This is a genomic window from Aminobacter sp. LjRoot7, from assembly GCF_964252895.1.
GTDB lineage: Bacteria > Pseudomonadota > Alphaproteobacteria > Rhizobiales > Rhizobiaceae > Aminobacter > Aminobacter aminovorans_B.
Genome location: NZ_CAXUPX020000003.1, coordinates 610,327 through 666,504, shown reverse-complemented (window position 1 = coordinate 666,504; position 56,178 = coordinate 610,327). Strand labels below are relative to the sequence as shown.

Here is a 56,178-nt window from a genome sequence, read left to right as displayed (position 1 = left end):
GGCTGCCGATCGAATTATCTTGCCACAACATTGTCGCCGAATCGGCATCCCAATGCCTCTGGCCCCACAACCTGCCATTGCGTGTGACATGGCTTGACGCTAAGGCGGGCATGGTTTCGACCAGCGTGGGGTTGAACTGCCGCCGGCGTTTTTTGCCGGCTACGAGGAGAGGACTGACATGAGAAATATTCTGTTTGCCGTGCTCGGCGTTGCTGCACTTGGCCTTTCGGCCTGTTCGAAGGCGCCGGAGTGCACCGCCGAGGTTCTGACCAAGAAGAGCCAGGAAGTTGCCACCGCGCTTCAGGAAGCCATCACCAAGGACCCGGCCAAGGCTGCCGAGCTGTCCACGAAGGTGCAGGAAGTTGCGTCCAAGTACACCGGGGCAACGACTTCGGAAGAGGCCTGCAAGGCCTATGACGACCTGCTGACCGCCATCAAGGGCTGATTCTTCAGCACTGAAACGGAAAGGGCGGCACCACGGGTGCCGCCCTTTTTCTTTGTGGGGTTGGAAGAATCAGTTCTTGGCGATGGCGCCGACGGCCGTGCCATCGACACGCGACAGCTTCATGCCGATGACCGGCACCAGCTGCTTGTCGACACGCACCGAGACGGTGACGTGCATCAAATTGTCGTCGGGCATGCGCGCCTGCATGACGCCGTTGAGCTGGTTGCGGTTGAGCGACAGGATGACCTTGCGGCCGTCGACGACGCTGCCGGAGATGATGTCGAGGCCCTTGCCCTCCGAGCCGTCCAGGAATTTGCCGCGATAGCCGCTGCGGCCCTTCTGCTCGATCGTTGCCGACATCTTCTGGGTGAACACGCCGACGCGGCATCCGCCGTCGAGCGACATGCCAACCTTGCCGTCAGGGGTCGAGCCGGTGAAATTGCAGGTGAACTTGGTGCCCTTGTACTTTCCAGCGACGATCTCGCCCGGGCCGACCCATTCGCCTTCGACCGTCTTGAAGAACTTCTTGTCGCGCTCGGCGCCCTTAACCGTGTCGGCATGCGCGACGGACGGCAGCGCCATGGCCACGGCAGGCAGGACAGCGGACAACAACAAGCGCTTCATGGGCACACCCGACAGCAAGAAACTGGAACGATTAGCTGGGAGGACCATGACCAAGAATGGTTAATGCTTCGTCTATTTGGCCTTTTCGGCGCCTTTGTCTTTGCTCGCGAAGGTGGTGAGCGCGGCCAGGAAATCGCCCATGCCGGGGCGCTTGACCGCGGCAAAGGGCAGGGGCCGCGCCGTCTCCATCGCGGCAATGCCGATGCGAGCCGTCATCATGCCGTTGACAACGCCTTCGCCGAGCTTGGCCGACACCTTGGCGGCAAGGCCGTGGCCGACGAGCTGCTGGACAAAACTGTCGCCGACGGCGATCGAGCCGGTGACGGCGAGATGGGCAAGGGCCGAGCGGGCGAGCCGGAAGAAGCCCAGCGTGCCGGGCCTGCCGCCATAGAGTTCGGACAGGCGCCGGATCAGGCGGCCGGCCTCGAACACGACATAGGCGATGTCGACCAGCGCGCGCGGGCTGACCGCGGTTACCAGCGAGACGCGCTTGGCGGCGTCGAGGATGAGGATCTTCGCCTGTGCGTCGAGCGGTGTCAGGATCTCGGCTTCGGCGAGCCGCACGAGGTCGGCGCCGTCGATCACCTCGCCGCGCAGATCGGCGAGCGCGCGCCGGCCAGCGGCCGTTTCTGGCTTCGACGCCAAGAGGTTCGACAATTCGTCGACGACGGTGCGTGCAGAGCCGGGGTCGTTGCGTTCGATGGCGTCAGTGGCCCTGTTGCGCAGGCGCTCGACTGAAGCCAGCCGGAACACTGCAAGAAGCTCGCGTGTGAGAATTACGACAAGCGCTGCTGCCGCAATGCCGGCGGCACCCACCGCCAGCCAGCCGAGCCAGTCGGCGCGCGAAAACAGGTCGCGGATCAGCTTGTCGGTCCAGAGGCCAACACCGAGCGAGATCAGGATGCCGAACGCGGTGAGGAAAATGGCGCCGATGCGGGACCTGCGTTTGGGCGCGGTTGCCGGCGGCGGTTCGGCGGCAGCGAGGTCGGCTTCGTCGAAGACATCGAACGCGGCTGGCGTCACGATAGCGGCCTCGGCTGCCAGCGCGCGCGGCTTGCGCGGCGCTGCAACCACTGGCGTGTGGACTGCCGCGGTCTCTTCCGTTGCCGGTTCCGGTTCGAGGCGGAAGGCGGCGGGCTTTCTGGGAGCGCTCATGCGAGATGGTCTCCGATGAGGAATTGAAGCGCACGGTCGAGCCGGATGTGCGGCAGCGACAGCGTCACGCCTTCTGCGGTGCGCTCCAGCCTAGGCGGACGGAAGCGCACGAAACGGATCGTCGGATCATTGGCATCCTGGCGGTGATTGGTGCCGAAATCCTGAAAAACGACATCCGCCTTCTCAGGTAAGTCACCGGGAAATATGGCAGTTTCGCTGTTGCCGTCGAAACGTTCCTTGCCGATCGTCTCGCCTTCGATCGGCGTTCCGATGATCACCGGCAACGTCTCGCGACCTTGCTTGACGGTGCCTTCGCGGGTAGCGCGGACGGCGGCAAGCGCCAGCACGTCGACCTCGGCACCGGAAAGGTTGGCCCGCGCAACGGCACGGTCGGTGAGGCGCCGCACGATAGACTGCAGCCTGTCATGGCTCTCGTGATGCAGGTGGTCGGCCTTGGTTGCCGCGACCAGGATGCGATCGATGCGCCGCGAGAACAGGTCGGTCAGGAGATTGCCGCGACCTGGCCGGAAGCAGGCGAGGATTTCGGTCACCGCGCGCTCGAGGTCGGCGATGGCGCCAGGGCCCGCGTTGAGCGCCTGCATGGCATCGATCAGCACGATCTGGCGATCTAGCCGCGCGATATGCTCACGGAAGAACGGCTTCACCACATGCGTCTTGTAGGCTTCGTAGCGTCGCTCCATCATCGCATGCAGCGAACCGGGCCGCGCGCGCTGGCTGAGGCCGGCAAGCGGCGCGAATGTCAGCGCCGGCGATCCTTCGAGATCTCCCGGCATCAGGAACCGGCCAGGCGGCAGCGTCGACAGCGCGCGCTCGTCGTCCTTGCAGGCCTTGAGATAGGCAGCAAAACTCTCGAACAGCCGCCGCGCGGTCATCTCGTCGGCATCAGCTTCAGGCTTCACGGTCGCGGCAAGTTCACGCCAGGCCTCCGAAAGGTCGGCGCGAACCGGCAGGCGCGCGAGCTCGAATGCCTCGCGGGAAAAATCGTCATAGCTCTTGCCGAGCAGCGGCAGGTCGAGCAGCCATTCACCGGGATAGTCGACGAGGTCGACCGACAGTTTTCCCGCTGAAAACATACGGTTCCAACCCGAAGCGGATTCGAATGCTATTGTCAGCCTGAGTTCCGAAATGGCCCGGGTCGAATCCGGCCAGATGCGCTGGTCGACGAGGGCGGCGACGTGATCCTCGTACTGGAAGCGCGGTACGGCATCGTCTGGCTGTTCTTCCAGGAAAGCGCGCGAAATGCGCCCGGATTTCTGCGCTTCAAAAAGCGGCAGCCGGCCGCCATGGATCAGATTGTGCACGAAGGACGTGATGAAAACGGTCTTGCCGGCCCGCGACAGCCCGGTCACGCCAAGCCGCAGCGAAGGCGAGAAAAGACCCGCGGCACGGCCGGAAAACGTGTCGAGCGCAATACGCGCCTCGTCGGTGAAGGTGGTCAGAGACGCCAATCGTCGATCCCCATGCGGTCGCGCCGGATATAGGTGCCGCTTTTGGGATTTGAAATGGCGGCCGGTTTCAAAGATCGGCTGGCGTCAGAAACGCCTCGAGATAGCCGTGGCCGAGTTCGGCGCCGGAAAGTTCGCCGTCGAAGCGGATCACGGCGAGGCCCGAGGTCGGGAAGCCGGTCTGCAGCGTATGCAGTGCCGCCTCGTCGCCGTCGCCCGAAACAGCCATGGCAAGGTCTTCCATCATCGGATTGTGGCCGATGACCAGGATCGAGCCATGCCGGCCATTTTCGCGGATCTTGTCGAAATAGCCGGCGGCGTCGGCGCTGTAGAGATCGTCGGTGAAGACGACCCGACCGGTGTCCGCGTGGCCTGCAAGGCCTTCCAGGGTTTCGCGGGCGCGGCGGGCATTGGAACAGAGCGTGAGTTCCGGCACGTAGCCATTGGCGCGCATTGCCGTGCCGGTTGCTTCCGCGTCCGCAATGCCGGTGGCGTCGAGCGGCCGGTCGAAATCCCTGACACCGGGCAGCGCCCAGCCGGCCTTGGCGTGTCGGAGAAGGTAGAGCTTGCCCAAATGTTGCTCCTGGAAGCCCGATCTCGCGACGAGCCTGCGCCAACTGTCTCCTCAGGATGTAGCCAAGCGTCAGGCGCCTTGCAACCGGACGATGCCGTTGCGCGTTTCTTGAGGAGAGAGTTGCGCTCTTGCCACGTCCGAATCACGACGTTGTGGGCAGCGCAAACTTTTCGATGAATACGCTTGTGTGGGGCTTGGCCCGCGAATATATAGGCGCCAAAACGGGGTTGTCGGGTGAGTCGAATGAACGATACCGTTACTCTTGGCTACGTGCCCTCCGATGAGGAGCCGTTCATGAACGAGCGGCAAAAGTCTTACTTCAGAGCTAAGTTGGTTGCCTGGAAGAACGACATCCTCCGCGAAGCTCGCGAAACCCTCGAAATACTTCAGCAGGAAAATGCCAACCATCCGGATCTTGCCGACCGCGCATCGTCCGAGACTGACCGTGCCATTGAACTCAGGGCACGCGACCGGCAACGCAAGTTGATCTCCAAGATCGACTCTGCCCTGCAGAGAATTGACGAGGGTACCTACGGCTATTGCGAGGAGACAGGTGAACCGATTTCGCTGAAGCGACTGGACGCACGTCCGATCGCTACACTGTCGATTGAGGCTCAGGAGCGTCACGAGCGCCGCGAAAAAGTCTACAGAGACGATTGATCGCGGAATGGCAGCAAACGAAAAAGGCGGCTTAGGCCGCCTTTTTCTTGTCCGCACGTTGGATTGTCGGGCGTGCTTACCGCTTGTGGCTGGTCAGTTCGCCAAGCAGCTTCGCCATTTCATCATCGAGCGAAGGATCGACCGCCTTGACCGATTTGGCCTGCGGCTTGTCGTCGAGCGAGACCTCGAGTTCCTTCATCAGCGTGTCGTCGATGAGGTCGCGCGGTGATGGCGCTGCCACGGGTGCCGGTCTAGACGGGGCCACGTAAGTCGGCGCGACATAGGTTTTGGGATCCGGGCTGTTCGTGACCAGCGGCGCTGAAGCCACGGGCATCTTGGGCGGCGCCGGGCGTGGCTGGATCGGTGCAGGTGCTGGCTGCTGCTGTTGCGGCCTGGCAGGTGCCGGCGCGGACGGGCGAGGTGCTGCCTGTTGCCCTGCGGCCTGATGCGGGCGGGACGCCTGGGGCGCTTGCTGCGGGCCTTCCGTGCCGGTCAGTGCCGGGCGTTTCGGTGCGGTCATGCGGATGTCGGTTTCGACCACCACGTCGGTCGGCCCGCCGATCAGCAGCAGATGTTCGATGTCGTCACGGCGCACCAGCACGAGCCGCCGCTGGCTGTCGATCGCGGTCGCATCCATGACGGCGAGACGCGTCTTCCTGTTCCTGCCGCCGGCAACGAAGGTGCCGAAGGTCAGGCTGCGGACCAGCTTGACGATGACAAGCACGATGACCAGCAGCACGAGGGCGGCAAAGGTCCACAGCACCGCTGCCGTATATCCAGGTCCTGCTACGCTATCGAGCCATTCAAACATGTCATACCCCCGTCGCCGCCCGGGCGACACTAACTCTTAGCTGTCGCGCACGGCAAGTTGCCATTCGTGCATTACAGGCAGGATTGACGCTAAGCGCATGATCTTGCCCCAGGCTTGCACCGCCTTTTTGTGGCTAGGCCTTTTCCCGGTAAGGAGAATGTGATTCAACCGCTCCGATACGAGGGATCCGGAGAGACTCGCAGGGGCATGGCCAAGGAAACGCGCAACGACTTCTATCCGGTTCCGATCGTGGATCAGGCAGCGCGCCCCGATGCCATCACCCGGCTGATCATCTTCATCGTCGTCCTGACCGGATCGGCGATCGTCTTCGGCATCTTTCGCGAACGCCTCGGCGATCCGTTCCTGGTCGGCATGCTTGGCGTGCTGGCGATGATCGGCGTCGGCTATCTCTTCGCGACCGCCATCGGCTTCGTCCAGATTGCGCCGCGCTCGCCGGCCGACGGGCTTTCCAAGGCCTTTGTCGACTCAATGTCGCAAGGTTTGCTCCTTACCGACGTCAAAGGCCGTGTCGTCTACGCCAACCGGGCCTACGCCGACATGACCGGTGCTACGACGGCTTCGGACCTGAAAACGGTCGAGGGCCTGTTGTCGGATGTGCCCGAAGCTTCATCTACGATCACGCAGCTGGCATCCGGCCTGCGTGACGGCGAGGCCAACGACGGCGAATTCCGCCTCGCGCAGTCCATTCGCCCGGGTGCTGCGCCTGGCGCGCGCTGGTACCGCGTGCGGGCCCGTGCCTTCAATGTGCCCAGCCAGCGCCAACCGCTGAATGCCTGGCAGCTGGCCGACATTTCGCCTGAAAGGGCCGAGCAGGAGCGCTTCTTCCTCGACCTGCAGCAGGCCATCGATCACCTCGACCACGCCCCGGCAGGGTTCTTCTCGGCCGATCAGGACGGCCGCATCACCTATGTTAATGCGACGTTGGCCGAATGGCTCGGCATCGATCTAGCAAGCTTCACGCCCGGTGCCATCACGCTCGACGAGGTCGTCGCCGGCGACGGCATGGCGCTCGTCCGCTCGGTCAAGGCCGATCCGGGAACCACGCGTAACGCCGTCATCGATCTCGACCTCGCGACCATCGCGGGCGAGGCCTTGCCGGTGCGCTTCATGCATCGCGTCTCGGCGAGCCGCGAAGGCATCAACGGGCCGACGCGGACAATCGTGCTCAACCGCACCCAGGGCGAGGATTCGTCGGCGCAGTTGCGTGCCTCGGAGGTGCGCTTCACGCGCTTCTTCAATTCGACGCCGATGGCGATTGCCGGTGTCGACCACAATGGCCGCATCCTGCGCACCAACGCGCCGTTCCTGTCGCTGTTTTCGTCTGTCGTCGACCGCGACGCCGTCGACCGCAAGGTCCGTCTCGACACCGTCATCCACGACCGCGACCGCGCGGCGTTCGCAGCCGCTCTCGAGAGGGCGCATCAGCGCCAGGCCGACATCGCGCCCATCGACACCGTGATGCCCGACAATGAGGAGCGGCACATGCGCTTCTACGTCAATGCGGTGGCCGACGGATCGGATGCCGAGGGCGCCGAAGAGGCGGCGATCGTCTATGCGGTTGAGACGACCGAGCAGAAGGCGCTCGAAAACCAGATGGCGCAGAGCCAGAAGATGCAGGCGGTGGGGCAACTCGCCGGCGGCATCGCGCACGACTTCAACAATGTGCTGACCGCCATCATCATGGCATCGGACCTGCTGCTGACCAATCATCGTCCGTCGGATCCGTCCTTCCCCGACATCATGAACATCAAGCAGAACGCCAACCGCGCCGCCTCGCTGGTCAGGCAGTTGCTGGCGTTCTCGCGCAAGCAGACGCTGCGTCCGGAGGTACTGAGCCTCACCGACGTGCTCGCCGACCTGCGCACGCTGGTCGCGCGCCTCGTCGGCAACAGCATCAAGCTCAAGATCGACCATGGCCGCGATCTGTGGCCGGTGCGCGCCGATATCGGCCAGTTCGAGCAGGTGGTGGTCAACCTCGCCGTCAATGCGCGCGATGCGATGCCCGATGGCGGCGACCTGATGATCCGCACCAAGAACGTGCCCGCCGAGGAGTACAAGGCCTATGGCTATCGCGAGATGGCGCCCGCCGACTATGTCGTGGTCGAGGTCGAAGACACCGGCAGCGGTATCGCGCCCGAGGTTCTGAAGAAGATCTTCGAGCCGTTCTTCACCACGAAGGAGGTCGGCAAGGGCACAGGCCTCGGCCTGTCGATGGTCTACGGCATCATCAAGCAGACCGGCGGCTTCATCTATTGCGACTCCGAAGTCGGCAAGGGAACCGTGTTCCGCATCTTCCTGCCGCGTCATATCGCCAAGCCGGTACCTGTGGAAGAGGCCAAGGCGGACGGCGAGGTTGCAGCAGTTTCGGCCCCCAAGCAGCCGGAAGCGACGCAGAATAACGCCGCCAAGGACCTCTCCGGTTCGGCTACCGTGCTCCTGGTCGAGGACGAGGACGCCGTGCGCATGGGTGGGGTGAGGGCGCTGACCTCGCGCGGTTACACCGTGCATGAGGCGTCGTCGGGCGTCGAGGCGCTCGAGATATTCGATGAGCTCAAGGGCCAGATCGACATCGTCGTTTCTGACGTGGTGATGCCCGAGATGGATGGACCGACGCTGCTTGGTGAATTGCGCAAGCGCCAGCCTGACATCAAGTTCGTGTTTGTATCAGGCTATGCGGAAGACGCGTTTGCCAAGAACTTGCCGGCGGACGCCCAGTTCGGTTTCCTGCCCAAGCCGTTCTCGCTCAAGCAGTTGGCGACGGTCGTCAAAGAGGTGCTGGAGAGCTAAGCTCTGTAAATCAGCCGGTTTTGGTCCTGCCCGACCTTCTATTAGCTTCCCCGTATGTGCTGATCATGCCATCATGCGGGCAAGCGTCGTCGGGGGTGACACATGCAGACAACGCCGCATAACGAGGCAAACCGAGGCGACTACGCCGAAACCGTTCTATTGCCGGGCGATCCCCAGCGCACCGAATGGATCGCCGCCACCTTCCTGCAGGATGCTCGCTGCATAAACCGGGTGCGTGGCGCACTCGCATTTACCGGCCGCTATCGCGGCAGTCCGATCAGCCTGCATACGACAGGAATAGGTGCGCCTTCACTCGCCATCTACGCCCATGAGCTGCTCGAGACATATGGCGCCAAGACGCTGATCCGGGTCGGCACCTGTGGCGGCCTGGCCGAGCACGTCAAGCTGCGTAGCCTGGTCATCTCGCAATCGTCGAGCAGCGACAGCGCCATCAATCGCCAGCTTTTCGGTGTCTACGACTACGCGCCGAGTGCCGACTTCGACCTGTTGTGCCGGGCGGCCCGTCGGGCGGCCGAAATGGGCCTCGTTCACCACATAGGCCAAACGGCCTCAAGCGACGTGTTCTATCATCCCGATGTGCTTGGGCGTTTTGCCGGAGTGCGTGCCCATGGCGCGCTGGCGGTCGATATGGAGACCAACGCTCTGTATACGGTCGCCGCCCGCTTTGGCGCGAAGGCGCTGTCGATCTGCACGGTGGTCGACAGCCTGGTCAACGGCGAGGACACGGATTCGGCGGAGCGCCAGGAGCTGTTCACCGACATGGTCCGGTTAGCTCTCGATGTGGCGATCAGTCCTGTTTCGGTCGGAGCCGAACCTGGTTCACCCCTGAGGTAGCGTTGTTATGCGGCTATGCTAACCTGATAACGGCCTTGTGAGTCGGCCGTTTTCCCGCGTTTCTGCTCGATGAGTGGTGGTCCGGCGGTGCCGGCAAGTTCCGCGCAAGCCGCGATCCATACTTCTTATCGCGCGTTCTGGTCTGTGTTTGTTGCGTCTGGGCAATCGACAAGGGAACAGCCAGTTGGAACAGTTCGTCGAGGAAAGCATGAAGAGGCGTCTGACCGAGCCGGTCGACATACTCACCGCGGTCAGCATCCTGAAGTCATATGGATATCTGGGGGACGAGCTGATCATCGCTATTACCCGGATTTTCTACGTCGATCTGGACACGCTCAACGAAGTTGTCGCCAACGCCTGAGGCTGCTTCCGGCACTATGCCAACGATCTGCCATGTTGCGATGCAGCATGGGTGGCTTGCATTTTCCTCCCAAATCATCCATATGCGGCGTCATAGGCGCTTGGGCCGGGCTTACGGCTTTCTCCTCAGAGAGACTGGTTGCGTCTGTTTTCACCCTTTCCGGCAACGGAAGGCGGCGAAATAGACCCGCGGCATGAGGCCAGCGGGCACGACAGCGCAGCCGAGCGGACGGTCGTCCGCCGCCTTGTCGTTTCACGAGAGATTCAGGCCGGCAGGTTGCGCCCTGCCGCCATTGTTGTTTGTGGCGAAAAACGTCGCACGAAAGAAGAAGATATTGACGAATGAAATCAATGCGGAGCTGAACGGCTTCGCCAAACTCGGCATTACCGGCGCGCTGCTCAAGGCCACCCAGATGGCCGGATTCAACGAACCCAAGCCGATCCAGGTCGAGTCGATCCCGGCGCAGCTTGCCGGTCGCGACATCCTGGGCATCGCCCAGACCGGTTCCGGCAAGACCGCAGCCTTCTCGCTGCCGATCCTGTCCAAGATCATGGCGCTCGGCACCAAGCGCCGGCCCAAGACCGCACGCGCGCTGATCCTGGCGCCGACGCGCGAGCTCGCCGTGCAGATCGAAGACACCATCAAGGTGCTCGCCAAGGGTGCGCATGTTTCGACCGCGCTGGTCCTCGGTGGCGTGTCGCGTTTCTCGCAGGTCAAGAAGATCGCTCCGGGCGTCGACGTGCTGATTGCCACGCCGGGCCGCTTGACCGATCTCGTCCGCGAAGGCGACCTCGTGTTGGCCGATACCGAGTGGCTGGTCCTCGACGAGGCCGACCGCATGCTCGACATGGGCTTCATCAATGACGTCAAGCGCATCGCCAAGGCGACTTCGCGCAACCGTCAGACCGCGCTGTTTTCGGCAACCATGCCGCAGGAGATCGCCGAACTGGCGCAGGGCCTGCTCAAGGATCCGATCCGCGTCGAGGTTGCACCGCAGAGCACCACCGCAGCCGAAATCCGCCAGAGCATCATCCTCGCCCGCACCAAGCAGAAGCGCCAGATCCTGGCAAAGATGCTGGCCGACGATGCCATGACCTCGGTCCTGGTCTTCGCCCGCACCAAGCATGGCGCTGACCGTGTCGTGAAGGACCTGGATCGCGACGGCTTTCCGGCCGCCGTCATCCACGGCAACAAGTCGCAGAATGCACGTCAGGCAGCACTCAACGGCTTCCGCGCCGGCAAGGTCCGCATCCTGGTCGCCACCGATATCGCGGCACGCGGCATCGACGTCCCGGGCATCAGCCACGTCGTGAACTTCGACCTGCCGGATGAAGCCGAAAGCTACGTCCACCGCATCGGCCGTACCGGCCGCAACGGCGCCAACGGCGTCGCGGTCACGCTGGTCGACCCCTCGGAAAACTCCAAGCTGCGTCAGGTCGAACGCATCATCCGCATGAAGCTGACGATCGACGCCGACCACCTTGGCGAGCCTGATCCGGTGCGTCCGGCTGGCGAGCCGCGCGGCTTCGTGGCGGCCAACGACCGTGGCGAGCGCGAGGAGCGCCGGCCCAACGGTCAGCGCCCGCGTGGCAACAATGGCGGCAAGCCGAAGGGCGATCGTCCACATGGAAACGCGCCCAAGGGCGGCAAGCGTCGCTTTGGCGCGCGCAAGCCGAACACGCGCGCAGCGTAATCTGTGCAGCAGATCGGGCCAGCTTGGTCCATTTGCTACATGGCATGAATAGGTTAGGGCGGTCGGGGCGGTGCCTCGGCCGCCCTTTCGTTTGAGGGGACGGAATGGCCGGAATAGCGACGCTCGCACTCGCTTATGTGCTGTCCCAGTTCTATCGCTCGTTCCTGGCGGTGCTGACGCCGGCACTGACAGCTGAGCTCGGCGCCACCAAGGCGCAGCTGTCTTTCGCCTCCGGCGCCTTCTTCATCACCTTTGCCCTGGCGCAATTTGCCATCGGCGTTTCGCTCGACCGGTTTGGCCCACGACGCACCGCCTCGACGCTGCTTCTGCTTGGCGGCGGAGGCGGGGCCTTCGTCTTCGCTTCGGCGACGGCTCCTTGGATGGTCACCGCGGCCATGGCGATGATCGGCGTGGGCTGCGCGCCGGTGCTGATGTCATCTCTGTTCATCTTCGCCCGCACATTTTCCATCGCCCGATTTGCAGTGCTGGCGTCGTGGATGGTCGCCTTCGGTACCGCCGGCAACGTCATCGGCGCGGCACCGCTGGCGCAGGCGGCCGAGGCATTCGGCTGGCGTCCTGTCATGGCCGGCCTCGGCGTCATCACTATTGCTGCTGCACTTGCCGTGCTGGTCGTGGTACGTGACCCGAAATCGCCTGAAGGCATGGAACAGGGCAATGTCGGCTTCGCCGGCTATCTGGAATTGCTCCGGATGCGGGTCCTGTGGCCAATCATACCGCTCACCGCGATCAACTATGCGCCGACGACTGGCATCAGAGGCCTCTGGTCGGGCCCCTATCTCGTCGATGTCTATGGCGCCGACGCGCTGCTGATCGGTCAGGTGACGTTCTTCATGGCGCTCGCCATGGTGGCCGGCGCCTTCGTCTATGGCCCGCTCGACACCATGTTTCGCACCCGGAAATGGGTGGCTGTCGTCGGCAACACCATTGGCCTCGCGGCAATCCTTTATCTCGCGCTGAACGTCGTCACCGATGTCACCACCGTCACGGTCGTCTTCGTCATCATCGGCGTGTCAGGCGGTGCCTACGGGCTGCTGATGGCGCACGCACGCGCATTCCTGCCGCCGCACCTGATCGGGCGGGGCGTGACGCTGATGAATTTCTTCTCCATCGGTGGTGTAGGCTTGATGCAGTTTGCGACTGGCACCGTGGTCACGGCCAATGTTGTGCCGGGCGAGCCAGCGGCAGCCTATTCGGCGTTGTTCTGGTTCTATGTGCTGATGCTGGGGGCCGCGATTGTCATCTATCTCTGGGTGCGCGATGCAAAACCGGAGGCCGTGGCCAACACAGGAGCTCAGTCAAAGCTCGAGCGCCTGAGGTAGATCATTGGCTCTGCCTTCCAGCGTGTGGCAACGCGCAGCGCCTTTTCGCGCAACGGTCGCGGCAGCAGAAACAACAGCTTCATCGCCCATGTCAGGCGGCGCGGGAAGGTGACCTCGAAGCCGCTCCTGCGTATCGCCTTGCAGATACGCTCGGCGGCAGCTTCGACCGGCATCATTGCCGGCATGTAATAGGCGCTCTTTTCGGTCAGCGGCGTGTCGATGAAGCCGGGGTTCATCACCTGGGTGCGGATGTTCATCTTGTCGAAGTCGAACTTCAACGCCTCGGCGATGATGTTGATGGCGGCCTTTGTGGCGCCATAGGCAGCTGTCGTCGGCCAGCCGAAGTAGCAGCTGATCGATCCCATGAACACGACATGTCCGCGGCCGCGATTGCGCATCCGCTCGATCACCGGCACCAGGCCGTTGATGACGCCGAAGACGTTGACGGCAAAGCTCTGGCGGAAGGCTTCCATGCGCAGGTTTTCGCCTGTCACGGGCATGTAGGATCCCGCATTGAAGATCGCGAGTACGATCGGGCCGGCCTGCGCTTCGATGGCGGCGACTGCGGCAGCCATTCCAGCCTCGTCGGTGACATCGGACGGAAATGCCAGCACCTTGCCGGTCATCCCGCGGGTTTCCTCGATCAGCGTGTCGATCGGGTCATTGGCACGGACGGTTACGGCAACCGTATAGCCTTCTTTTGCCAGCAATCGGGCCACGCTGCGGCCAATACCGGTGCTGCCGCCGGTAATCCACGCGACCCCGTGTTCCGGGTTGGCCCGGTATGTGCTCACTTCAAACCTCTGGGCAGGAGTTATCGCGTAGCTCTAGCGGGGTGGCATGCATATGGAAAGGCTGTTTTAGGATGCACCATATTGATGATGCATCGGCTGGTCAGGCAGGGAGCTTGCGCGCGTTGACGCACAGATGCGACTGGTCCAGAGAATTTCATCCCTTGAAAGCGCGGGCTCACATTTCTAGGGTTCTCAGGCGAATTAGGAAGGAATCTTCATGCGCTCGGTGATCGATGCCATCGGCAATACGCCTCTCATCCGGCTCAAGCGGGCCTCGGAGGAAACCGGCTGCGAGATACTCGGCAAGGCCGAGTTCATGAACCCGGGGCAATCGGTCAAGGATCGCGCCGGCCTGTTCATCATCCGCGATGCCGAAAAGCGCGGGCTGCTGCGGCCCGGCGGGGTCATCGTCGAGGGCACCGCCGGTAATACCGGCATCGGCCTGACGGTTGTCGCCAAGGCGCTCGGCTACCGCACCGTCATCGTTATTCCCGACACGCAGAGCCAGGAGAAGAAGGACGCGCTGCGGCTGCTCGGCGCCGAACTCATCGAGGTTCCGGCCGTTCCCTACAAGAACCCGAACAATTACGTAAAGGTGTCCGGGCGTCTGGCCGAGCAACTGGCGAAATCCGAGCCAAACGGCGCCATCTGGGCCAACCAGTTCGACAATGTCGCCAATCGCGAAGGCCACATCCGCACCACGGCCGAAGAAATCTGGCAGCAGACGGGCGGCAAGGTCGACGGCTTCGTCTCGGCGGTCGGTACCGGCGGCACGCTTGCCGGCGTGGCGATCGGGCTGAAGGCAAAGAGCTCTGCCGTGAAGATCGCCATCGCCGATCCGCTCGGTGCTGCACTCTACAGCTACTACACCTCTGGCGAACTGAAGGCCGAAGGCAGTTCGATCACCGAAGGCATCGGCCAGGGCCGCATCACTGCCAATCTGGAAGGTTTCACGCCCGATTTTTCCTACCAGATCCCCGATGAGGAGGCGCTGCCGATCGTCTTCGGACTGATCCAGGAAGAGGGTATCTGCGTGGGCGGCTCGACCGGAATCAACATCGCCGGCGCTATCCGGCTCGCACGCCAGCTTGGCCCCGGCCACACCATCGTGACCGTGCTTGCCGATTTTGGCACGCGTTATCAGTCGAAGCTGTTCAACCCGGATTTCCTGCGCAGCAAGAGCCTGCCGGTGCCCGAATGGATGGAGACCGAACCCAGCATTTCGGTGCCGTTCGAGCAGGTGGCGTGATGATGGCATTTTCGACCGAGGCGGTCTTTCGCGAGGATTCCTATCTGCGCGAGACCGAGGCCCGTGTCGTCGGCGTCAACGAACGCGGCGGCATCATCCTCGACCGGACTATCTTCTATGCCACGTCGGGCGGCCAGCCTGGCGACACCGGCATATTGACCCGCGACGACGGCAGCCGGATTGCCGTTGCGGCGACGATCACGGGCGAAAGCAAGGACGAGATCATCCATGTGCCGGCGCTGGAGCAGGCGGTTCCCGAGGTCGGCGAGCGGCTGAGGCTGGCTATCGATTGGCGGCGGCGGCTTCTGTTGATGCGCATGCACGCCGCCTGCCACCTGCTGACGGTGGTTTGTCCGTACCCGATCACGGGAGCCTCGGTCAGCGAGGACGATTCGCGCGTCGATTTCGACATTCCCGACGCCGGCTTCACCAAAGAAGACGTGACGGCCAAGCTGATGGAACTCGTCCGTGCCAACCATCCGATCTACACCAGCTGGATTTCCGACGCCGAGCTCGCCGCCAATCCGACGCTTGTGAAGTCGAAGAACGTGCGCCCGCCATCCGGCAACGGCAGGATCAGGCTCGTCTGCATCGGTGACAATGCGTCGATCGATAGCCAGCCCTGCGGCGGAACCCATGTCGCCAGCACCGCCGAAATCGGCGAAATCCATATCGGCAAGATCGAAAAGAAGGGGCGCGAGAACCGCCGCTTCCGCATCCGCTTTGGCGCGATGCCCGCCAACTGAACCTGGAGACGTTGCCATGAGTGACAAGAGCGCCTTCGTCATCGATGCGGATTGGCTGGAAAAGCGGCTGGGCACGCCGGGTCTGTCGATCGTCGACGCCTCCTGGTACATGCCGGCGCAGAAACGCGACCCGCGGGCAGAATATGATGCCGCCCACATTCCCGGAGCCGTGTTCTTCGACCAGGACCTGATCGTCGATCCGGACTCGGCGTTGCCGCACACGCTGCCTTCGCCATCGCTGTTTGCCCGCTTTGTGGGGTCGATGGGGATTTCGGCTGACGACACCATCGTCATCTATGACGGCCCGGGCTTCCAGACTGCACCCCGTGTCTGGTGGATGTTCCGCATCATGGGCGTGTTCCAGGTCTACATTCTCGATGGCGGCTTCGACCGCTGGAAGGCTGCCGGCCGGCCTGTGACCGCCGAGCCGACCAAGACCGCTCCCGGTGTCTTCCACACCGACTACGACGCCTCGAAGGTCGTTTCGCTGGCCGAGATGCGCCAGATCGTTGCATCAGGCAGCGCCCAGATTGCCGACGCGCGTTCCGCTGGGCGCTTCGAGGGCACCGATCCGGAGCCGCGCGCTGGTCTGCGTTCGGGCCACATGCCGGGCGCGCGCAGCGTGCCTTCGGTGACGCTGTCGGAGAATGGCGAGCTTCTGCCGCTCGACCGGCTGAAGGCAACGCTCGAGGCGGCGGGGCTCGATCTGTCGAAGCCTGTCGTCACCTCCTGCGGCTCCGGCGTTACCGCTGCCGTCATCACGCTGGCGTTGCAGTCGCTCGGCCATGGCGACGTCAGGCTTTATGACGGCTCCTGGACCGAATGGGGTGGCATGTCGGACACGCCCGTCGTGACGGGGAAGGCGTGAGCATGGCGGTCGACCGCAGCGAAAACATCGAGGTGACGGTCACCTTTCTGGAGATGCACGTCCCGCCTGTTCACACGCCGCCGCTGCCGGTCAATCGCCAGATTGCCCTTCTCAGGACGCGTGACATTCCGCTTCATTACTATCGCTATCTCGCCGACCGGGTCGGCCGCAAATGGCATTGGGTCAACAGCCTAAGGCTCAATGACGAAGAGCTTGCCGCCGGGCTGCATCGCGAGGATCGCGACATCAGGGTGCTTTATCTCGATGGCGCGCCTGCAGGCTTCATGGACATCAAGCCGCATTTGCCCGACGAGGTCGAACTCGCCTATTTCGGCATGATGGAGCACGCCACAGGGCAGGGCATCGGCCGCTGGTTCCTCGGGGCGGCGATCGCGGCTGCATGGTCCTACAGGCCACACAAGGTGACGGTGCAGACCTGCACGCTCGACCATCCCGCGGCCTTGCCGCTGTACCAGAAAATGGGCTTTTCGCCGGTCGCCCAAAAGACCGAGACGGTTCGCACCATGACCTTCGCCGAACGTTCGGCAAGCGTGATGCGGCCGTGACGGCAAACAACATCGGCTGAACCGTCCGTTCATCGCTGCTTCAGGTCGGTTCTGGCATTTTCCGCGCATCAGATTCGACCCCGACGGTCGAAATATGCAAGGAGATTGAGGATGTTGAACCGCCGTACGCTTGCCGCCGCGCTGATCGCCGTGCTTGCCGCGCCTTCACTCGCTGCCGCGCAGGCGACGACGCCTTCGGCGTCGCAGATCGAGCGCCAGCTTCAGGCAGCACCGACGATGAAGCTCAGGCCCAACCAGCGCGTCACCGTTCGTGAATTCAAGCGCCGGCCCGACCTGCGCCGCATGGCGCCGTCGATCGACATCCAGTCGATCAACTTCGCCTTCGGCTCGGCCGAGGTGCCTTATTCGCAGTATGGCAAGGTCGAGAACATCGCCAACGCCCTGGACCGTATCTTGCGCCGCGACCCCGATGCGCGCGTGCTGATCGAAGGTCACACTGATGCCGTCGGCTCGTTCGGGTCAAACCAGGCCCTGTCGGAGCGTCGTGCCGCTTCGCTCAAGCAAACCCTGGTGCGCGAGTTCGGCATCCCGCGCTATGCGCTGGAAACAGTGGGTTATGGCGAGGAGTTCCTGCTGGTGCCGACCCAGAACGAGAATTGGCGCAACCGCCGCGTCACGCTGCGCCGTTACGACGCGTTCATCCGCTAGTACCGAGAGCATTTTCAGTTCCAACAAGCCCGGCTTGCGAGAGCCGGGCTTTATTTGCATTCTCCGATGTAGTATACAGTATACCAAATCGGAGGCAAAAGATGACGATCAGAGTGGTGATGGCCGGCGCCACCGGCTGGGTGGGCAAGGCGCTTGTTCCGGCAATACAGGGGCAGGGCGACATGCAGCTTGTCGGCGCGGTCGCACGCAGGGCTGCTGGCCATGACGTGGGCGTGGCCACAGGTGGCCAGCCGAGCGACCAGAAGATCAGCGGCACACTCGCCGAGGCCTTGGCCGCGCCCTGCGATGTTGTCGTCGACTACACCAAGCCGGTTGCCGTGCGCGACCATGCCATGCTCGCCATTTCGCGCGGCTGTCACGTCGTCATCGGCACCTCAGGGCTGAGGGCTGCCGATTACCGCGAGATCAACGCGGCGGCCCGTGCCAATGGCGTCGGCGTCGTTGCCGCCGGCAATTATTCGATCACCGCGACCTTGATGAAGAAGTTTGCGCTGATGGCGGCGCAATATGTGCCCGACGTCGAAATCATCGACTATGCCAGTGCGAGAAAGGCCGATGCGCCTTCGGGCACCGCGCTTGAGCTGGCCGAAACGCTGTCCGAGATTCGCGGCGCACCGACTGCCTTGCCGACCTTCGAGATCTACGGCCATCCGGAAGCCCGTGGCGCGACGCTGGGCGAGGGCACGGCGGTGCAGGTCCATTCGCTGCGCCTGCCGTCTTATCAGCTGTCCTGCGAAGCCGTTTTCGGTTTGCCCGAGGAGCGATTGACCATCCGCCATGACGCCGGCACTTCGGCGGTTCCCTATGTCGCCGGCACCTTGCTTGCCATTCGCCGCGTGCGCGAGTTCACCGGCCTGGTCAGGGTGCTGGACGCGCTGATGGACGAAACGCTGTCAGTGTAGGAAATCGGGTGGGCGCGTAGCTGCGCCCGCCATAGCTTGCGACAATCGATCAACGAGGATTGTCGCGATGAGCATCATTTTCCATGGTCTGCCAACAGAGGCGGTGCGAGCACTCCAGCGAGGCGGCGCGGACGCCTATGGCATGACACCGGAGCGCAAGGTCTCCGATGGCGACGGCGTGCCGTGCCGCCATTGCCTGACCAATGTCGCTGCCGGCGAGGGCTATCTCATCCTTGCCTACCGTCCGTTTCCGGCATTGCAGCCTTATGCCGAAACCGGGCCGATCTTCCTGCATGCCGAGGAATGCCCGCGCGCGGCGGAGGTGGCCGAAATGCCTGAGCTGTTCAGCCGGACCAAAGATTACATCCTGCGCGGCTACAGCGCCGACGACCGTATCGTCTATGGCACGGGTGCGGTGACGCCGACGCCCGAGATTCCGGACCGCGCCGAACAGCTGCTCCAGCGGCCTGACGTGGCCTACGTTCACATGCGCTCCGCAAAGAACAACTGTTACCAGTGCCGGATCGAGCTGGACGTACCACTGAAATCAAGTGGCGCCGCTATCTGACTGATCTGAAAACAAAAAAACCCGCCGCATCGCTGCGGCGGGTTGGGGCCGTTTGCCTGAAACGGTCTCAGTTAAACTTGTACTTCGCGCCCACGCGGACGGTGTGGAAGGCCGGAACCGTCTCCCAGAGGCCGCCACTGTCGTAATCTTGGCCTTCATACTTGGAGTAGCGGTACTCGAGGTTCACCGTCATGTTGTTGGTTACAGCGGTTTCAAGGCCGCCACCGACGGAGAAGCCACCGACGCTCCAATCAAACTCGGAGAAATCGACGCCATCAAACCTGTCTTCTGTGACGTGCTGCCAGCTATAGCCACCGATCACATATGCCAGAGTCGATTCATTCACCTTGGCGCCAATGCGGGCCAATATGTCGAAGCCGTAGTCGGCTTTGCCTTCGAGCTTCGGGCCGCCCAATGCCGAAGCATCCAACAGCTGTGTGCTCATCCCAGAATAACGGCCGTCGATCTGCAGGCCTGCAACCCAGGTGCCGTTGAACTCGTGGTCGTAACCGACGCTGAGTTCGCCGAAGGCGCCTTCGCCGCCGATGCCGTTGAAGCTGGCCGCGCCGCCGCCGAGGTTGATCTCATCGGTAATGGCACCTGCGCCGAGCGCGCCGCCGACGTAGAAGCCGGTCCAGCTGTAGGCCGGGGCCGCGAAGGACGTGCCGCCGCCGTTCTGACCGCCGAAGCGGTAATTGGCGCCAACGTGGAAGGTGTGCGTGGTTGGCGCAACGTTGAGCAAGCCCGTGCCGCCCAGGTCAACGACGGTGTCGTTGCCGTAATTGGCGTAGCGATACTCGGACTTGAGGGTCCAGTTGCCGCTGACCACGGTTTCGAGGCCGACGCCGAGCACATAGCCGCTGCGGCTTTCGTCGAACTCGAAAGGCGTGCCGACGATGGTGCCGTCGAGCTTGAACTGCTGCCAGCTATAGCCGCCGAGGACATAGCCGAGCGTCGTCGGGGTCAGGAGATATCCGGCGCGAGCCGCGACGTCGAAGCCGTAGGTGTTGTTGAGCGTCGCGTCGGCAAAGCCGCCATCGGCTTCGAGCGAAAGGCCGATATTGCCGAAATGGCCATCGGCGAATGCGCCGAGCAGGAATCGGTCCGACACCATGTAGTCGTAGCCGACCGTCACTTCACCGAAGACGCCGCCACCGCCGAGGTCGGGCAGGCCGATGCGGCCTGGGCCGCCCGGCTCAGCGATTTCCAGACCGTGCTTGACCGCACCGACACCGCCACCGAAGCCGACATAGACACCGCTCCAGTTGAAGCCAGTTGCCGGAGCTTCCGCTACTGAATCCGCGGCAAAGGATGCCGAGTTGATTGCAACAGCCGACACGGCGCCAAGCAACAGCGCGCGCGAAAACTTACCAAATTTCATAATTTACTACCCCAACCTTACCCAATGTCGCTTTGCTAGCACGTCTAGGTTGCTTGCGGTGCAACTAAAATGTCACACCCGCAGGCAATTTAGATTCCCAGCATGAACGTCGGGACCAGGAAATGTCCTCGCGCACCAATGGCTTGGCGGCAAATCCTACTGCGCTGCAGCGGCATTTGCCTACGTAGCCATCGCTGCTGCCCGGATTGCCCGGGACGAAGCACTTCGAAGGTCTTGCGAACGCCCTGTGTTGCGACCCCAAGCAGTCATGGCACGCTTGCGTTGCGTTTGATGCAGCTAACATGTCACGGGCGGTCAAATCCGTGCCGAAGTACAAACTATTTTTGGTAGTATTTTTTCGACAGCAGCGCAGACGAGGGATCAACGGGCAAAAAAATGCCCGCCGCATCGCTGCGGCGGGCGCTTGATCGCAACTCAGAAGAGAATCAGGCAGCCAGTGCCGACTTCGCTTCCGTCATCTCGTAACCGAGCGCTTCGGCAACCGCGCGATTGGTGATCCGGCCGCGATGGACGTTGAGGCCGTTGCGCAGGTGCGGCTCGTCGGCAAGTGCCTTGAGGCCGCGATCGGCGAGCGCCAGGCCGTAGTGCAGCGTGGCGTTGTTGAGCGCATGCGCCGAGGTGACTGGCACGGCACCCGGCATGTTGGCGACGCAATAGTGGATGATGCCGTCGACCTCGTAGGTCGGGTCGGCGTGGGTGGTGGCGTGCGAGGTCTCGAAGCAGCCTCCCTGGTCGATGGCGACATCGACGAGCACCGCACCCTTCTTCATGCCCGACAGCATTTCACGGCTGACCAGCTTGGGCGCGGCAGCGCCCGGAATGAGCACGGCGCCGATGATGAGATCGGCCGAGAAGCATTCTTCCTCGAGCGCCTCTACCGTCGAGTAGCGCGTGTGGACGCGGCCGGCGAACAGATCGTCGAGCTGGCGCAGACGCGGGATCGAGCGGTCGATGATGCTGACGTCGGCACCGAGACCGGCCGCCATGCGCGCCGCATGCAGGCCGACGACGCCGCCGCCGATAACCGCGACCTTGCCTGGCAGCACGCCCGGCACGCCGCCGAGCAGCACACCACGGCCGCCATAGGCCTTCTGCAGCGCCGTCGCACCCGCCTGGATCGCCAGGCGACCGGCAACCTCGGACATCGGTGCCAGCAGCGGCAGGCCGCCGCGGTCGTCGGTCACTGTTTCATAGGCGACCGCGGTGACACCCGAGCCAAGCAGGCCCTTGGTCTGTTCCGGATCGGGCGCAAGATGCAGATATGTATAGAGGATCTGGCCGTCGCGCAGTTGTGCCCATTCCTTGGGCTGCGGCTCCTTGACCTTCACGATCATGTCGGAGCGGGTGAACACCTCCTCGGCGGTCTTGGCGATCTGGGCTCCTGCCGCGCGATAGGCATTGTCGTCGGCGCCGATGCCTGAGCCTGCGCCGGCTTCGACCAGGACCTCGTGGCCGTGGGCGACATATTCGCGAACCGAACCGGGCGTCAGCCCGACACGGTACTCATGATTCTTGATTTCCTTGGGACAACCTACGCGCATCTTCCTGCTCCTCCGCAGCCATTTTGGCCTTCTCTCCCGATGACGAAGTCAATCACGAATCGTTCCGAATATGTTTGCGAAAACGGTTGCGCTACCATGGGTTGTTCGATAATTTTTGCGTACATCCTCTGTATTATCGAAGGAAATTCGAAGAATGCCGTTAGACAGGATCGATATCGCCATTCTGGACGCGCTTCAGAAGGATGGGCGGATGCCCAACGCGGCATTGGCCGAAAAGATCGGGCTGTCGCAGTCGGCCTGCTCGCGCCGCCTCGACAATCTGGAGAAGTCGGGGATCATCAGCGGCTACCATGCCCGGCTTTCGAATGTCGCGCTCGGCCACCAAATGACAGTGATCGTGCACATCTCGCTGTCTGGGCAGTTCGAGAAGACGCTTTCGGATTTCGAGGTCGCGGTAAAGCGCTGCCCCAACATCCTGTCCTGCCACCTGATGTCGGGTGAATACGACTACATCCTGCGCATCGCTGCCCGCGATCTGCCCGACTACGAGCGCATCCACAAGGAATGGTTGTCGGCGATGCCGCATGTCACCAAGATCAATTCGTCCTTCGCCCTGCGCGAGATTGTCGATCGCACCGTGATGGGGATTAGGCCGGATCTGCTCTGACCCAGGAACAAAGCAGGCTGAAACAGGCAGCATAGCGCTGGCCCAATCCATTCCCCACGCGATGTCGCGAGGCTGTCATGCGAGTCGGCTGGACTCGCGTGAATTTTGGCGCGACATTTGATCTTTGGGACGCCGGCTAAATACTGTCAGTTCATTTCCTGGAGAATGAAAATGTCCAACGTGAATCAACCTGTTTCTCGCCGTTCTTTCCTGGCGGGATCGGCTGCAGCGGGTGCACTGGTAATGCTCCACCCCTTTTCGGCGCGCGCCCAGGCCAACCAGGCGCATCTTCGCATCATGGAAACCACCGACCTGCACGTCCACGTGTTTCCCTATGACTACTATGCCGACAAGCCGAACGACACGATGGGTGTCGCCCGCACCGCCTCGATCATCGATGCCATCCGCACTGAAGCAACCAACTCGATCCTGGTCGACAATGGTGACTTCCTGCAGGGCAATCCGATGGGCGACTACATGGCCTATCAGCGCGGCATGAAGGAGGGCGACGTCCATCCGATCATCAAGGCAATGAACACGCTGGGCTATGATTGCTCGACGCTGGGCAATCACGAGTTCAACTACGGCCTCGACTACATGTTCAAGGTTCTGGCCGGCGCGAACTTCCCGGTCGTCTGCTCCAACCTGACAAAGGGCGAACTGGCCGCCGACGCGACCAAGGACGAGCTGTTCCTCAAGCCTTATGTGATCCTCGACAGGAAGGTGAAGGATGGCTCGGGCGCCGAGCATCCGATCCGCATTGGCTTGATCGGCTTCGTGCCGCCTCAGGTGATGACCTGGGATTCGCGCCATCTCCATGGCAAGGCGATGACCCGCGACATCGTCAAGGCGGCGCAGGCCTGGGTGCCTGAGATCCGCGAGCAGGGCGCCGACATCGTCATCGCACTCTCGCACTCCGGCATGGGCACGCCGCAGGCTGCTGAAAACCTCGAAAACGCCTCCATCCTGCTTGCCGGCGTCAAGGGCATCGATGCGATCGTCACCGGCCATAGCCATCTCGACTTCCCCGGGCCGAAATTCGACAAGGTCGAAGGCCTGGACAACGCCAAGGGCACGATTAACGGCAAGCCGGGCGTAATGGGTGGCTTCTGGGGCTCGCATCTCGGCCTGATCGACCTGTTGCTCGAGCGCGACGGCAAGAGCTGGAAGGTTGTCAGTTCGACCAGCGAGGCGCGGCCGATCTCTAAGCGCGTCGACAAGAAGGTGGTGCCGACTGTTGAAAGCAAGGCTGCTGTCGAGGCTGCAGCCAAGGAAGAGCACGAAGCGACACTCGCATACGTGCGCACGCCCGTCGGCAAGACATCGGCGCCGCTCTATTCCTATTTCGCGCTCGTCGCCGACGACCCCTCGGTCCAGATCGTGAGCCAGGCGCAGATCTGGTACATCAAGGACATGCTCAAGGACACCGAGCACAAGGACCTGCCAGTGCTCTCGGCCGCGGCACCCTTCAAGTCGGGTGGGCGTGGCGGGCCGGACTACTACACCGACGTTCCGGCCGGCGCCGTCGCAATCAAGAACGTCGCCGACCTCTATCTCTACCCCAACACGGTGCAGGCGGTGGCGGTGACCGGCGCTCAGGTAAAGGAATGGCTGGAGATGTCGGCCGGCATCTTCAACAAGATCGAGCCTGGCAAGGCAGACCAGGTGCTGATCAATCCAGACTTTCCGTCCTATAATTTCGACGTCATCGACGGCGTGACCTACAAGATCGACCTGGCGCAGCCGCCGAAATACGATCCGAAGGGGGTAGTCCTCGATGCAAACTCCAATCGCATCGTCGATCTGGCGTTCGAGGGCAAGCCGATTGATCCGGCAGCGAAATTCGTTGTCGCGTCGAACAACTACCGCGCTGGCGGCGGCGGCAATTTCCCCGAGATCAATGCGTCGAAGCTCGTCTTCGAAGCGCCCGACACCAACCGCGACGTGATCGTGCGCTACATCGTCGACCAGGGCACGATCAACCCGTCGGCCGACTCCAACTGGTCGTTCGCGCCGGTTGCGGGTGCTTCGGTGATCTTCGAGACCGGGCCCAAGGCCAAGGACCACATAGCCGAGGTCAAGGCGGTCAAGATCGAGCCAGCTGGCGATGGTACCGAAGGCTTTGCCAAGTACCGCATCACGCTTTGATCTTCGGAAGTTGTTGGGAAGGGCGGCCGGAGCAATCCGGCCGCCCTTGTTTTTTTGCGAATTCAGAGCGCCCGCCGTTGAAGCGCCGGAGCGATCATGTCGAGCGCGTCGGTCGAGATGCCGCCGGAATAGCCGGCCGGTAGTGCGTCGATCACTTTCGGATCGTTCATGCCCTCCGAGAAGCCGCTGCCATGATAGGGCGCGATGAGGAAGACCTCGGTGCCGCTCGCTGCCATCCGGTCCAGGAACCGGTTCGGCCAGCCCCATAGCCATGGTGCAAAGTTCGCCGGCAACAGCATTGCCCGGTTGCGGCAATTGTCAGGCACATAGCCGCTCCAGCCGAGCGCCTGGTAGCGGATCAGGCAGCGCTTCAGGGATTCCTTCGACAGCGTCCTGATATCGGGCAGGGCTTGCTTGACCACCTGCACCGGCCGGTCGCCGCCAAGCACCGCAAGGTCGTCCTGGCGGCTGGGCGGCAAGGCCGCGATGAATGCCGCGAGCCGCTCGCCCTCCTTGGCGTCGTTGCTCTTGACGTTGATGTGGAAACGCTTGTCCGGAAACTCGGCCAGAACCTCGTCGAGCGATGGCAGCAGGCCGACGCCCTGGCCGCGAAAGGGAAAAGTCTTGCCACCGTCTGCCGTGTAGCCGTAGCCGACGTCGAGCTTCTTGAGGTCGGCCATCGAATGCGACCGCGTCTCGCCGGCCCCCTCGGTGCGGCAGTCAACGGTCCAGTCGTGGAACACCGCGAACTTGCCGTCGGTCGTCGGGTGGACGTCGAACTCGATCACATCGGCGCCGCGCTCGAATGCCGCCTTCATCGAACGGAGGGTGTTTTCGAGATAATCATGCCGTGGCGGACGAATGCGCTCGGCGGTGCATGTGTCGCGTTCCAGGCCGGCACTGTCGAACTCCTGCGACAGGCCGCGATGGGCTAGCACGACAGGCTTTCCGGCGGCTCGGTCCGAGAGTAGCGAGGTGTTGTTGAGGTAGATGGCTCCAGCGGCCGTAACGGCCAGGAGTAAGAATATATTGCGTTTGCGCATGCCAGGAAGTCCCTCCGTTGCCCCGACCGAGCAATGATACAGAGGAGCGAGCAGGCATTTTCGCGGCGAAAATGCGCGAATTGAAGACTATTTCAAGAATTAATCAGTGTTGAGGCCCTAGGTGTGTGGAGATGGAAGATTAGCATCGTCAAAAGTATTTCGGATGCTTGATCCAACCGACTTGGCCAGATCATATCCAGGGCAGGGGCGCAGGTCGCCTTCTTTGTCCAATAGAGGTTGTTCTACGCCTTGTAGACCACCTGTCTGACGTCGATATATTCGGCGCGGAAGCCGGCCTCGCAATAATGGAGATAGAATTCCCAGAGCTTCTTGAAGCGATCGTCGAAGCCGAGCGGCACGATACGCTCCCAGGACGACCAGAACCGGGTGCGCCATTCGGCCAGCGTACGGGCATAATCCTGCGGAAAGACGCGCTCGCGCAGATAGTCGAGGCCATGTTCGGCACCGAGCGACTTGAGCAGCGTCGGTGTCGGCAGCATGCCGCCGGGAAAGACGTAGCGCTGGATGAAGTCAGGCCGCTTCCGGTAGATGGGATAAGCCGCCTCATTGATGGTGATGATCTGCAGGCCCGCTGTGCCGCCCGAGGGCAGGCACTGCTTCATCTTGGCGAAGAACGCCGGCCAGTATTTCTCGCCCACCGCTTCGAACATCTCGATCGAGGCGATGCGGTCGTAGCGGCCGGTCTCGTCGCGATAATCCTGCAACTTGAGCTCGACCTTGTCGGAAAGCCCGGCATTGTGGATGCGCTTCTGGGCAAAATCGAACTGCTCGCGGCTGATCGTCAGCCCGGTCACCTTGCAGCCGATCTCGCGCGCTGCAAACTCGGCGAAGCCGCCCCAGCCACAGCCGATTTCCAGCACATGGTCGTTGGGACCGATGCCGGTGTCGCGCGCCAGCGCCCGGTACTTTTCGGTCTGCGCACCGGCCAGATCGTTGGCGCCGGTTGCAAACAGCCCCGACGAATAGGTCATGCTCGGGTCGAGCCACTGGCTGTAGAAGGCGTTGCCAAGGTCGTAGTGGGCGGAGATGTTCTTCTTCGAGCCGGTGCGGGTGTTGTCGTTGAGCCAGTGGCGAATGCGCTGGATGGTGGTCAGCAGCCAGCTGGCGCCGCCGGCGACACCTTCGCCGGCTTCACTGTTGACCACGAACAACTCGAGGAAGCTGGTGACGTCAGGGCTGTCCCAGTCGCCGTCGATGTAGGATTCGGCGACACCGATTGTGCCGCCGCTGAAAGCGCGCGAAGGCAGTTTCCAATTGTGGAGAACAATCTCCGCTTCCGGTCCCGGCGCCTTGCCGCCGACCAGGATGCTGCGTCCGTCCGGCATCTTCACCTTGAGCGAACCACGCGGCAGATGCAGCGCTGCTGACAGCGCCATGCGCACGCGCGCCGGCAAACCTCTGGCAAAGTCCGCGACGTTGCCCTCGTGAAGCTTCGTCACGCCGTGATTCGTCAAACCATCCGAGTTCCGCTGGGCCATCTCGACGTCCCAATTTGCTGCCCGGTACGGCGTGTCGGGCCCGTTGCTCCAAGCTTTTGCACCGCTTTTTCCCTGTCGGAGCGCGCCGCCGGACGCATCTCCGGCCAGCTCGCGGTCGACTTGGCGAGGGGCCGCCAAGACTTCCGCGTGCTGCGGTGAATCTGTCGTGATCTTCACCGTCAAAATCTCGAACTTCAAGTGACATCTGGCAAGCGCTGATATGCCAGACGCGACCCGTGGGGATCTGCCGATTCCAATCCCGCATCGCGTCGATTCCCTTTGTTATTAGGCATCTCTAATGCTCTAAGGTGAGCCCATGGCGCGCACCGTTTCCGGAGCTTCCGGCGCCACTGCAGGGAGGGCATCAAATTCGCTACGTCATCGCGATAATGTGCGTCGCCTTGTTCCTGATATGGGACATTCTCTACAACCACGGCGATGCGACCGCCAAAGGCGTACGCGAGCTGCATCGCATCGTCAGGATGGTCACGGACTGACAGATCTGCTGCCCGATCCCTGCTGCTGCCTTTTGCCCGATTGACGCCGGCTGAAAGCCGACCCAAAAGGCGCCAGCGAAAGCAGCAGAAGGAGTCGCGGCTTGATCCGGCACATCGTGTTTTTCAGTGCGCGGCAGAAACAGGACGTCGAGATGATCCGTGAGGAATTGTCGGCGCTTGGCAACATTCCGCACTCGACGGTCTTCGAAGTGACCGTCAACACCAAGGTCGACTGGTACTCCGACGAGATCGACATCGTCGTCTATGCTGAGTTTGCCGACCAGGCAGCGCTGGACGCCTACAAGGCCCATCCGCTTTACGACAGGACGACGCAGCGCGTGCGTCCGATGCGCGAACTGCGCTTTTCGGCTGACGTTGTCGCCGCGTAACAAAAAACGCGCTCCGGGAGGCCCGAAGCGCGTTCCTGAATTTCCGGAAATTATGCCTTCTTGGCGCGGCCGCGTGTCTTGGCCGGTGCAGCCACTGCCTTGGTCGCAGCTGCAGCCTTGCGACCGAGGCCAAGTGACTTGGCCAGCTGCGAGCGCGCGGCAGCATAGTTAGGCGCGACCATCGGATAATCGGCCGGCAGGCCCCACTTGGCGCGGTATTCCTCGGGCGTCAGCCTGAAATGCACCGAGAGATGGCGCTTCAGCGACTTGAACTTCTTCCCGTCTTCCAGGCAGACGATGTAATCAGGGTGGACCGAGCGCTTCGGGTTCACCGCCGGCTGCTGGGCTTCGGCGGGCTCCTCGGCCGGCTGGTCGAGCGACAGGATCGACGCGTTGATGCTGGCGATCAACTCTGGCAGGCCAGTTGCAGGAACCTTGTTGTTCTCTACATAGGCGCTGACGATATGGGCAGTCAGTCCTAGGATGTCGATCTTGCTATCACTTGTCATCGGCCGTCTCTCCGGGCAGTATTAAAAGCAAACTATGAGTCTAACCATTTGCTGAGCCGTATATCGGTGCAAATGGGTTCGGACGGCAAGCAAAATAATCTCACAAATTGAAGACCCCGACCGGCGAATGCTGATCGGGGTCTTTTACATCAGAAAAATGGAAGATTAGAAAAAGCCCTTACGCTGCCACCAACCGCCTTTTTTAGGCTTGGCTTCGCCAGATGCGGCTTCTTCGGTCTCGACGACCGAGGTCACAACCGGCGTCGCAGGCGCGACCGGCGCTGCGGCAGGGGCTTCGGAGACGACGTCATCCTCGGCCGGAGCGGCGGCAGCCTTGCGGCGTGGCGCACGCGGCTTTGCCGCCTTCTTCTCGGGCTTCGCTTCGGCTTCAGGTGCAGCAGCTTCGGCAACAACCTCGGCAGTGGGAGCCTCTGCAGCCACTTCAGCTTCGGCCTCTGCCTTCTTGGCCTTGGCCGAGCGGCGCGGCGCCTTCTTCGGCTTGGCTTCGACGACAGCTTCCGGCTCGTCAGCGGCAACTTCGACCGTCACCACTTCTGCGGTCACGACTTCGCTTGCAGCAGTATCGGCGGCGGCGTTTTCGTCGGGTGCGATCTGTTCGCTGCCTTCCGCCGACTGCTCTTCGTCTTCCTTGCGGTTGCGCTTGCCGCCACGCTTGCCGCGACGCCGCTTCTTGGCAGCGGCATCTTCGGCCGCGGTCGCGTCGACAGCGGCGATCTCACCAGCTTCCTCGGTAACTACGGCCTCAACGGCGACGTCCTCTTCGCCATCCTCGGCTTCGTTGGCTTCGCCAGCGGCGACGGCACCTTCCGGCGGCGCGCCATGCTCGCGGTCGCGATCACGACCGCCACGGCGACGCCGGCGCTTGCGGCGCTTGCGGTCATGCTGCTCGCCGCCTTCGGCTGCTGCTGCAGGCTGCGGCGCGCGCGCTGGCTGTGCCTCGACAACGACGGTCTCTTCTTCCTCTTCGACGATCTCGTCTTCGATTTCCTCGGGCTCTTCATAGACCGGGGCTGCGACGGGCAGGGCGAAGTTCGCCGGCTTCTCGGCGATGGCGCCGCGGAAGATGGCGTGGTTCTGCGAACCGACGCTGTCGTCTGCTTCGAGCGTGATCGTCACCCCGAAGCGGTTTTCGAGATCGACCAGCGTCGAGCGCTTGTGGTTGAGCACGTAGAGCGCGGTCGCCACCGGCGTCTTGACGGTGATGTGGCTGCGCGAGTCCTTGAGCAGGAACTCTTCGATGGCACGCACGACCTGCAGCGCCACCGAGGAGTCCGAACGGACATGGCCGGTGCCACCGCAATGCGGGCAGGGCTTCATCGTCGATTCGAGCACGCTGGCACGGATGCGCTGGCGCGACATCTCCATCAGGCCGAAATGCGAGATGCGGCCGACCTGGATGCGGGCGCGATCGTTCTTCAGGCAATCCTTGAGCTTCTTTTCGACCGCACGGTTGTTGCGGTTCTCCTCCATGTCGATGAAGTCGATGACGATCAGGCCGGCAAGGTCGCGCAGCCTGAGCTGGCGAGCGACTTCCTCGGCGGCTTCAAGGTTGGTGTGGAGAGCCGTCTCCTCGATCGAGTGCTCCTTGGTGGAGCGCCCGGAGTTGACGTCGATGGCAACCAGCGCTTCGGTCTGGTTGATGATGATGTAGCCACCGGACTTCAGCGTCACCTGCGGCTGAACCATACGCTCGAGCTGCGATTCGATGCCGCTGCGCACGAAGATCGGCGTGATGTCGCGATAGGGCTGGACGACCTTGGCATGGCTGGGCATCAGCATGCGCATGAAGTCCTTGGCCTCGCGGTAGCCGTCCTCGCCGGCGACGAGAACCTCGTCGATGTCCTTGTTGTAGAGGTCACGCACCGATCGCTTGATCAGGCTGCCTTCCTCATAGACCAGTGCTGGGGCCGTCGACTGTAGCGTCAGGCTGCGGACGTTCTCCCACAGGCGCATCAGATATTCGTAGTCGCGCTTGATCTCGGCCTTGGTGCGGCTTTCACCTGCGGTGCGCAGTATGACGCCCATGCCCTTCGGCACCTCGAGATCGGCAACAACTTCCTTGAGACGCTTGCGGTCCTGGGCGTTGGTGATCTTGCGCGAAATGCCGCCGCCGCGCGCCGTATTGGGCATCAGCACCGAATAACGGCCGGCGAGCGACAGATAGGTCGTCAGAGCAGCGCCCTTGTTGCCGCGCTCTTCCTTCACCACCTGGACCAGCAGGATCTGGCGGCGCTTGATGACTTCCTGGATCTTGTAGTGGCGGCGAACCGGCTTGCGGCGGTTGCGCACCTCTTCGAGCGCGTCTTCGGCGCCGACAGACTCGATCTCGTGGTCGTCGTGGTGGGCCGAGTGCACTTCCTCGATCACACCGCCGTTTTCGTTTTCGGTGACGGTCGGCGCGGGCGCCCGTTCGGACACGACGTCGGCATCGACCGATGCGGCGATCGATGTCGGCTCACGCTCGTCGGAACCGCCATTGCCCTCATGGGCATGCACTTCGACAGCCGACTCGTCGCCGTTGGCATCGGAAGCGTCGCTTGCCGCGATCGATTCGCCATCGTCCTCGGAGGACGAGCTGTCGTCGTCGCCCGAGCCCTCGGGCTTGTTCTCGTCGTTGCGGCCGCGGTTCTTGCCGCCGCGCCGCCTGCGGCGTCCACGGTTGCGATCCTGGCTCTTGCTCTCGTCGCCTTCGTTGTCTTCGTCTTCCTCGTCCTCGGCTTCTTCCGCCTCGGCGCGCAGCAGCGCCTGCCGATCGGCAACCGGGATCTGGTAATAGTCGGGATGGATTTCGCTGAAGGCGAGGAAGCCGTGACGGTTCCCGCCATACTCGACAAAGGCAGCCTGGAGAGACGGCTCAACCCGCGTTACGCGGGCGAGGTAGATGTTTCCTTTGAGCTGCTTCTTGTCCTGTGATTCGAAATCAAATTCTTCAATACGGTTACCGCGAACTACGACAACCCGTGTTTCCTCCGGGTGGGAGGCGTCTATCAGCATCTTGTTGGGCATTATTTGTCCTCCCGGCAGCCGTCAGCTGCGGCCTGCGGGAACTCGTCCGCCGCCGTGGGTTTGCTGATGTGAGGGTGCCGGATGATTTTGCGCCCGCCGGTCGCAGCCAAAACGCCATGGCGGTGCCGCCCGCTGCCGTGATGGCGCGGTTACCTGCGGACCTGTCCATGATTGCGTCTGTGGCCAATGCGTGACCTTGCGGAACCTTGTTTCAAATCTAAGCCCGGGAATCCGGACCAGCTACTTTGCTCTTACAGAGCCGGCGCGGAATAGTGTCCGGCCGTTTTTCTCACGCAGTCGCTACCCCGCCACGGGCCGCGCCTGCGAATCTCGTCGCGATCACTGAAACTGTCTCTGTTGTGAGCCGGGCCATCGCTCGTCGCGTGGTTCCCTAGCGGAAGGCGCTGGGGGCGCGGGCCCTGGATTGCAGTGATCCAATGTCGCTTTTATGATTTGGCGAGACTGAGCGCAACCCCGATTTCCGACGCCGGCAAAGGCGGGAGCGACAACGTCGGGGGGAGCATTCCGACAAAGACTCGGTTAACCTTCTCTGGTTACCACTCGTTAATCGAGGGGCTGCGTATTCGGCCTGCGATTGGTGGCGGTGTGCAATGACTGCACACCTGCTTTTTGGAGCGGCAAGACTGAGATGTGGCCTGCGGCATTGACTGGCAAGAGCTTCCCGTTTGGGAGCATCCAGCCCGGCGGCGCGGTACGCCGCGCGATGTTCGCGCTTTTGGCGTTCCTCACTGTCTTTGCCGGTATCGATTGCCAGCCGGTTTGTGCCGCAGAGACGATCAAGACGCTCGACTACAAGATGGCAGGCGACGCGACTCATATGCGCATCGTCATGAATTTCGACAAGGAGCCGGAACCGAAGTGGTTCCTGCTGCGCAGCCCGCATCGCCTTGTCGTCGATCTTCCCGATGCCACTCTTGCGATCGACGCCAAGGACCTCAAGCCGCGCGGCCTGATCAAGAGCGTACGTTATGGCCCGTCGGGCGAGGGCGCTTCGCGGCTGATCGTGACCTCGAAGGGACCGTTTAACGTAGAGAAGGTCGACATCCTCAAGAATGAAGACGGCTCCGGTTATCGCCTGGTCGCCGACATCGCCGCCGCCTCCGAGCGTGAGTTCGACGCGGCGCTCGCCATCCAGGCCGAGACGACTGGCTCGACGACACCTAAGACGGACAGGCTCGGCAAGATCGCGCATCGCGGCGACCGCCCGTTCACCATCGTGCTCGATCCAGGCCATGGCGGCATCGACGGTGGTGCCGAAGGCCTGAACGGAACGGTCGAAAAGACGGTCACGCTCGCCTTCGCCAAGGAGCTGCAGGCCAAGCTTGCTTCTAACAGCGCCTACAAGGTCGTTCTGACCCGCGAGGGCGACGAGTTTCTCCGCCTCGACGACCGCGTCCGCATAGCCCGCCAGCAGGAAGCCGACCTGTTCATTTCGATCCATGCCGATACGATCAGGCTCAAGGGTATCCGCGGCGCGACCGTTTATACCGTGTCGGACAAAGCATCGGATGCTGACGCACAGGCGCTGGCCGATCGCGAAAACCTGTCCGACCAGCTGGCCGGCGTCGATGTTGCTGAAGAAGACCACGCGGTCTCCGACATTCTCGTCGATCTGATCCGGCGCGAGACGCACGGCTTTTCGACGCGTTTTGCGCGCTCGCTGGTCGGCGAGCTGTCGCCGACAGTCGGCATGATCAACAATCCGCATCGTTCGGCTGGTTTCCGGGTGCTCAAGGCGCCCGATGTGCCGTCGGTCCTCGTTGAGCTCGGTTATCTCTCCAACCCCGAGGACGAAGAGCAGCTGCGCAGTGCTGATTGGCGGGAGAAGGCCGCGACGAGCATTTCGAAGGCCGTGGCAGCCTTTGTCGCCGAAAGGGGCGCCACCGGCGGCTGACTGCGTTTCTTTGGCTGGCATTGCCGACAAGCGGTGGAACGGGCATTTCTAGTGTTTTCGGCCAGAATCTTTGGCGCGTGCGGGCTGTTGCCGTATTTTGTCCACAACCGCGCGACATGGGTGGCCGATAGCGGATCGGGACAATACCTGCAGCTTGCGATGATGGCGGGTTGGTTTAGGGAATCCCCGGACCTTGTACTGGAGCGGGCATGATTCGTCTTATCGGCTATTTCTTCGGCATCGGCACGACGCTTGCGCTCGTCGTCGCGGCTGGCGTTGCGCTCTATCTCGGCCAGCTGACCAAGGAACTCCCCGATTACGAGGTGCTCGCCAAATACGAGCCGCCGGTGACGACGCGTGTCCACGCCTCCGACGGCGCGCTGATGGGCGAGTTCGCGCGCGAGCGCCGGCTGTATCTGCCGATCCAGGCCGTGCCCGATCGCGTCAAGGCAGCCTTCCTGTCCGCTGAAGACAAGAATTTCTACAATCACCCCGGCATCGACGTGACCGGCCTCGGCCGCGCCGTGCTGACCAACTTCCAGAATTTCGGTTCCGGCCGCCGCCAGGTCGGCGCGTCGACCATCACCCAGCAGGTCGCCAAGAACTTCCTTCTGAGCTCGGACCAGACCTATGAGCGCAAGATCAAGGAAATGGTTCTGGCCTTCCGCATCGAGCAGGCTTACTCGAAGGACCGTATCCTCGAGCTCTACGTCAACGAGATCTTCTTCGGCCTCGGCGCCTACGGCATTGCCGGTGCCGCGCTGACCTATTTCGACAAGTCGGTCAACGAACTGACCGTCGCTGAAGCCGCCTATCTCGCCGCGCTGCCGAAAGGCCCGTCGAATTATCATCCGTTCAAATATGCCGACCGTGCCATCGAGCGCCGCAACTGGGTGGTCGACCAGATGGTCACCAATGGCTACGTGTCGCGCGAAGAAGGCGACAAGGCCAAGGCCTCGCCGCTCGGCGTGACGCCGCGCCGGACCGGCACCTATGTCTTCGCCGGCGAGTACTTCACCGAGGAAGTGCGCCGCGAGTTGATCGCACGTTACGGCCAGGACGCGCTTTACGAGGGCGGCCTGTCGGTACGCACGACGCTCGATCCGAAGCTGCAGGCGATGGCGCGCAAGGCCATGCAGTCCGGCCTTGAGAAGTACGACCGCCTGCGCGGCTATCGCGGCCCGGTCAAGAACATCGACATCTCGGGCGACTGGGGCACCGCACTCGGCGAGGTCAAGGCGCTGGACGACATTCCTGAGTGGCGTCTGGCCGTGGTGCTCGACGCCACGAAGACCGGTCTCGATATCGGCCTGCAGCCCAAGCGCGAGATATCAGGCGCGCTGTCCAAGGACCGCGAGACGAGCACCGTGTCGAAGGACGACATGAGCTTTGCCATGCGCTACGTCGCCGATGGCAAGCGCGTGAAGGCCAATTCGCCGTCCGAAGTGCTGAAGACCGGCGACGTGATCTATGTCGAGAAGAACGAAGGCGACAGCTATGCGCTACGCCAGGTGCCTGAAGTGTCGGGCGGCCTCGTCGCCATGGATCCGCACACCGGCCGCGTGCTTGCCATGGTCGGCGGCTTCTCCTACTCGCAGTCGGAGTTCAACCGCGCGACCCAGGCGATGCGCCAGCCAGGCTCGGCCTTCAAGCCGTTCGTCTACGCGGCGGCGCTCGACAATGGCTACACGCCGGCATCGGTGATCATGGACGGCCCGATCACCATTCAGTCGGGCAACACCACCTGGACACCGAAGAACTATGACGGCAAGGCCGCTGGTCCCTCGACCTTGCGCGCCGGCATCGAGCGTTCGCGCAACCTGATGACGGTGCGCCTCGCCAACGACATGGGCATGAAGACGGTTGCCGAATATGCCGAACGGTTCGGTGTCTACGATAAGCTGGCGCCGTACCTGCCGATGGCGCTGGGCGCGGGCGAAACCACCGTCATGCGCATGGTCTCGGCCTATGCCGTGATGGCCAATGGCGGCCGCCAGATCAAGCCGTCGCTGATCGACCGTATCCAGGACCGCTACGGCAAGACGGTGTTCAAGCATGACGAGCGCGGCTGCGAAGGCTGCGTCGCCACCGAATGGGCCAATCAGCCCGAGCCGGAACTGGTCGACAATTCCGAGCAGGTGCTCGACCCGATGACCGCCTACCAGATCACCTCGATGCTGGAAGGCGTCGTGCTGCGCGGTACGGCAACGACGCTGCTGTCGCTCAATCGTCCCATCGCCGGCAAGACCGGAACGACCAACGACGAGAAGGATGCCTGGTTCGTCGGCTATACGCCGAACCTCGTTGTCGGCCTGTACATGGGCTACGACAAACCGCAGGGGCTCGGCAAGGGTACGACGGGTGGCGGTCTCGCTGCGCCGGTGTTCAAGGATTTCATGACGACAGCACTCGAAGGCACGCCCAAGAGCGACTTCGTCGTGCCAGCCGGCATGAAGCTGATCTCCATCGATCGCAAGACCGGCATGCAGGCAGGCGAAGGCGCGCCAGGCACCATCATGGAAGCCTTCAAGCCGGGCACCGGACCCGCCGACAGCTATTGGGTCATCGGCATGGGTGAAGACGGCACCAATGGCTACGGCGAAGCGCTGTCGCCACAGGCCAGCAAGGCCATCAGCGAAGGCGGCGGCGGCCTCTACTAGGATTGCCATTCGCCGGCATCCGCCGGAACTTCGACGGGACTGACAAATGCGCGTGGCTTGGCCGCGCGCATTTTTGTTTGCGCGCGCGTTGTTCACTTGAAAATACCCAAATAGTTATATAGCCTTATGGTTATTGAGAACGCGTACGCGTCACGACATGGTGGGTGCATGCCAGGCCGGCCGGTGATGGCGCGACGCTTGAAATGTCAGCGAGGAGAAAATGATGCAGAAGATCAGCCCGTTCCTGTGGTTCGACTACCAGGCCGAAGAGGCGGTGACGTTTTACATGTCGGTGTTCAAGAACTCCAAGATCGGCAAGGTGACGCGTTATGGCGAGGCGGGGCCGGGGCCTGCCGGCAGCGTCATGGTTGCCGAGTTTGAGCTTGAGGGGCTGCATTTCACCGCGCTGAACGGCGGCCCGATGTTCAAGTTCACTGAAGCGATTTCGATGAGCATCGACTGCAAGGACCAGGCAGAGGTCGACCACTTCTGGAACAAGCTGTCCGACGGCGGCCAGCCAGGTCAATGCGGTTGGCTGAAGGACAAGTTCGGGCTTTCGTGGCAGGTCATTCCCGAGGCATTGCCGCGACTGCTCGGCGATGACGATGGCGCCAAGGCGGGCCGGGTCATGCAGGCGATGCTGCAGATGACCAAGATCGATGTCGCCAGGCTTGAAGCCGCCTATGCCGGCTAGGCAATCGACACTGTCGCAAGACGAATGGGCAGGGCTGACGGCGCCTGCCCATTTTGCTTTACAGGGGGCGACCTCATCCCTATGTTCCGCGCGGATTCAACAGCCGCCTTCGGGCGCGAAACAAGCAAAAAGAAGCAATCTCCATGCGCGCGGAAACGCAGAACATCGTCGACGAAATCAGGCAGGCCATAAGCCTGCTGAGGAGGCATCTTTGACTGGGATCAGGCGATAAAGCGGCTTGATTACCTGAATATGCGGGCAGAGGACGGCAACCTCTGGAACGACCCGCAGGAAGCCCAGAAGCTGATGCGCGAGCGCCAGTCGCTCGATGACAGCATCAAGGCCATCAAGGGCCTGAGCCAGGCGCTGGACGACAATATCGGCCTGATCGAAATGGGCGAGGAAGAAGGCGACGCTGACATCATCAGCGAGGCCGAGACCGCCATTCGTTCGCTGGCCGGCGAGATCCGGGCGCGCCAGATCGAGTCGCTGCTGTCGGGCGAAGCCGACCAGAACGACACCTATCTCGAAGTCCACGCCGGTGCTGGCGGCACCGAGAGCCAGGACTGGGCCAACATGCTTTTGCGCATGTACACCCGCTGGGCCGAGCGTCGCCGCTTCAAGGTCGAGGTGCTGGAAGTCCATGACGGCGAAGAAGCCGGCATCAAGTCTGCCACGCTGCTGATCAAGGGCCACAATGCCTATGGCTGGCTGAAGACGGAATCGGGCGTCCATCGCCTGGTCCGCATTTCGCCTTACGACAGCAACGCGCGCCGCCACACCTCGTTCTCGAGCATCTGGGTCTATCCGGTGGTCGACGATTCGATCGAGATCGACGTCTCGGAATCGGATGTGCGCATCGACACCTACCGCTCCTCGGGCGCTGGCGGCCAGCACGTCAACACCACCGACTCGGCGGTGCGTATCACGCACATCGCCACCGGCATTGCGGTTGCCTGCCAGGCCGAGCGTTCGCAGCACAAGAACAAGGCCAAGGCTTGGGAAATGCTGCGCTCGCGTCTCTACGAGGAAGAGCTGAAGAAGCGCGAAGCCATCGCCAACGCGACGGAATCGGCCAAGACCGACATCGGCTGGGGTCACCAGATCCGCTCCTACGTGCTCCAGCCCTACCAGCTGGTCAAGGATCTGCGCACCGGCGTCGAAAGCACCAGCCCGTCCGACGTTCTCGACGGCGACCTCGACGACTTCATGGAAGCGTCGCTGTCGCAGCGCATCGAGGGCGGGGCAGGGCAGGCGGTCGCCGACCTCGACTAGCCTTTACGGCATCACCCGGTCATCGCTAAAGCGTGATGACCGGGCCGCCAGTCGACGGAACGTTTCGGGTAAGATTTCGTTAAGCGTGCGGGAGCAGGATTCGCTTGGGAGGTAATCTCAGGGGATGACGCTATGCGTCCAGAAAACCTCCGCCTGCGCCGATACACCTTGGCAGTGTCCGCACTAGCGCTGATCTCGCTCGGCACGCCACCTGCCTTTTCCCACGATGCGCCGAAAGGCTGGACTTATCCCTTTGCCTGCTGCTCCGGCTATGACTGCCGCGAGGTGCCGAAGAAGGCGATCAGCGAGCGGCCGCAAGGCTATGTCATCGAGGGCACCGGCGAAGTGGTGACCTACCAGGATGCGCGGATCCACGATTCGCCCGACGGCCAGTACCACTGGTGTTCGGTGGCCGGCGCTGATGACAGCGAGACCATCTGCCTGTTCGTGCCGCCGAAGTCCTACTGACAATGCTGACAGCTGTCCTGCTGACACCAGCGTGTCAGCAGCTACTCGCTATGGTGGCCCGTCGCAGAATGGCGACCCAAATGACATGCGAGGAATACCAAGATGGTGATCAAGGGCAGCTGCCACTGCAAGGCAACGACGTTCGAGGTGGCCGAGGCGCCGGAGACGGTGACCAGGTGCACCTGTACCTTCTGCTCCAAACGCGGCGCGCTCTGGGCCTATTACACACCTGCCCAGTTCAAGCTCACCAGTCCGCCGGAAAACGTCTCGGTCTACGCGCGCGATTCGACTGTGGTGAAGCACGGCTTCTGCGCCATCTGCGGCTGCGGCACCTTCACCGAGACGCCCGACTGGTCGACCGGCGAGCCGGATTTCGGCAATCCCAAGGTCAGCGTCAATGCGCGCCTGTTTGACGACTTCGACCTCGACAGGATCGAGGTCGTGGTGATCGACGGCAAGAACCTCTGGTAGCCGGCCAATTTGTCGTGCAGGCAGGCCTAAGTTTGCCCGTTTGCCACTGCTTCCGTTCCGTTTTTCGCCGTATTTCATGCTACAAGGCCGGTGAAGGGCTTTGCGCGGAGCGCCATTGCGTTCCGCGGTACGGAGAGGGACATATCCTTATGAAGAAGACAGTGATTTTCGCGCTGGCGGGCAGCATGTTTGTCGGCGCCTGCACGACCGATCCTTATACCGGCCAGCAGAAGGTTTCCAACGCCGCCGCAGGCGCTGGTATCGGCGCGCTCGCCGGTGCTGGCCTCGGCCTGCTCGCCGGTGGCAATGACCGCCGCAACGCGCTGATCGGTGCCGGTGTTGGCGCGCTCGCCGGCGGCCTCGCAGGCGGCTACATGGACAGGCAGGAATCCGAGCTGCGTGCCCAGCTTCAGGGCAGTGGCGTCAGCGTCACCCGCGCCGGCGACCAGATCATCCTGAACATGCCGTCGAACATCACCTTCGCCACGGATCAGGACGCGGTGAAGGCCGGCTTCTACAACACCCTGAACTCGGTGGCGCTGGTGCTCAAGAAGTTCAACCAGACCACCGTTGATGTGTTCGGCCACACCGATTCGACCGGCGGCGACCAGCACAACTTCGACCTGTCGCAGCGCCGTGCACTGTCGGTCGCGAACTATCTCGGTGCCCAGGGTGTCGATTCGCGCCGCTTTGCCGTCACCGGTTTCGGTGCGACCCGTCCGATCGCGTCCAACGCGACCTCGGAAGGCCGTGCGCAGAACCGCCGCGTCGAAATCCAGCTGTCGCCGCTCACCTGAGTGGCGAGCAAGTCGGACCCACTAACAAAACGGCCCCTTGTGGGCCGTTTTTCATATGGTGTGTTCGCCACTCGGTGTGTTCGCCACTCTATGGGAGTGAGGCGTAGGCTATGAATCCGCGCCGGCTCTTCCGTAAGTCCGGTTCGGCTAAGCACCAAAAGAAAATGGCCCCTTGAGGGGCCATCTTTCGTTGAGGTGCGGTGCACTCAGACGTTGGTTGCGATCAGCATGAAGGCTGGCATGTCGTCGCCGAAGCCGACGGTGCGGTCGTCGTCTTCCTCGCGCTGGTGGCGGCGGTTGCCGCGATGATCGTCGCGGCGCGGCCTGTCTTCATGCTCGCGCTGCTTGCGATCGGCATTGCCGTTCCGGATTGTGTCCTTGCGTTCGCGGCGCTCGTTGATGTCGGCAACGACGTTGTCGACAGGCACCTCGGCTGCCACGACGGCGACGGCCTGGGCAACTGGTGCTTCTTCACGCGGCTTGCGATCACGGTCACGCTCGCGGCCTGGCTTGTCCTTGCCACCGGCGCGACGTGGCGCGCCACGGCCGCGGCGCGGAGCCTCGTCGTCGCCTTCGCTGGCAATGACAGTCGACAGGTCACCGTCGTGCCATTCCACCTCCAAGCCGGTCAGCCGCTGGATAGCGTCGACATACTTGGTGTCGGACTTGGTAACGATGGTGAAAGCCTTGCCAAGGCGTCCGGCACGGCCGGTGCGGCCAATGCGGTGGACATAGTCTTCGGCGTGGATCGGCACGTCGTAGTTGAAGACGTGGCTGACTTCGGGAATGTCGAGACCACGCGCTGCAACGTCGGAGGCAACCAGCAGCTTCAGTTTGCCGTCACGGAAGCCGGCAAGCATCGCCATGCGCGCGCGCTGGTCCATGTCGCCGTGCAATGCGCCAGCGTCATAGTCGTGCTTGACCAGCGAACGGAACAGCTCTGAAACATCGACCTTGCGGTTGCAGAAGATGATGGCGTTCTTGATCGCATCGCCTTCGGCATTGATCAGCTTGCGCAGCGTTTCGCGCTTGTCCCACGGCTTGGGGCCTGATTTGACGAGGCGCTGCGTAATGTTGGTGCTGGTCGACGCAGCCTTGGAAACCTCGACGCGGATAGGCGCGTGCAGGAACTGTTCGGTCAGCTTGGTGATCTCCGGCGGCATCGTCGCCGAGAAGAACAGCGTCTGACGCGTGAACGGGATCAGCTTGCAGATGCGCTCGATGTCGGGAATGAAGCCCATGTCGAGCATGCGGTCGGCTTCGTCGATGACGAGGATCTCGACACCGGTCAGCAACAGCTTGCCGCGCTCGAAATGGTCGAGCATGCGGCCGGGCGTGGCGATCAGGACATCTGCGCCGCGCTCGAGCTTCTTTTCCTGCTCGTCGAACGACACGCCACCGATCAGAAGCGCGATGTTGAGCCGGTGGTTCTTGCCGTACTTGACGAAGTTTTCTTCGACCTGGGCGGCGAGTTCGCGCGTCGGTTCGAGGATCAGCGTGCGCGGCATGCGCGCCCGGGCACGGCCCTTTTCAAGGCGCGTCAGCATTGGCAGCACGAAGGATGCCGTCTTGCCGGTACCCGTCTGGGCGATGCCAAGCACGTCCTTGCCCTGCAGTGCGTGCGGGATCGCACCTGCCTGGATCGGCGTGGGCTGGGTGTAGCCCGCGTCGGTGACTGCGGAAAGGACCTTCGGCGAAAGGCCGAGGTCTGCGAAGGTCAACGCTTCTGGAGCGGTCTGAGTGTCTTCGGACAAGTTTGTTGGCTGTCTTTGCTCGTTCAAGGGCGCGGCACGCTGGCCACGACAGGCGCAAACCGCCTGCAATATGCCGCAACGCGATAGGCGTAAGTGCGCGATTTGTCAACTCAAACTGGCACACACGCGGCGATTGCAGCTGATTACTTCCAGCTGTGGCCCAATGGTCAGTACTTGAATTGCTCGGCCAGGATGCGTTCGCTCCAGGAATGGCCGGGGTCGAACAGCAGGGTTGCGGTGTGGCTTGCGGATTCCCGGACCTCGACCGACACCACCGACTTGACCTCGGTGTGGTCGGCGACCGCGTTCACCGGACGCTTCTGCTCTTCCAGTATGTCGAAGCGGACCACAGCCGTCTTGGGCAATAGCGCGCCGCGCCAGCGGCGTGGCCTGAACGGGCTGACCGGGGTCAAGGCCAGAAGCGGCGCATCGAGCGGCAGGATCGGGCCGTGGGCCGACAAATTGTAAGCAGTGGATCCGGCGGGCGTTGCCACCATGACGCCGTCGCAGATCAGTTCGTCGAGCCTGACCTTGCCGTCGACCGAAATGCGCAGGCGCGCAGCCTGGTAGGATTGGCGCAGCAGCGACACCTCGTTGATCGCCAGCGCTTCTCTTGAAGTGCCGGTGTCGTCGACGGTCACCATTTCAAGCGGCCGGATGGTTTCGGCAACCGCTGCCGCAAGACGTTCGGGCAGGGCGCCTTCGCGATACTCGTTCATCAGGAAGCCGACAGTGCCACGATTCATCCCGTAGACGCGCTTGCCGGTGCTCATCGTCTCGCGCAACGTCTGCAGCAGAAAACCGTCGCCGCCGAGTGCCACGACGATGTCGGCCTGTTCATGAGGCATCTGGCCGTAGCGCTGGGCAAGCCGCTTGGCGGCGGCATCCGCCTCCGCCGTGCCTGACGATGCGAACGAAAATGTCAGCGACTTGGCGTCCATGTGCTCCCTGGCGGCGGTCCGAACGCCGATGCCGGCCGCCGGCACCGGGGTAGCATGTGGCTTTGCCGAAGCAAAGGGAGAGGCATGGTTGCAGTGTCAGCGCTTGTTGCGCCAACCCATGCTCAACCGCCTGCTGCTTTGATGATCACGCACAGGCCGCTGCGCGTCTCTTCCTTGGACGTCACCTGACCCGGTTGGACGTTGAAGATGGCGTTGACCAGTGTGCCGCCGCCCTGGCTGCGGGCAACGACACGCAGGGTCTGGACCCGGCCGCTGCCAGACCCGTCCTGGACGGCGTCGATGGCTCCGAGTTCCTTGTTGACGGTTATGCCGGAAAAACCTTCGGCGGCGACCGCCTGCGCTAGGCGCTTCAAGGCGTCGGCCTGCTTGACCTTGGGAAATGACTGCGAGCTTTTGTAGGAGACCACCGTGACCAGCGGAATGCCGCTGACCTTGAAGTTCTTCTCGCAGCTCTGCGCCTGGGCGAGGGAAATGCCAGCCAGTGTGAAGATCGACGCCAGCAAGGTGTGTTTTAGCATTTGCTACTCCAAGGCAGCCTGTTTTCTGTTCGGTCGCATACTCGGACGCCGAAGTTGTTGAGGTCAAGTGTACGCTTCAACGAGTGTTTCGGGCTTCTTTGCCAGCGTTGCATTAGCATTCGCGCATAATCATGCGCGACGATTGCAAGACAACTCGGGTTGGAAACATTAAGCTTCAAACACTATGCATCGTTGCGAGAGCCGGATCGGAAGTAGCAAGGGTGCGTCGTTGTGTGGAAGATCGCGTTCAAGGCCAGCCTGGTCACCATCGCCGTTATCCTCGTGACCCAGGTCGTTTCGTTTTCGATCCGTCATTCGGCCGGCCAGTCTTTCACCGCATTCGTCTTCGCGATGAACTCCATCCTGCCGGTAATGACGGCGTTTCCCGCGGCCTTCCTGATCTTCTGGCAGAATGAAAAGCTCAGCCGCGCGCTTGCACAACTGTCGGAAGCCCACGCACTGCTCAAGGCAAAAGCGACGCACGATCAGATGACCGGGCTGCTGAACCGCGAGGCGTTCTTCGAGAAATCGAAGCAGGCCAGGCGAAAATGCGATTCCGGCGCGTTGCTTTTGATCGATGCCGACAACTTCAAGAGCATCAATGACACCTTCGGCCACCTTGTCGGCGACGAGGCGCTCAAGCTGATCTCGAACGCATTGCGTGCGGCGATCCGTGAGCACGATCTGGTCGGGCGTGTTGGCGGTGAGGAGTTTTGCGTCTTCCTGCCGACCACAAACCAGGACGAGGCAGCCGCGATCGCGGAGCGGATACGCAGCGAGGTCGAGCGGCTGATATTCTTTCCGGAGGAAGGCCGCCCGCATCTCCTGACGGTCAGCATCGGTGCGGTCGTATCAGCCGGGCAGCCGACATCGCAGCTCATGCGCCTCGCCGACCGCTGCCTTTATGAGGCCAAGGAGCAGGGGCGCAACCGCGTGGTTTTCGCAAGGCCGGTGTCGCCGGCTGCCTGACGCCGTTGTGCAGGAGCCCGGGTTCAACCGATGCCGGTGACGTAGTGCAGGTAGATGGCGAGTACGATGAAGCCGATGATCGTGGCGATGCCGGTCCAGTCGACCCGCGCCTCTTTCATCTGGCGGAAAAGCTTGAGCAACAGCAGCCACGCGACGATCACCATCACGGCAATAATCACGAACCTGATCATCCATCACCTCCAGCGCGGGCATTCATGCGGCCTGCGATCTGGATATAGTAGGCATATGGCTTGAGTTTTAGAGCGCGGGCCGCATGCGCATCTGGGGATGCTGCGATGCTCGCCCGAAATTGTCTTTACTGAGCCACAAAATATGCTAACCGGAGCGAATTGCCCTTGTAGCTCAGCTGGTAGAGCAGCGGTTTTGTAAACCGAAGGTCGCGGGTTCGATTCCTGCCGGGGGCACCAAACCCTTCCTATTCAGCAGCTTCCGCGTCCGCCTTGCCGACGGCATCCTGGCAGATGTCGCACCATTCCGCGTCGACGAGTGTTGCCATCCGCTCGACCCCGATTCGCACCGCGGCGTTTGTGGCGCCTGCGGCCGGAACGACTTCGTCATAGGCGCGCAGCGAGACGTCGCAATAGACCTTGAGCGGCGTGGCCAGGCCAAACGGGCAGACGCCGCCGACGGGATGGCCGGTGAGCTCCGCCACCTGCTCGACATCGAGCATGCGTGGCTTGGCGCCAAAGGCGTCGCGGCATTTGCGGTTGTCGATGCGGGCGTCGCCGCGCGCGACGACCAGAACCACGCGTTCGCCGACGCGCATGCAGATGGTCTTGGCGATCTGGGCGGGCTCGACGCCATGTGCCTCGGCTGCAAGCGCCACCGTCGCCGAGCTTGTCGGTGTCTCGATGACCTCGATGTCGGGGGCGTGTTCGGCGAAGAAGGCTTTGACGGATTGCAGGCTCATGATCGTTCCAGCGGTGGTCATTGCGATTGAGGTTTGTGACTTCAGCCGTTGTCGCGCGGCTGTCAAGCGAAGGCGATGGCTCACGCGCATCGGTGTTTCGATCCCGGCAAAAAAGATTTGAGGGGATGTGAACCTTTTGAAGGCTGGCCGCGACTGACTGGCATGAGGCGGATGAACGCCTCCCAGATCAACCGAAGGAGAGCACTATGTCTTTCAAGAGCAAGATGATTTCGGGACTTATCGCAGCCACCGTCGTCGCAACCAGCCTCATCGGCACCGTCCAGCAGTCGTCTGCTGGCGGCCTGACCAGGGCTGAAGCTGCAGCGCTTGCCGGCGCCGGCGGTTTCATTGCTGGAGCGATCATTGCCGGCGGCCATCGCCCGGCGCCTGGACCTTATTACGACGCCTATTACCCGGTCGACCCCTACGACAGCCATGTCCAGCGCTGCTTCGCGCGCTACCGCAGCTATGATCCGCGCACTGACACCTATGTCGGTTATGACGGCCGCCTGCGCTACTGTCGCCTGTAGTCGAAGCCGAAATACAATGTGGGAGAGGGGGCAACCCTTCTCCCACATGCCGTTTCAGAGGCCCGGCACCGTACCGTCGGGAGAGCCGCCGATCATCCTAGTCAGTTCCGCCGCCGCATCGCGTACGATCGGGCCGATTTCGCCCAGACGTTCCGACGTCACGCGCACCGTTGGCCCGGAAACGGAAACGCCGCCAATGGGTTCGCCGAATTCGTTGAATACGGCGGCGGCAATGCAGCGCATGCCGGGATAGCGTTCTTCGTCGTCCACCGACCAGCCGCGTGTGCGGATCTGATCGAGGTCGCGGGCAAGCAGCGCCGGTTCGGACAGCGTCCGTTCGGTGTAGGCATCAAGCCCGGCCTTGCGCACGATGGCATTGACCCGCTCGCGGTCGAGATGGGCAAGCACCGCCTTGCCGATGCCCGAGGCGTGGAACGGGCTGCGCGTGCCCGGCCGGAAGAAGGCGCGGATCGCCTGATGTGTCTCGACCTGGCTGACGAAGACCACGCAATCGTCCTCGGCGACGCCGAGATTGGCGGTCTCGCCGGTCTTTTCCATCAACTCTTGCATGACAGTCCGCGCGCGATCGACGAGCTTGCGCCGGCGCAGGAAGGCCGCTCCCATGCGATAGGTCTCGACCCCGATCGACCAGAGCTGGCCGTCGCTTTCGAACTCGACCATGCCATGGTTCTGCAATGTGGTCAGCATGCGATAGGCCGTCGCCGCGGCAAGGTCGGAAGCAGCCGAAATCTCGCTCAGTGACAGGCCGTCGCTGTGCGCGACAATGGCGAGGATGCGCAGCGCCCGGTCGAGCGACTGCACCGATCCGGCGTCCGGTGCCGGCTGGAATGCCCGAGGCCGTCCGCGCTGCCGTTTTTCCATCGCTGCCATGTCGCCGCTCCAATTGCTTTTAAAAAACTTTTTCAGCCAAAAAGCGAGGCGATGCAACGAAAAATGAAAAGTGACATAAAATCAGACGGTAAGCGTGCGTTTGAGTGAATGAAAAAATATTTTGAAAAAATTGCAAAATGCAGCCTCCGATGACACGATTAGCCAACATCAGTTTCCAGTTGGAGGTAAGACCATGGCCAGGATGCGCGCTGTCGATGCAGCGGTCCTCGTTCTTGAGAAGGAAGGCATCTCCTGTGCCTTCGGTGTGCCGGGCGCGGCCATCAACCCGTTCTATTCGGCGCTGAAGGCGCGCGGCACCGTCCGTCACGTGCTGGCCCGCCACGTCGAAGGTGCCTCGCATATGGCCGAGGGCTACACCCGCGCCAAGGCCGGCAATATCGGCCTGTGCATCGGCACGTCGGGACCTGCCGGCACCGACATGATCACCGGTCTGTATTCGGCATCCGCCGACTCGATCCCGATCCTCTGCATCACCGGCCAGGCGCCGCGTGCCCGGCTGAACAAGGAAGACTTCCAGGCCGTCGACATCGCTGCGATTGCAGCTCCAGTTACCAAGTGGGCGGTCACGGTCATGGAGCCATACCTGGTTCCCATGACGCTGCAGAAGGCGTTCCACCTGATGCGCTCGGGTCGTCCGGGCCCGGTTCTGGTCGACCTGCCCGTCGACGTCCAGCTCGCCGAGATCGAATTCGATATCGACGCCTATGAGCCGCTCGCCGTTCACAAGCCGGCGATGACGCGCGCCCAGGCCGAGAAGGCGCTGTCGATGCTCAACGAGGCGGAGAGGCCGCTGATCGTCGCCGGCGGCGGCATCATCAATGCCGATGCCTCGGACCTGCTCATCGAATTTGCCGAGATCACCGGCGTTCCTGTCGTCCCGACCCTCATGGGCTGGGGCTCGATCCCCGATGACCATCGACTGATGGCCGGCATGTGCGGCCTGCAGACGTCGCACCGCTACGGCAATGCGACCATGCTGGCCTCGGACTTCGTTCTTGGCGTCGGTAACCGCTGGGCCAACCGCCACACCGGTTCGGTCGACAAGTACACCGAAGGCCGCAAGTTCATCCATATCGACATCGAGCCGACCCAGATCGGCCGCGTCTTTGCGCCTGATCTCGGCGTGACCTCGGATGCCGGTGCTGCCCTGAAGATCCTTCTCGACGTCGCCACCGAGTGGAAGACGGCGGGCAAGCTGCGCGACTGGTCCGGCTGGGCCAAGGAATGCCAGGCCCGCAAGAAGACGATGAAGCGCAAGACCCATTTCGAGCAGGTGCCGCTCAAGCCGCAGCGCGTTTATGAGGAGATGAACAAGTCGTTCGGCCGCGACACCACCTACGTCACCACCATCGGCCTGTCGCAGATCGCCGGCGCGCAGTTCCTGCACGTCTACAAGCCACGCAACTGGATCAATTGCGGCCAGGCCGGGCCGCTCGGCTGGACGCTGCCGGCAGCACTTGGTGTTCGCGCCGCCGATCCGGACCGCGACATCGTCGCCTTGTCGGGCGACTATGACTTCCAGTTCATGATCGAGGAACTGGCCGTCGGCGCCCAGCACAAGCTGCCCTACATCCATGTCGTCGTGAACAACGCCTATCTCGGCCTCATCCGCCAGGCGCAGCGCGGTTTCCAGATGGACTTCGAGGTCAGCCTGGCATTCGAAAACATCAACCGCGCGGACGATCCGGAGGCGGGGTATGGTGTCGACCATGTCGCGGTTGCCGAGGCCATGGGCTGCAAGGCGGTCCGCGTCCGCAAGCCGAAGGAGTTCGCCGCTGCCTTCAAGCAGGCCAAGCAGCTCATGAAGGAGCATCAGGTGCCCGTCGTCCTCGAGTTCATCCTCGAACGCGTCACCAACATCTCCATGGGCGTCGAGATCGACAATGTCGTCGAGTTCGAGGAGCTTGCCGAGAGCAACGAAGACGCCCCGACCGCAATCATGCTGCTCGACTGATTTTTCGAGGAAACACCAATGCCCAAGTTTTCAGCCAACCTGTCGATGCTCTTTGGCGAGCATGATTTTCTCGACCGCTTCGATGCCGCAACTCGTGCCGGCTTCAAGGCCGTCGAATACATCGCGCCTTACGACCATGCGCCCGACGTCGTTGCGGCGCGCCTCAAGAAGAATGGCCTGACCCAGGCGCTGTTCAACCTGCCGCCCGGTGACTGGGCGGCAGGCGAGCGCGGCATCGCCGTGCTGCCGGACCGTATCCACGAGTTCCGCCAGGGCGTCGCCAAGGCGATCACCTATGCGCATGCGCTCGGCTGTGAGCAGGTGAACTGCCTGGCCGGCATTGCGCCCGCCGGCAATGCGCGTGACGTGCTGGAGAACGTGTTCGTCGAAAACCTCGCCTTCGCGGCAGAGAAGCTGAAGACGGCGGGCATCCGCCTGCTGATTGAGCCGATCAACACCAGGGACATCCCCGGCTTCTTCCTGAACAACACCAAGCAGGCGCTCGGCATCATCGACAGGGTCGGCTCGGATAATCTCTTCCTGCAGTACGACATCTACCACATGCAGATCATGGAGGGCGATCTCGCCCGCACCATCGAGGCCAATCTCGACCGCATCGCGCATGTGCAACTGGCGGACAACCCTGGTCGTCATGAGCCGGGCACGGGTGAGATCAACTACCCGTTCCTCTACGAGCACCTCGACCGCATCGGCTACACCGGCTGGGTCGGTGCCGAATACAAGCCCAAGGCCGGAACGGTCGAAGGCCTGGGTTGGTTCGCTGGGTTTGCCGACAAGGGCAGCGCCGCCGCCTGAGCGCGTGGCCACTGGAATTGAAGGAATATTGAAATGGAAAAAATCGGATTTGTCGGTCTGGGCATCATGGGCGCGCCAATGGCGGGTCATCTGCTCGATGCCGGCTATGAGGTCATCGCCAGCGACCATCGCGGCGCGCTGCCGGCTGAACTGGTTGGCAAGGGGCTGAAGTCGGTCACCGGGCACCGGGCATTGGCCAATGCTGCCGACATCGTCATCCTGATGGTGCCGGACACGCCGCAGGTTGCCGACGTTCTGTTCGGCGAAAACAGTGTTGCGTCAGGTCTTTCCAAGGGCAAGCTCGTGATCGACATGAGCTCGATCTCGCCGATCGAGACCAAGGAGTTCGCCAAGAAGATCAATGCGCTTGGCTGTGACTATCTCGACGCACCTGTGTCGGGCGGCGAGGTCGGTGCCAAGGCTGCGTCGCTGACGATCATGGTCGGCGGCGAGGACAAGCCGTTCGAGCGCGCCCGTCCTGTGTTCGAGACGATGGGCAAGAACATCACCCTCGTTGGCCCCAACGGCGTCGGCCAGACCACCAAGGTCGCCAACCAGATCGTCGTCGCCCTAACCATCGAAGCTGTCGCCGAAGCGCTGGTGTTCGCCTCCAAGGCAGGTGCCGATCCGGCGAAGGTTCGTCAGGCCCTGATGGGCGGCCTGGCCGCCTCGCGCATCCTTGAGGTCCATGGCGATCGCATGGTCAAGCGCACCTTCGCACCGGGCTTCCGCATCGAACTGCACCAGAAGGACCTCAACCTGGCGCTTCAAGGCGCCAAGGCGCTGGGCGTGTCCTTGCCAAACACCTCGATGACGCAGGAGCTGTTCAACTCCTGTGCGGCCAATGGTGGGGCCAAGGAAGATCATTCGGCGCTGGTGCGGGCGCTCGAGCGCATGGCCAATTTCGAAGTCGGCTCGGAGGCGGCCGACACCAAAGGCAAGGCGGCATAGGTGGGGAAGCCACGGCGCAACGTTCCCACGCCGTGATCTTCCCAGCACTGTCGAGGACCGGGCTCCAGCGGCGACGTTGGAGCCCGTTCCGCGTTCCCTCAAGGTGACGTCACTTGCTGCCGAGGACCGACCAGGTCGCGCCGAAGTCGCTCGAAACGACGATGGCGCTGGTGCCAGTGACAGCGACCATGCGGCTGGGCGCCTGCGTGTCCAGTGCCAGGTGCAGAATGTAGCCGGCAGGGTCGGGGCCTTCGCTCACCGTCTTGAAGTCGGGCGCTGCCTCGGTGGCCCGCAATAGGCCGCGCCCCGGCACAAACGCATAGATCGTGCCGTCGGCGGCCAGTTCCACTGTCGTGACCGGCGCGCCGGACAGGACGGTCTGTTGCCAGTTCTTGGCGCCATCACGGCTCACCACCAGCCCGTCCTCAGTTGCGGCGTAGACGACATCGGCGTTTTCAGGCGAGACCGCCAGATCGATTAGCTTGGCCGGCGCATCGCCCGCGATCGCCCAGCTCTTGCCGCCGTCGCGGCTGGTCTGGATCGCGCCATACGAACCGTAGAGCACATCAGGGGTCGAGGGGCTCACCGCCATCTGATGGAAATCGACGGGGCCGTCGACGCCCGGCGCGATCTGCTGCCAGCTCTTTCCCGAATCGTCCGACTTGATGAAGCCGAGATTGCCGCCGCCCTTTGGATGCCCGCTGGCAAACAGGATCGTCGCGTCGGTCGGGTGCGGCGTAAAGCCCATGAAGTCGTCCTGGCTGTCCGATACCGGGGTGACCGAGCCGTCAGGCGCTGCTTTCATCAGGCCGTGATGGGTGGCAACCAGCACGTTCGATGCATCGGCGCGGTCGAAGGCGAGGCCATGGATATGCGTCTTTCCGGCGAGATCGGTGACGCTAACGCCCTGTGCTGTCGCGGGCAGGGCGGTGCCGAGCGCGAGAAAGGCTGACAGGAAGGCGAAAATTGGGGGGCGGCAAGCCATGGCGAAACTCCGTTGCGCCATGGAAATTACGGCTTCCGCCAAGTGGAAGGTCAAGAGGCAGGCTGCAAATCGAGCAGCAGCCTTCGATCGAAGGCGGCTACATCGATCCAGGCAATGTCAGCGCAGGAACTTCCTTGCCGCATAGAGCGACACAGCCGCCGCATTCGAAACGTTGAGCGAGTGGATGGCGCCCGGCATGTCGAGGCGGGCAAGTGCCGTCACGGTCTCGCGTGTCTTCTGGCGCAGGCCCTTGCCCTCGGCGCCAAGCACGAGTGCTACCTTGTCGCCGGTAAACGTCTTTTCGAGTTCCGCCGGGCCTTCCGAATCAAGCCCGATCGTCTGGAAGCCTGCCTCGTGCAACACGCCGAGCGCGTCGGCGAGATTGCGCACTTCGATCATGTCGATGTGTTCGAGTGCACCGGATGCCGACTTGGCGAGCACACCGCTTTCATGCGGGCTGTGACGCTGCGTGGTGATCAGCGCACCGGCGCCGAAAGCCACCGCAGAGCGGATGATCGCCCCGACATTGTGCGGGTCGGTGACCTGGTCGAGCACGAGAATCAGCGGCGAATCGCCCAGTGCCGTCAGCGCCTTGGCCTTCAGCGGCTCGGCCTCGATCAGCACGCCCTGGTGGACGGCGTCGGTGCCGGTGATCTTGTCGATGTCCTTCGGTTCGACCATTTCGGTGGCGAAGGGCAGGGCGCCAAGATCAGTGATCTCCAGCCGTTCCAGCGCATTGCGCGTAACCCACATATGGCTGATCTTGCGGCGTGGATTGTCGAGTGCCGCGCGCACCGTGTGCAGGCCATAAAGCCGCACCAGGCCGTCGGGCGCGTTCTCGCCTGGAGGCAGCGGGCGCTTGGGCCTGAAGGCGGGTGCGCCGCCTGCTTTCTGGTCGCGGAAGGTGCGACGCAGCTTGGCGTAGTGGCTGTCTTTGGGCGTTCCGGGCTTTTTCGTATCGTTCATGCGCCTGCTATAGCCGCCACGCCTGGCTTTGGATACGGCCCGTTAGTCGGCGCTTTGAATAATCCGCATGAAAACGCACCATGTCCGGTTGACAGGCCAAAACCTTGTCGCCATAAGCCCACCCAGATTTCGGGGCAGGGCGCTTCGCCACGAACCGGGATCGGAAATGCCTCGTAGCATGGCTCCGGCAAAGCAGTTGGAGGAGTGCCCGAGTGGTTAAAGGGGACGGACTGTAAATCCGTTAGCTCAGCTTACGTTGGTTCGAATCCAACCTCCTCCACCACTGCCGGCCGGGAAGCCATGAACGTGGACCTCGAAAGGTGATCTCATCTTTCCGAGGACCGCGCGGCAGATGAATACCAGGGCGTGCTTCGCTCCTGAACAGGCGCGTGGCGCTCAGGGCGCGGGTATAGCTCAATGGTAGAGCAGCAGCCTTCCAAGCTGAATACGCGGGTTCGATTCCCGCTACCCGCTCCAGGGCTTTTCGCCGAGGCAAGAAGCCTTTTATTTGCATCCCCTTGCCCCCATATGTGCGTCCAGCACTGAAAGAGCAGCACAGCTTTTGGCCTCGACGTGGTCGTTTGGGCAAAAGGCGCTTGTCTTTTTCGGCCTTTATCGGTAATCGCCCCGCATCCGACCGGAACCAAGGTCCCGATGCTCAAGGAAAGAGACAATGGCAAAAGGTAAATTCGAGCGTAATAAGCCTCATGTGAACATCGGCACGATTGGTCACGTTGACCACGGCAAGACGTCGCTGACGGCGGCGATCACGAAGTATTTCGGCGAGTTCAAGGCCTACGACCAGATCGACGCAGCGCCTGAAGAGAAGGCCCGCGGCATCACCATTTCGACGGCACACGTCGAATACGAGACGCCTGCTCGTCACTACGCCCACGTCGACTGCCCAGGCCACGCCGACTACGTCAAGAACATGATCACTGGTGCTGCCCAGATGGACGGCGCGATCCTGGTCGTGTCGGCTGCCGACGGCCCGATGCCGCAGACCCGCGAGCACATCCTGCTCGCCCGTCAGGTTGGTGTTCCCGCCCTCGTCGTGTTCCTGAACAAGGTCGACCTGGTCGACGACGCCGAGCTGCTCGAACTGGTCGAGCTCGAAGTTCGCGAGCTGCTGTCGAAGTACGAGTATCCGGGCGACGACATTCCGATGATCAAGGGTTCGGCTGTTGCTGCGCTCAACGATTCGGACAAGAAGATCGGCGAAGACGCGATCCGCGCGCTGATGGAAGCCGTCGACGCCTATATCCCGACGCCTGAGCGTCCGATCGACCGTCCGTTCCTGATGCCGATCGAAGACGTGTTCTCGATCTCGGGTCGCGGTACTGTTGTCACCGGTCGTGTCGAGCGCGGCATCGTCAAGGTTGGCGAAGAAGTCGAGATCGTCGGCATCAAGGCAACCTCGAAGACCACTGTCACCGGCGTTGAAATGTTCCGCAAGCTGCTCGACCAGGGCCAGGCTGGCGACAACATCGGCGCGCTGATCCGTGGCGTTGGCCGTGAAGACGTCGAGCGCGGCCAGGTGCTGTGCAAGCCGGGTTCGGTGAAGCCGCACAAGAAGTTCGTGGCTGAAGCCTACATCCTGACCAAGGAAGAGGGTGGCCGTCACACGCCGTTCTTCACCAACTACCGTCCGCAGTTCTACTTCCGCACGACCGACGTGACCGGCATCGTGTCGCTGCCGGAAGGCACCGAGATGGTCATGCCCGGCGACAACATCACCGTCGACGTCGAGCTGATCGTTCCGATCGCCATGGAAGAGAAGCTCCGCTTCGCTATCCGTGAAGGTGGCCGCACCGTCGGCGCCGGCATCGTCGCTTCGATCAAAGAATAATCGACGTCCTTTCGTCGAATGCATCAAGGGCGGCCTTCGGGCCGCCCTTTTTGTTTGTGCGGAGACAACAGATTGCAAACAATGGCTGGAGACTAATATAACAGCTTGGGGATGTATCGTTGGGGGCGATGCGATTGGGCGGACTAAGCAACTTCATCGGACGCTTGCTGGCGCTTTTGTTCCTTGCTTGCGTGATGGCCTTCCCGCTGGCGACGTCCGCTTTGGCCGGGCCCAGCGTCGATGACGACAACGACCCGATGAAGTTCGTCATCGTCCGCAGCAGCACCCCATTCTGCGAGCCCAATTGCCCCGAATTCATCTGGGCACGTGGTGCGATCGAAACCACCACGTCTTCGGCCTTCAGCAAGTTCTTGAAGAAGATTGGCAATCGGAAGCTGCCGATCGTCGTCAGTTCGCCCGGCGGCAGTGTCGAAGCTGCCTTCAAGATGGGCCGCATGATCCGCGAGCGGAAGCTCGAAGTCGGCGTCGGCAGCGTCTATCTGACGGACTGTCCCGCCAGCTGGCCGGACTGCGAGGCGCAGCAGAAGAAGACCGGGGTCTATTCCGGTGTCATCGCCGACCACGGCACCTACTGCAACTCGGCCTGTCCGCTGCTGCTTGCTTCGGGCACAAGGCGCTTTGCCGGGCCGACGACTTATGTAGGCGTTCACCAGATAACGACGACATATACCCGCGAAAAAATCCGCTATCGCGAAAAATACAAGATCGTGAAGGGCAAGAAGCGGGTCATCGAGACCAAGGTGGTCAGCCGCAAGAAGGTCGGCACCTACCAGACGACCAAGCTGTCCAAGTCGAGTTCGCGCGCCTTCCTCGCCTATCTCAAGGAGATGGGCATCGCCAAGTCCTATTTCGACGCCGCCCAGGGGACGCCGGCTAAGGATATGCGGCAGCTGTTCCGGAACGAGTTGCTCGCCATGAACCTCACGACCGGAGACGAGCCTGCCGTGATCTTTGCGCGAGCCGGCCGCTGCGATCCGCCGGCGCCCGCCGCGAATTGCGTTCTGCGCGAGGGCTATGGCGGCGAGCGGCCTAGGGTAAAGCCGCAGCCCGGCTCATACCCCAAGCCTGTTGTGCCGGAGGACGGCGGCATGTGGTTTGTTGTCGTTCGCTCCAGCGAGGCTGGTTGCGAGCCGCATTGCCCCGAATGGATTTCGGCCGAAGGCGACATCGATGCAGAGGCGCTCCCACGGCTTGAGGCGACGCTCAAGGCGCTGGGTGGGCGAAAACTTCCCTTGGTGTTGTCCTCTACAGGAGGCGACGTGGAGACGTCGATGGCAATAGGCAAGATGATCCGCAAACAGCGTTTGGATGTAGCCGTCGGCAGCACGGTGTTTGCCGGCTGCAAGCCACGCGACAAGGGTTGCATCCCGCCGACCAAGTCGCCCGAGCCGCTCTTTGGCAATGCTGTCTCTGGCGGTGGCGGATGCACGCGTGATTGCATGCTTGTTCTGGCCGCCGGCAAGACGAGGGTGGCCGGCCACGGCACACTTGTCGGATGGCACTACACCGATACGCCCTCCAGCTCAGTGGTAGCCCCGTATCTCCAGGAAATGGGAGTGTCCCTGGCGTTCGACAACATTACGCCGATCCAACTCGACTATCCTGACCAGGCACGGTTTATGGGGACCGGGCTTCTGACGCGCACTGTGGCAGTGGACTTGTTCGTCGATGGGGCCATCTGTGGCCTGAGCCCCATCCCGGCCAATTGCAGGTTGGCCAGTCCAGGTGAGTTTGCGCGGAAACAGTAAGGTGTTCCCGCGGCACCCTTTCGCAGCTGCAGACTTTCATGTCGCAATCGCTCTCCCCATATGCTTCCGACACAACTGGAGGAAGACGATGCAAAAAGACGTGCCGACATTGTTCGACTGGGCCGGTGGAGCTGCGGCGCTCAATCGGCTTACCAGCGTGTTCTACGACAAGGT

53 protein-coding genes and 3 tRNA genes (1 of these 56 only partly in view) are annotated in these 56,178 nt (G+C 62.4%); 36 read left to right on the top strand and 20 right to left on the bottom strand.

The genetic code is table 11. From position 1 onward, the window contains the following. Positions 1 to 178 precede the first annotated feature (178 nt). Entirely contained in the window at positions 179 to 445 is a 267-nt protein-coding gene (locus ACSQ3E_RS12845) for a hypothetical protein (protein ID WP_436122955.1), read from the top strand. Positions 446 to 514: 69 nt separating this feature from the next. Here ACSQ3E_RS12845 and ACSQ3E_RS12840 read toward each other — a convergent pair whose 3' ends face one another. The 4 genes from ACSQ3E_RS12840 to ACSQ3E_RS12825 form a co-directional block, all read right to left on the bottom strand. Further along, entirely contained in the window at positions 515 to 1,027 is a 513-nt protein-coding gene (locus ACSQ3E_RS12840) for a hypothetical protein (protein ID WP_245432134.1), read from the bottom strand. Between the two features lie 114 nt (positions 1,028 to 1,141). Then, the gene (locus ACSQ3E_RS12835) at positions 1,142 to 2,224 is read right to left on the bottom strand and encodes a YcjF family protein (RefSeq protein ID WP_436122954.1); all 1,083 of its coding nucleotides are present in this window, start codon (positions 2,222 to 2,224) and stop codon (positions 1,142 to 1,144) included. Next, complete coding sequence (locus tag ACSQ3E_RS12830; RefSeq protein WP_436122953.1) at positions 2,221 to 3,693, bottom strand: YcjX family protein; 1,473 nt, start codon at positions 3,691 to 3,693, stop codon at positions 2,221 to 2,223. Before ACSQ3E_RS12830 ends, ACSQ3E_RS12835 begins: the two co-directional genes overlap by 4 nt. 67 nt (positions 3,694 to 3,760) lie before the next feature. Next, positions 3,761 to 4,264, bottom strand: coding sequence for a SixA phosphatase family protein (locus ACSQ3E_RS12825; protein WP_310328398.1), 504 nt, complete (start codon positions 4,262 to 4,264; stop codon positions 3,761 to 3,763). 243 nt (positions 4,265 to 4,507) lie between these two features. Between ACSQ3E_RS12825 and dksA the strand changes: the two genes are divergently transcribed. Next, positions 4,508 to 4,924: an RNA polymerase-binding protein DksA gene (gene dksA / locus ACSQ3E_RS12820; RefSeq protein WP_067961780.1), complete on the top strand. Its 417-nt coding sequence runs from the start codon at positions 4,508 to 4,510 to the stop codon at positions 4,922 to 4,924. Positions 4,925 to 5,000: 76 nt separating this feature from the next. Here dksA and ACSQ3E_RS12815 read toward each other — a convergent pair whose 3' ends face one another. After that, entirely contained in the window at positions 5,001 to 5,735 is a 735-nt protein-coding gene (locus tag ACSQ3E_RS12815) for a hypothetical protein (protein WP_436122952.1), read from the bottom strand. 207 nt (positions 5,736 to 5,942) lie between these two features. Between ACSQ3E_RS12815 and cckA the strand changes: the two genes are divergently transcribed. The 6 genes from cckA to ACSQ3E_RS12785 all read left to right on the top strand — a co-directional run bounded on the left by cckA (position 5,943) and on the right by ACSQ3E_RS12785 (position 12,792). After that, a complete protein-coding gene (cckA, locus tag ACSQ3E_RS12810; RefSeq protein WP_436122951.1) occupies positions 5,943 to 8,543 on the top strand; it encodes a cell cycle histidine kinase CckA in 2,601 nt (866 codons plus the stop codon). A 102-nt stretch (positions 8,544 to 8,645) separates the two neighbouring features. After that, positions 8,646 to 9,398 (top strand): purine-nucleoside phosphorylase, encoded by a 753-nt coding sequence (gene deoD, locus ACSQ3E_RS12805; RefSeq protein ID WP_436122950.1) that lies wholly within the window; start codon positions 8,646 to 8,648, stop codon positions 9,396 to 9,398. Between the two features lie 184 nt (positions 9,399 to 9,582). Further along, entirely contained in the window at positions 9,583 to 9,759 is a 177-nt protein-coding gene (locus ACSQ3E_RS12800) for a hypothetical protein (protein WP_436122949.1), read from the top strand. A 138-nt stretch (positions 9,760 to 9,897) separates the two neighbouring features. After that, complete coding sequence (locus ACSQ3E_RS12795; protein ID WP_436122948.1) at positions 9,898 to 10,104, top strand: hypothetical protein; 207 nt, start codon at positions 9,898 to 9,900, stop codon at positions 10,102 to 10,104. Beyond that, a complete protein-coding gene (locus tag ACSQ3E_RS12790) occupies positions 10,094 to 11,452 on the top strand; it encodes a DEAD/DEAH box helicase (RefSeq protein WP_310328411.1) in 1,359 nt (452 codons plus the stop codon). Before ACSQ3E_RS12795 ends, ACSQ3E_RS12790 begins: the two co-directional genes overlap by 11 nt. A gap of 104 nt (positions 11,453 to 11,556) precedes the next feature. Further along, positions 11,557 to 12,792, top strand: coding sequence for an MFS transporter (locus ACSQ3E_RS12785; protein WP_436122947.1), 1,236 nt, complete (start codon positions 11,557 to 11,559; stop codon positions 12,790 to 12,792). Here ACSQ3E_RS12785 and ACSQ3E_RS12780 read toward each other — a convergent pair. Then, entirely contained in the window at positions 12,765 to 13,586 is an 822-nt protein-coding gene (locus tag ACSQ3E_RS12780) for an SDR family NAD(P)-dependent oxidoreductase (protein WP_436122946.1), read from the bottom strand. The genes ACSQ3E_RS12785 and ACSQ3E_RS12780 overlap by 28 nt on opposite strands. 217 nt (positions 13,587 to 13,803) lie before the next feature. Between ACSQ3E_RS12780 and ACSQ3E_RS12775 the strand changes: the two genes are divergently transcribed. From ACSQ3E_RS12775 to ACSQ3E_RS12745, 7 genes are all read left to right on the top strand, one after another. After that, the gene (locus ACSQ3E_RS12775; RefSeq protein ID WP_436122945.1) at positions 13,804 to 14,835 is read left to right on the top strand and encodes a cysteine synthase A; all 1,032 of its coding nucleotides are present in this window, start codon (positions 13,804 to 13,806) and stop codon (positions 14,833 to 14,835) included. 2 nt (positions 14,836 to 14,837) lie between these two features. Beyond that, positions 14,838 to 15,581, top strand: coding sequence for an alanyl-tRNA editing protein (locus ACSQ3E_RS12770; protein WP_436122944.1), 744 nt, complete (start codon positions 14,838 to 14,840; stop codon positions 15,579 to 15,581). Positions 15,582 to 15,597: 16 nt separating this feature from the next. Further along, positions 15,598 to 16,449 (top strand): 3-mercaptopyruvate sulfurtransferase, encoded by an 852-nt coding sequence (gene sseA / locus ACSQ3E_RS12765; RefSeq protein WP_436122943.1) that lies wholly within the window; start codon positions 15,598 to 15,600, stop codon positions 16,447 to 16,449. Positions 16,450 to 16,451: 2 nt separating this feature from the next. After that, the gene (locus tag ACSQ3E_RS12760) at positions 16,452 to 17,015 is read left to right on the top strand and encodes a GNAT family N-acetyltransferase (RefSeq protein ID WP_436122942.1); all 564 of its coding nucleotides are present in this window, start codon (positions 16,452 to 16,454) and stop codon (positions 17,013 to 17,015) included. Between the two features lie 111 nt (positions 17,016 to 17,126). Next, a complete protein-coding gene (locus tag ACSQ3E_RS12755; protein WP_310328429.1) occupies positions 17,127 to 17,684 on the top strand; it encodes an OmpA family protein in 558 nt (185 codons plus the stop codon). 101 nt (positions 17,685 to 17,785) lie between these two features. After that, on the top strand, positions 17,786 to 18,607 hold the full coding sequence (gene dapB, locus ACSQ3E_RS12750; RefSeq protein WP_436122941.1) for a 4-hydroxy-tetrahydrodipicolinate reductase: 822 nt from the start codon (positions 17,786 to 17,788) through the stop codon (positions 18,605 to 18,607). A gap of 67 nt (positions 18,608 to 18,674) precedes the next feature. Further along, a complete protein-coding gene (locus tag ACSQ3E_RS12745) occupies positions 18,675 to 19,175 on the top strand; it encodes a DUF1203 domain-containing protein (protein WP_436122940.1) in 501 nt (166 codons plus the stop codon). Positions 19,176 to 19,242: 67 nt separating this feature from the next. Here ACSQ3E_RS12745 and ACSQ3E_RS12740 read toward each other — a convergent pair whose 3' ends face one another. After that, entirely contained in the window at positions 19,243 to 20,556 is a 1,314-nt protein-coding gene (locus ACSQ3E_RS12740) for an outer membrane protein (protein ID WP_436122939.1), read from the bottom strand. A 446-nt stretch (positions 20,557 to 21,002) separates the two neighbouring features. Continuing rightward, entirely contained in the window at positions 21,003 to 22,118 is a 1,116-nt protein-coding gene (gene ald, locus ACSQ3E_RS12735; protein ID WP_192565844.1) for an alanine dehydrogenase, read from the bottom strand. A 154-nt stretch (positions 22,119 to 22,272) separates the two neighbouring features. Between ald and ACSQ3E_RS12730 the strand changes: the two genes are divergently transcribed. Both ACSQ3E_RS12730 and ACSQ3E_RS12725 read left to right on the top strand, forming a co-directional pair. Then, entirely contained in the window at positions 22,273 to 22,746 is a 474-nt protein-coding gene (locus ACSQ3E_RS12730) for an Lrp/AsnC family transcriptional regulator (protein WP_115732142.1), read from the top strand. Positions 22,747 to 22,917: 171 nt separating this feature from the next. Beyond that, complete coding sequence (locus ACSQ3E_RS12725; protein ID WP_436122938.1) at positions 22,918 to 24,894, top strand: bifunctional 2',3'-cyclic-nucleotide 2'-phosphodiesterase/3'-nucleotidase; 1,977 nt, start codon at positions 22,918 to 22,920, stop codon at positions 24,892 to 24,894. A gap of 62 nt (positions 24,895 to 24,956) precedes the next feature. Here the strand turns inward: ACSQ3E_RS12725 and ACSQ3E_RS12720 are convergent, their stop codons facing one another. Both ACSQ3E_RS12720 and ACSQ3E_RS12715 read right to left on the bottom strand, forming a co-directional pair. Continuing rightward, positions 24,957 to 25,937: a glycerophosphodiester phosphodiesterase family protein gene (locus ACSQ3E_RS12720; protein ID WP_436122937.1), complete on the bottom strand. Its 981-nt coding sequence runs from the start codon at positions 25,935 to 25,937 to the stop codon at positions 24,957 to 24,959. A 242-nt stretch (positions 25,938 to 26,179) separates the two neighbouring features. After that, a complete protein-coding gene (locus tag ACSQ3E_RS12715; RefSeq protein ID WP_436122936.1) occupies positions 26,180 to 27,436 on the bottom strand; it encodes a class I SAM-dependent methyltransferase in 1,257 nt (418 codons plus the stop codon). A gap of 598 nt (positions 27,437 to 28,034) precedes the next feature. Here ACSQ3E_RS12715 and ACSQ3E_RS12710 point away from each other — a divergent pair. After that, positions 28,035 to 28,322, top strand: coding sequence for a Dabb family protein (locus tag ACSQ3E_RS12710; RefSeq protein ID WP_310328453.1), 288 nt, complete (start codon positions 28,035 to 28,037; stop codon positions 28,320 to 28,322). A gap of 50 nt (positions 28,323 to 28,372) precedes the next feature. On the opposite strand, the gene ACSQ3E_RS12705 is transcribed toward ACSQ3E_RS12710, so the two are convergent. Both ACSQ3E_RS12705 and ACSQ3E_RS12700 read right to left on the bottom strand, forming a co-directional pair. Then, a complete protein-coding gene (locus ACSQ3E_RS12705; RefSeq protein ID WP_436122935.1) occupies positions 28,373 to 28,831 on the bottom strand; it encodes a MucR family transcriptional regulator in 459 nt (152 codons plus the stop codon). A 165-nt stretch (positions 28,832 to 28,996) separates the two neighbouring features. Next, complete coding sequence (locus ACSQ3E_RS12700) at positions 28,997 to 31,858, bottom strand: Rne/Rng family ribonuclease (RefSeq protein WP_436122934.1); 2,862 nt, start codon at positions 31,856 to 31,858, stop codon at positions 28,997 to 28,999. A 649-nt stretch (positions 31,859 to 32,507) separates the two neighbouring features. On the opposite strand from ACSQ3E_RS12700, the gene ACSQ3E_RS12695 reads away from it, so the two are divergent. The 7 genes from ACSQ3E_RS12695 to ACSQ3E_RS12665 all read left to right on the top strand — a co-directional run bounded on the left by ACSQ3E_RS12695 (position 32,508) and on the right by ACSQ3E_RS12665 (position 40,138). After that, the gene (locus ACSQ3E_RS12695) at positions 32,508 to 33,773 is read left to right on the top strand and encodes an N-acetylmuramoyl-L-alanine amidase (RefSeq protein WP_436122933.1); all 1,266 of its coding nucleotides are present in this window, start codon (positions 32,508 to 32,510) and stop codon (positions 33,771 to 33,773) included. Between the two features lie 209 nt (positions 33,774 to 33,982). After that, positions 33,983 to 36,433 carry a penicillin-binding protein 1A gene (locus tag ACSQ3E_RS12690; RefSeq protein WP_310328459.1) on the top strand — a complete coding sequence of 817 codons (2,451 nt, stop codon included), beginning with the start codon at positions 33,983 to 33,985 and terminating at the stop codon, positions 36,431 to 36,433. A 223-nt stretch (positions 36,434 to 36,656) separates the two neighbouring features. Then, entirely contained in the window at positions 36,657 to 37,127 is a 471-nt protein-coding gene (locus ACSQ3E_RS12685) for a VOC family protein (protein WP_436122932.1), read from the top strand. A 143-nt stretch (positions 37,128 to 37,270) separates the two neighbouring features. After that, positions 37,271 to 38,402 (top strand): peptide chain release factor 2 gene (prfB, locus tag ACSQ3E_RS12680; protein WP_184774295.1). Its coding sequence is split into 2 segments (ribosomal slippage): positions 37,271 to 37,336 and positions 37,338 to 38,402, totalling 1,131 coding nucleotides; the frame shifts between segments, so codons are not numbered across the junction. 132 nt (positions 38,403 to 38,534) lie between these two features. Continuing rightward, on the top strand, positions 38,535 to 38,870 hold the full coding sequence (locus tag ACSQ3E_RS12675) for a hypothetical protein (protein ID WP_436122931.1): 336 nt from the start codon (positions 38,535 to 38,537) through the stop codon (positions 38,868 to 38,870). A gap of 102 nt (positions 38,871 to 38,972) precedes the next feature. Next, positions 38,973 to 39,341, top strand: a complete 369-nt coding sequence (locus ACSQ3E_RS12670; RefSeq protein WP_310328467.1) for a GFA family protein — start codon at positions 38,973 to 38,975, stop codon at positions 39,339 to 39,341. Between the two features lie 149 nt (positions 39,342 to 39,490). After that, positions 39,491 to 40,138 (top strand): OmpA family protein, encoded by a 648-nt coding sequence (locus ACSQ3E_RS12665; RefSeq protein ID WP_310328470.1) that lies wholly within the window; start codon positions 39,491 to 39,493, stop codon positions 40,136 to 40,138. A 206-nt stretch (positions 40,139 to 40,344) separates the two neighbouring features. On the opposite strand, the gene ACSQ3E_RS12660 is transcribed toward ACSQ3E_RS12665, so the two are convergent. The 3 genes from ACSQ3E_RS12660 to ACSQ3E_RS12650 all read right to left on the bottom strand — a co-directional run bounded on the left by ACSQ3E_RS12660 (position 40,345) and on the right by ACSQ3E_RS12650 (position 43,372). Next, the gene (locus tag ACSQ3E_RS12660) at positions 40,345 to 41,892 is read right to left on the bottom strand and encodes a DEAD/DEAH box helicase (RefSeq protein ID WP_436122930.1); all 1,548 of its coding nucleotides are present in this window, start codon (positions 41,890 to 41,892) and stop codon (positions 40,345 to 40,347) included. A gap of 167 nt (positions 41,893 to 42,059) precedes the next feature. Continuing rightward, on the bottom strand, positions 42,060 to 42,833 hold the full coding sequence (locus tag ACSQ3E_RS12655; RefSeq protein WP_310328474.1) for an NAD kinase: 774 nt from the start codon (positions 42,831 to 42,833) through the stop codon (positions 42,060 to 42,062). Positions 42,834 to 42,955: 122 nt separating this feature from the next. Next, positions 42,956 to 43,372, bottom strand: coding sequence for a hypothetical protein (locus ACSQ3E_RS12650; RefSeq protein WP_310328476.1), 417 nt, complete (start codon positions 43,370 to 43,372; stop codon positions 42,956 to 42,958). A 231-nt stretch (positions 43,373 to 43,603) separates the two neighbouring features. Here ACSQ3E_RS12650 and ACSQ3E_RS12645 point away from each other — a divergent pair, with 231 nt between their 5' ends. Next, complete coding sequence (locus ACSQ3E_RS12645) at positions 43,604 to 44,341, top strand: GGDEF domain-containing protein (protein WP_436122929.1); 738 nt, start codon at positions 43,604 to 43,606, stop codon at positions 44,339 to 44,341. Positions 44,342 to 44,364: 23 nt separating this feature from the next. Here the strand turns inward: ACSQ3E_RS12645 and ACSQ3E_RS12640 are convergent, their stop codons facing one another. Further along, complete coding sequence (locus ACSQ3E_RS12640; protein WP_436122928.1) at positions 44,365 to 44,532, bottom strand: hypothetical protein; 168 nt, start codon at positions 44,530 to 44,532, stop codon at positions 44,365 to 44,367. 161 nt (positions 44,533 to 44,693) lie between these two features. Here ACSQ3E_RS12640 and ACSQ3E_RS12635 point away from each other — a divergent pair. Next, positions 44,694 to 44,769, top strand: a tRNA-Thr gene (locus ACSQ3E_RS12635). 8 nt (positions 44,770 to 44,777) lie between these two features. On the opposite strand, the gene ACSQ3E_RS12630 is transcribed toward ACSQ3E_RS12635, so the two are convergent. After that, the gene (locus ACSQ3E_RS12630) at positions 44,778 to 45,272 is read right to left on the bottom strand and encodes a YbaK/EbsC family protein (protein WP_436122927.1); all 495 of its coding nucleotides are present in this window, start codon (positions 45,270 to 45,272) and stop codon (positions 44,778 to 44,780) included. A gap of 206 nt (positions 45,273 to 45,478) precedes the next feature. Here ACSQ3E_RS12630 and ACSQ3E_RS12625 point away from each other — a divergent pair, with 206 nt between their 5' ends. Then, entirely contained in the window at positions 45,479 to 45,802 is a 324-nt protein-coding gene (locus ACSQ3E_RS12625; protein ID WP_436122926.1) for a BA14K family protein, read from the top strand. A 54-nt stretch (positions 45,803 to 45,856) separates the two neighbouring features. On the opposite strand, the gene bhcR is transcribed toward ACSQ3E_RS12625, so the two are convergent. Further along, positions 45,857 to 46,693 carry an HTH-type transcriptional regulator BhcR gene (gene bhcR / locus ACSQ3E_RS12620; protein ID WP_436122925.1) on the bottom strand — a complete coding sequence of 279 codons (837 nt, stop codon included), beginning with the start codon at positions 46,691 to 46,693 and terminating at the stop codon, positions 45,857 to 45,859. Positions 46,694 to 46,886: 193 nt separating this feature from the next. Between bhcR and gcl the strand changes: the two genes are divergently transcribed. From gcl to ACSQ3E_RS12605, 3 genes are read left to right on the top strand one after another with little or no spacing between them, the layout of a single operon-like run. Beyond that, positions 46,887 to 48,668 (top strand): glyoxylate carboligase, encoded by a 1,782-nt coding sequence (gene gcl / locus ACSQ3E_RS12615; RefSeq protein WP_436122924.1) that lies wholly within the window; start codon positions 46,887 to 46,889, stop codon positions 48,666 to 48,668. 18 nt (positions 48,669 to 48,686) lie between these two features. After that, positions 48,687 to 49,484, top strand: a complete 798-nt coding sequence (otnI, locus tag ACSQ3E_RS12610; protein ID WP_436122923.1) for a 2-oxo-tetronate isomerase — start codon at positions 48,687 to 48,689, stop codon at positions 49,482 to 49,484. A 33-nt stretch (positions 49,485 to 49,517) separates the two neighbouring features. Next, complete coding sequence (locus ACSQ3E_RS12605; RefSeq protein WP_436122922.1) at positions 49,518 to 50,435, top strand: 2-hydroxy-3-oxopropionate reductase; 918 nt, start codon at positions 49,518 to 49,520, stop codon at positions 50,433 to 50,435. A gap of 109 nt (positions 50,436 to 50,544) precedes the next feature. On the opposite strand, the gene ACSQ3E_RS12600 is transcribed toward ACSQ3E_RS12605, so the two are convergent. Further along, positions 50,545 to 51,420, bottom strand: a complete 876-nt coding sequence (locus tag ACSQ3E_RS12600; RefSeq protein ID WP_436122921.1) for a WD40/YVTN/BNR-like repeat-containing protein — start codon at positions 51,418 to 51,420, stop codon at positions 50,545 to 50,547. 117 nt (positions 51,421 to 51,537) lie between these two features. Then, complete coding sequence (locus ACSQ3E_RS12595) at positions 51,538 to 52,386, bottom strand: TrmH family RNA methyltransferase (protein WP_436122920.1); 849 nt, start codon at positions 52,384 to 52,386, stop codon at positions 51,538 to 51,540. Positions 52,387 to 52,584: 198 nt separating this feature from the next. Here ACSQ3E_RS12595 and ACSQ3E_RS12590 point away from each other — a divergent pair. The 5 genes from ACSQ3E_RS12590 to ACSQ3E_RS12570 form a co-directional block, all read left to right on the top strand. Continuing rightward, a tRNA-Tyr gene (locus ACSQ3E_RS12590) sits at positions 52,585 to 52,669 on the top strand. A 120-nt stretch (positions 52,670 to 52,789) separates the two neighbouring features. Next, positions 52,790 to 52,863, top strand: a tRNA-Gly gene (locus ACSQ3E_RS12585). Between the two features lie 196 nt (positions 52,864 to 53,059). Next, a complete protein-coding gene (gene tuf / locus ACSQ3E_RS12580) occupies positions 53,060 to 54,235 on the top strand; it encodes an elongation factor Tu (RefSeq protein ID WP_067961853.1) in 1,176 nt (391 codons plus the stop codon). A gap of 134 nt (positions 54,236 to 54,369) precedes the next feature. Continuing rightward, positions 54,370 to 56,004 (top strand): hypothetical protein, encoded by a 1,635-nt coding sequence (locus tag ACSQ3E_RS12575; protein WP_436122919.1) that lies wholly within the window; start codon positions 54,370 to 54,372, stop codon positions 56,002 to 56,004. A gap of 88 nt (positions 56,005 to 56,092) precedes the next feature. Next, positions 56,093 to 56,178: the 5' end (the start) of a group II truncated hemoglobin gene (locus ACSQ3E_RS12570; protein WP_436122918.1), read on the top strand. It continues 391 nt past the right edge of the window; the window shows 86 of its 477 coding nt (coding positions 1-86); its start codon is at positions 56,093 to 56,095; the stop codon falls past the right edge of the window.

Excerpts from the sequence above, each read along its gene's own strand:
- ACSQ3E_RS12755 (WP_310328429.1), top strand. The coding sequence starts at position 17,127 with ATGTTGAACCGCCGTACGCTTGCCGCCGCGCTGATCGCCGTGCTTGCC.
- ACSQ3E_RS12595 (WP_436122920.1), bottom strand. The coding sequence starts at position 52,386 with ATGAACGATACGAAAAAGCCCGGAACGCCCAAAGACAGCCACTACGCC.
- ACSQ3E_RS12745 (WP_436122940.1), top strand. The coding sequence starts at position 18,675 with ATGAGCATCATTTTCCATGGTCTGCCAACAGAGGCGGTGCGAGCACTC.
- ACSQ3E_RS12690 (WP_310328459.1), top strand. The coding sequence starts at position 33,983 with ATGATTCGTCTTATCGGCTATTTCTTCGGCATCGGCACGACGCTTGCG.
- cckA (WP_436122951.1), top strand. The coding sequence starts at position 5,943 with ATGGCCAAGGAAACGCGCAACGACTTCTATCCGGTTCCGATCGTGGAT.
- ACSQ3E_RS12655 (WP_310328474.1), bottom strand. The coding sequence starts at position 42,833 with ATGGACGCCAAGTCGCTGACATTTTCGTTCGCATCGTCAGGCACGGCG.
- ACSQ3E_RS12715 (WP_436122936.1), bottom strand. The coding sequence starts at position 27,436 with ATGGCCCAGCGGAACTCGGATGGTTTGACGAATCACGGCGTGACGAAG.
- ACSQ3E_RS12605 (WP_436122922.1), top strand. The coding sequence starts at position 49,518 with ATGGAAAAAATCGGATTTGTCGGTCTGGGCATCATGGGCGCGCCAATG.
- otnI (WP_436122923.1), top strand. The coding sequence starts at position 48,687 with ATGCCCAAGTTTTCAGCCAACCTGTCGATGCTCTTTGGCGAGCATGAT.
- ACSQ3E_RS12665 (WP_310328470.1), top strand. The coding sequence starts at position 39,491 with ATGAAGAAGACAGTGATTTTCGCGCTGGCGGGCAGCATGTTTGTCGGC.
- ACSQ3E_RS12685 (WP_436122932.1), top strand. The coding sequence starts at position 36,657 with ATGCAGAAGATCAGCCCGTTCCTGTGGTTCGACTACCAGGCCGAAGAG.
- ACSQ3E_RS12625 (WP_436122926.1), top strand. The coding sequence starts at position 45,479 with ATGTCTTTCAAGAGCAAGATGATTTCGGGACTTATCGCAGCCACCGTC.
- ACSQ3E_RS12675 (WP_436122931.1), top strand. The coding sequence starts at position 38,535 with ATGCGTCCAGAAAACCTCCGCCTGCGCCGATACACCTTGGCAGTGTCC.
- ACSQ3E_RS12770 (WP_436122944.1), top strand. The coding sequence starts at position 14,838 with ATGGCATTTTCGACCGAGGCGGTCTTTCGCGAGGATTCCTATCTGCGC.
- ACSQ3E_RS12700 (WP_436122934.1), bottom strand. The coding sequence starts at position 31,858 with ATGCCCAACAAGATGCTGATAGACGCCTCCCACCCGGAGGAAACACGG.
- ACSQ3E_RS12670 (WP_310328467.1), top strand. The coding sequence starts at position 38,973 with ATGGTGATCAAGGGCAGCTGCCACTGCAAGGCAACGACGTTCGAGGTG.
- dksA (WP_067961780.1), top strand. The coding sequence starts at position 4,508 with ATGAACGATACCGTTACTCTTGGCTACGTGCCCTCCGATGAGGAGCCG.
- ACSQ3E_RS12720 (WP_436122937.1), bottom strand. The coding sequence starts at position 25,937 with ATGCGCAAACGCAATATATTCTTACTCCTGGCCGTTACGGCCGCTGGA.
- dapB (WP_436122941.1), top strand. The coding sequence starts at position 17,786 with ATGACGATCAGAGTGGTGATGGCCGGCGCCACCGGCTGGGTGGGCAAG.
- ACSQ3E_RS12760 (WP_436122942.1), top strand. The coding sequence starts at position 16,452 with ATGGCGGTCGACCGCAGCGAAAACATCGAGGTGACGGTCACCTTTCTG.
- ACSQ3E_RS12705 (WP_436122935.1), bottom strand. The coding sequence starts at position 28,831 with ATGACAAGTGATAGCAAGATCGACATCCTAGGACTGACTGCCCATATC.
- ACSQ3E_RS12725 (WP_436122938.1), top strand. The coding sequence starts at position 22,918 with ATGTCCAACGTGAATCAACCTGTTTCTCGCCGTTCTTTCCTGGCGGGA.
- ACSQ3E_RS12815 (WP_436122952.1), bottom strand. The coding sequence starts at position 5,735 with ATGTTTGAATGGCTCGATAGCGTAGCAGGACCTGGATATACGGCAGCG.
- ACSQ3E_RS12630 (WP_436122927.1), bottom strand. The coding sequence starts at position 45,272 with ATGAGCCTGCAATCCGTCAAAGCCTTCTTCGCCGAACACGCCCCCGAC.
- ald (WP_192565844.1), bottom strand. The coding sequence starts at position 22,118 with ATGCGCGTAGGTTGTCCCAAGGAAATCAAGAATCATGAGTACCGTGTC.
- ACSQ3E_RS12775 (WP_436122945.1), top strand. The coding sequence starts at position 13,804 with ATGCGCTCGGTGATCGATGCCATCGGCAATACGCCTCTCATCCGGCTC.
- bhcR (WP_436122925.1), bottom strand. The coding sequence starts at position 46,693 with ATGGCAGCGATGGAAAAACGGCAGCGCGGACGGCCTCGGGCATTCCAG.
- ACSQ3E_RS12785 (WP_436122947.1), top strand. The coding sequence starts at position 11,557 with ATGGCCGGAATAGCGACGCTCGCACTCGCTTATGTGCTGTCCCAGTTC.
- ACSQ3E_RS12845 (WP_436122955.1), top strand. The coding sequence starts at position 179 with ATGAGAAATATTCTGTTTGCCGTGCTCGGCGTTGCTGCACTTGGCCTT.
- deoD (WP_436122950.1), top strand. The coding sequence starts at position 8,646 with ATGCAGACAACGCCGCATAACGAGGCAAACCGAGGCGACTACGCCGAA.
- ACSQ3E_RS12730 (WP_115732142.1), top strand. The coding sequence starts at position 22,273 with ATGCCGTTAGACAGGATCGATATCGCCATTCTGGACGCGCTTCAGAAG.
- ACSQ3E_RS12600 (WP_436122921.1), bottom strand. The coding sequence starts at position 51,420 with ATGGCTTGCCGCCCCCCAATTTTCGCCTTCCTGTCAGCCTTTCTCGCG.
- ACSQ3E_RS12650 (WP_310328476.1), bottom strand. The coding sequence starts at position 43,372 with ATGCTAAAACACACCTTGCTGGCGTCGATCTTCACACTGGCTGGCATT.
- ACSQ3E_RS12835 (WP_436122954.1), bottom strand. The coding sequence starts at position 2,224 with ATGAGCGCTCCCAGAAAGCCCGCCGCCTTCCGCCTCGAACCGGAACCG.
- ACSQ3E_RS12640 (WP_436122928.1), bottom strand. The coding sequence starts at position 44,532 with ATGATCAGGTTCGTGATTATTGCCGTGATGGTGATCGTCGCGTGGCTG.
- ACSQ3E_RS12740 (WP_436122939.1), bottom strand. The coding sequence starts at position 20,556 with ATGAAATTTGGTAAGTTTTCGCGCGCGCTGTTGCTTGGCGCCGTGTCG.
- ACSQ3E_RS12840 (WP_245432134.1), bottom strand. The coding sequence starts at position 1,027 with ATGGCGCTGCCGTCCGTCGCGCATGCCGACACGGTTAAGGGCGCCGAG.
- gcl (WP_436122924.1), top strand. The coding sequence starts at position 46,887 with ATGGCCAGGATGCGCGCTGTCGATGCAGCGGTCCTCGTTCTTGAGAAG.
- tuf (WP_067961853.1), top strand. The coding sequence starts at position 53,060 with ATGGCAAAAGGTAAATTCGAGCGTAATAAGCCTCATGTGAACATCGGC.
- ACSQ3E_RS12695 (WP_436122933.1), top strand. The coding sequence starts at position 32,508 with ATGTGGCCTGCGGCATTGACTGGCAAGAGCTTCCCGTTTGGGAGCATC.
- sseA (WP_436122943.1), top strand. The coding sequence starts at position 15,598 with ATGAGTGACAAGAGCGCCTTCGTCATCGATGCGGATTGGCTGGAAAAG.